The organism is Pseudomonas sp. GM25, assembly GCF_000282255.1.
GTDB lineage: Bacteria > Pseudomonadota > Gammaproteobacteria > Pseudomonadales > Pseudomonadaceae > Aquipseudomonas > Aquipseudomonas aphyarum.
This window is the reverse complement of record NZ_AKJQ01000060.1, coordinates 1-54,602: the sequence shown is the minus strand read 5'-3', so window position 1 is coordinate 54,602 and position 54,602 is coordinate 1. Positions and strand designations below refer to the sequence as shown.

General features: G+C 62.3%; 50 protein-coding genes and 1 pseudogene. 28 read left to right on the top strand and 23 right to left on the bottom strand.

Going from position 1 to position 54,602, the window contains the following annotated elements:
- Positions 1–190 precede the first annotated feature (190 nt).
- Positions 191–1,684 (bottom strand): CoA-acylating methylmalonate-semialdehyde dehydrogenase, encoded by a 1,494-nt coding sequence (locus PMI24_RS23790; protein ID WP_007958519.1) that lies wholly within the window; start codon positions 1,682–1,684, stop codon positions 191–193.
- Between the two features lie 77 nt (positions 1,685–1,761).
- Positions 1,762–3,111 (bottom strand): aspartate aminotransferase family protein, encoded by a 1,350-nt coding sequence (locus tag PMI24_RS23785; RefSeq protein WP_007958518.1) that lies wholly within the window; start codon positions 3,109–3,111, stop codon positions 1,762–1,764.
- Between the two features lie 139 nt (positions 3,112–3,250).
- On the opposite strand from PMI24_RS23785, the gene PMI24_RS23780 reads away from it, so the two are divergent.
- From PMI24_RS23780 to PMI24_RS23755, 6 genes are all read left to right on the top strand, one after another.
- On the top strand, positions 3,251–4,171 hold the full coding sequence (locus PMI24_RS23780) for a LysR family transcriptional regulator (RefSeq protein WP_007958517.1): 921 nt from the start codon (positions 3,251–3,253) through the stop codon (positions 4,169–4,171).
- Positions 4,172–4,266: 95 nt separating this feature from the next.
- A complete protein-coding gene (locus PMI24_RS23775) occupies positions 4,267–4,917 on the top strand; it encodes a TetR/AcrR family transcriptional regulator (RefSeq protein WP_007958515.1) in 651 nt (216 codons plus the stop codon).
- Between the two features lie 8 nt (positions 4,918–4,925).
- Positions 4,926–5,507, top strand: coding sequence for an IMPACT family protein (locus tag PMI24_RS23770; RefSeq protein WP_007958514.1), 582 nt, complete (start codon positions 4,926–4,928; stop codon positions 5,505–5,507).
- Between the two features lie 537 nt (positions 5,508–6,044).
- On the top strand, positions 6,045–7,595 hold the full coding sequence (locus PMI24_RS23765; RefSeq protein ID WP_007958513.1) for an ABC transporter ATP-binding protein: 1,551 nt from the start codon (positions 6,045–6,047) through the stop codon (positions 7,593–7,595).
- A gap of 12 nt (positions 7,596–7,607) precedes the next feature.
- Positions 7,608–8,714, top strand: a complete 1,107-nt coding sequence (locus PMI24_RS23760) for an ABC transporter permease (protein ID WP_007958512.1) — start codon at positions 7,608–7,610, stop codon at positions 8,712–8,714.
- The gene (locus PMI24_RS23755; protein ID WP_007958511.1) at positions 8,714–9,640 is read left to right on the top strand and encodes an ABC transporter permease; all 927 of its coding nucleotides are present in this window, start codon (positions 8,714–8,716) and stop codon (positions 9,638–9,640) included. The genes PMI24_RS23760 and PMI24_RS23755 overlap by 1 nt, the downstream gene beginning before the upstream one ends.
- On the opposite strand, the gene PMI24_RS23750 is transcribed toward PMI24_RS23755, so the two are convergent.
- Entirely contained in the window at positions 9,637–10,053 is a 417-nt protein-coding gene (locus PMI24_RS23750) for a hypothetical protein (protein WP_007958510.1), read from the bottom strand. The two genes, PMI24_RS23755 and PMI24_RS23750, sit on opposite strands and share 4 nt — an antisense overlap.
- A gap of 83 nt (positions 10,054–10,136) precedes the next feature.
- On the opposite strand from PMI24_RS23750, the gene PMI24_RS23745 reads away from it, so the two are divergent.
- From PMI24_RS23745 to PMI24_RS23735, 3 genes are all read left to right on the top strand, one after another.
- The gene (locus tag PMI24_RS23745) at positions 10,137–10,487 is read left to right on the top strand and encodes a MerR family DNA-binding transcriptional regulator (RefSeq protein WP_007958509.1); all 351 of its coding nucleotides are present in this window, start codon (positions 10,137–10,139) and stop codon (positions 10,485–10,487) included.
- Positions 10,488–10,514: 27 nt separating this feature from the next.
- A complete protein-coding gene (locus PMI24_RS23740; protein ID WP_007958507.1) occupies positions 10,515–11,210 on the top strand; it encodes an SDR family oxidoreductase in 696 nt (231 codons plus the stop codon).
- 183 nt (positions 11,211–11,393) lie between these two features.
- Positions 11,394–12,752 carry an 8-oxoguanine deaminase gene (locus tag PMI24_RS23735; RefSeq protein ID WP_007958506.1) on the top strand — a complete coding sequence of 453 codons (1,359 nt, stop codon included), beginning with the start codon at positions 11,394–11,396 and terminating at the stop codon, positions 12,750–12,752.
- Positions 12,753–12,819: 67 nt separating this feature from the next.
- Here the strand turns inward: PMI24_RS23735 and PMI24_RS23730 are convergent, their stop codons facing one another.
- Positions 12,820–13,911: a calcium:proton antiporter gene (locus PMI24_RS23730; protein ID WP_007958505.1), complete on the bottom strand. Its 1,092-nt coding sequence runs from the start codon at positions 13,909–13,911 to the stop codon at positions 12,820–12,822.
- A gap of 287 nt (positions 13,912–14,198) precedes the next feature.
- Between PMI24_RS23730 and PMI24_RS23725 the strand changes: the two genes are divergently transcribed.
- The 3 genes from PMI24_RS23725 to PMI24_RS23715 all read left to right on the top strand — a co-directional run bounded on the left by PMI24_RS23725 (position 14,199) and on the right by PMI24_RS23715 (position 17,328).
- Complete coding sequence (locus tag PMI24_RS23725) at positions 14,199–15,272, top strand: BMP family ABC transporter substrate-binding protein (RefSeq protein WP_007958504.1); 1,074 nt, start codon at positions 14,199–14,201, stop codon at positions 15,270–15,272.
- A gap of 56 nt (positions 15,273–15,328) precedes the next feature.
- Positions 15,329–16,294: a 2-oxoglutarate and iron-dependent oxygenase domain-containing protein gene (locus PMI24_RS23720; RefSeq protein WP_007958503.1), complete on the top strand. Its 966-nt coding sequence runs from the start codon at positions 15,329–15,331 to the stop codon at positions 16,292–16,294.
- An 80-nt stretch (positions 16,295–16,374) separates the two neighbouring features.
- A complete protein-coding gene (locus PMI24_RS23715) occupies positions 16,375–17,328 on the top strand; it encodes an adenosine deaminase (protein WP_007958502.1) in 954 nt (317 codons plus the stop codon).
- Positions 17,329–17,377: 49 nt separating this feature from the next.
- Here PMI24_RS23715 and PMI24_RS23710 read toward each other — a convergent pair whose 3' ends face one another.
- From PMI24_RS23710 to PMI24_RS23700, 3 genes are all read right to left on the bottom strand, one after another.
- Positions 17,378–18,757, bottom strand: a complete 1,380-nt coding sequence (locus tag PMI24_RS23710; RefSeq protein WP_007958498.1) for an MFS transporter — start codon at positions 18,755–18,757, stop codon at positions 17,378–17,380.
- Positions 18,758–18,883: 126 nt separating this feature from the next.
- Positions 18,884–19,618 (bottom strand): ArsR/SmtB family transcription factor, encoded by a 735-nt coding sequence (locus tag PMI24_RS23705; protein WP_007958496.1) that lies wholly within the window; start codon positions 19,616–19,618, stop codon positions 18,884–18,886.
- 305 nt (positions 19,619–19,923) lie between these two features.
- The gene (locus tag PMI24_RS23700) at positions 19,924–20,853 is read right to left on the bottom strand and encodes a LysR family transcriptional regulator (RefSeq protein ID WP_007958495.1); all 930 of its coding nucleotides are present in this window, start codon (positions 20,851–20,853) and stop codon (positions 19,924–19,926) included.
- 116 nt (positions 20,854–20,969) lie between these two features.
- Here PMI24_RS23700 and PMI24_RS23695 point away from each other — a divergent pair, with 116 nt between their 5' ends.
- The 3 genes from PMI24_RS23695 (at position 20,970) to PMI24_RS29380 (ending at position 22,648) form a co-directional block, all read left to right on the top strand.
- Positions 20,970–21,263 carry a putative quinol monooxygenase gene (locus tag PMI24_RS23695; protein ID WP_007958494.1) on the top strand — a complete coding sequence of 98 codons (294 nt, stop codon included), beginning with the start codon at positions 20,970–20,972 and terminating at the stop codon, positions 21,261–21,263.
- A gap of 31 nt (positions 21,264–21,294) precedes the next feature.
- Entirely contained in the window at positions 21,295–22,308 is a 1,014-nt protein-coding gene (locus PMI24_RS23690) for a zinc-binding alcohol dehydrogenase family protein (protein ID WP_007958493.1), read from the top strand.
- A gap of 166 nt (positions 22,309–22,474) precedes the next feature.
- Complete coding sequence (locus tag PMI24_RS29380) at positions 22,475–22,648, top strand: hypothetical protein (protein ID WP_007958492.1); 174 nt, start codon at positions 22,475–22,477, stop codon at positions 22,646–22,648.
- A gap of 10 nt (positions 22,649–22,658) precedes the next feature.
- Here the strand turns inward: PMI24_RS29380 and PMI24_RS23685 are convergent, their stop codons facing one another.
- Positions 22,659–23,861: a multidrug effflux MFS transporter gene (locus PMI24_RS23685; RefSeq protein ID WP_007958491.1), complete on the bottom strand. Its 1,203-nt coding sequence runs from the start codon at positions 23,859–23,861 to the stop codon at positions 22,659–22,661.
- A 116-nt stretch (positions 23,862–23,977) separates the two neighbouring features.
- Positions 23,978–24,175 (bottom strand): heavy-metal-associated domain-containing protein, encoded by a 198-nt coding sequence (locus PMI24_RS23680; protein WP_007958490.1) that lies wholly within the window; start codon positions 24,173–24,175, stop codon positions 23,978–23,980.
- A gap of 148 nt (positions 24,176–24,323) precedes the next feature.
- Between PMI24_RS23680 and PMI24_RS23675 the strand changes: the two genes are divergently transcribed.
- The 3 genes from PMI24_RS23675 (at position 24,324) to cueR (ending at position 27,588) form a co-directional block, all read left to right on the top strand.
- The gene (locus tag PMI24_RS23675; protein ID WP_007958489.1) at positions 24,324–24,707 is read left to right on the top strand and encodes a hypothetical protein; all 384 of its coding nucleotides are present in this window, start codon (positions 24,324–24,326) and stop codon (positions 24,705–24,707) included.
- 77 nt (positions 24,708–24,784) lie between these two features.
- The gene (locus PMI24_RS23670) at positions 24,785–27,178 is read left to right on the top strand and encodes a heavy metal translocating P-type ATPase (RefSeq protein WP_007958488.1); all 2,394 of its coding nucleotides are present in this window, start codon (positions 24,785–24,787) and stop codon (positions 27,176–27,178) included.
- Positions 27,175–27,588: a Cu(I)-responsive transcriptional regulator gene (cueR, locus tag PMI24_RS23665; RefSeq protein ID WP_007958485.1), complete on the top strand. Its 414-nt coding sequence runs from the start codon at positions 27,175–27,177 to the stop codon at positions 27,586–27,588. The genes PMI24_RS23670 and cueR overlap by 4 nt, the downstream gene beginning before the upstream one ends.
- Here the strand turns inward: cueR and PMI24_RS23660 are convergent.
- Positions 27,542–28,759, bottom strand: a complete 1,218-nt coding sequence (locus tag PMI24_RS23660; RefSeq protein WP_007958484.1) for an MFS transporter — start codon at positions 28,757–28,759, stop codon at positions 27,542–27,544. The two genes, cueR and PMI24_RS23660, sit on opposite strands and share 47 nt — an antisense overlap.
- Positions 28,760–28,815: 56 nt before the next feature.
- Complete coding sequence (locus PMI24_RS23655) at positions 28,816–29,712, bottom strand: PA4780 family RIO1-like protein kinase (protein WP_007958482.1); 897 nt, start codon at positions 29,710–29,712, stop codon at positions 28,816–28,818.
- A 442-nt stretch (positions 29,713–30,154) separates the two neighbouring features.
- On the opposite strand from PMI24_RS23655, the pseudogene PMI24_RS29845 reads away from it, so the two are divergent.
- A pseudogene (locus tag PMI24_RS29845) lies at positions 30,155–31,243 on the top strand (cache domain-containing protein); the annotation flags it as partial.
- A gap of 90 nt (positions 31,244–31,333) precedes the next feature.
- Entirely contained in the window at positions 31,334–32,101 is a 768-nt protein-coding gene (locus PMI24_RS29840; RefSeq protein ID WP_371850984.1) for a methyl-accepting chemotaxis protein, read from the top strand.
- Between the two features lie 49 nt (positions 32,102–32,150).
- Here PMI24_RS29840 and PMI24_RS23645 read toward each other — a convergent pair whose 3' ends face one another.
- Positions 32,151–33,428 (bottom strand): acetyl-CoA C-acetyltransferase, encoded by a 1,278-nt coding sequence (locus tag PMI24_RS23645; protein ID WP_007958477.1) that lies wholly within the window; start codon positions 33,426–33,428, stop codon positions 32,151–32,153.
- Positions 33,429–33,605: 177 nt separating this feature from the next.
- On the opposite strand from PMI24_RS23645, the gene PMI24_RS23640 reads away from it, so the two are divergent.
- The 4 genes from PMI24_RS23640 (at position 33,606) to PMI24_RS23625 (ending at position 39,472) form a co-directional block, all read left to right on the top strand.
- Complete coding sequence (locus tag PMI24_RS23640; protein WP_007958475.1) at positions 33,606–34,958, top strand: 3-oxoacyl-ACP reductase; 1,353 nt, start codon at positions 33,606–33,608, stop codon at positions 34,956–34,958.
- 2 nt (positions 34,959–34,960) lie between these two features.
- Positions 34,961–35,815 (top strand): MaoC family dehydratase, encoded by an 855-nt coding sequence (locus PMI24_RS23635; protein WP_007958473.1) that lies wholly within the window; start codon positions 34,961–34,963, stop codon positions 35,813–35,815.
- A gap of 318 nt (positions 35,816–36,133) precedes the next feature.
- Positions 36,134–37,666, top strand: coding sequence for a collagen-like triple helix repeat-containing protein (locus PMI24_RS23630; protein WP_045121870.1), 1,533 nt, complete (start codon positions 36,134–36,136; stop codon positions 37,664–37,666).
- A 135-nt stretch (positions 37,667–37,801) separates the two neighbouring features.
- Positions 37,802–39,472, top strand: a complete 1,671-nt coding sequence (locus PMI24_RS23625) for a ShlB/FhaC/HecB family hemolysin secretion/activation protein (RefSeq protein ID WP_007958461.1) — start codon at positions 37,802–37,804, stop codon at positions 39,470–39,472.
- A gap of 40 nt (positions 39,473–39,512) precedes the next feature.
- On the opposite strand, the gene PMI24_RS23620 is transcribed toward PMI24_RS23625, so the two are convergent.
- The 8 genes from PMI24_RS23620 to cpaB are packed head-to-tail and all read right to left on the bottom strand — an operon-like array spanning position 39,513 to position 46,982.
- Entirely contained in the window at positions 39,513–39,782 is a 270-nt protein-coding gene (locus PMI24_RS23620; protein ID WP_007958460.1) for a DUF3613 domain-containing protein, read from the bottom strand.
- A 16-nt stretch (positions 39,783–39,798) separates the two neighbouring features.
- A complete protein-coding gene (locus PMI24_RS23615) occupies positions 39,799–40,521 on the bottom strand; it encodes a tetratricopeptide repeat protein (protein ID WP_007958459.1) in 723 nt (240 codons plus the stop codon).
- A 34-nt stretch (positions 40,522–40,555) separates the two neighbouring features.
- Positions 40,556–41,440, bottom strand: coding sequence for a type II secretion system F family protein (locus PMI24_RS23610; RefSeq protein ID WP_007958458.1), 885 nt, complete (start codon positions 41,438–41,440; stop codon positions 40,556–40,558).
- A gap of 1 nt (position 41,441) precedes the next feature.
- The gene (locus tag PMI24_RS23605; RefSeq protein WP_007958457.1) at positions 41,442–42,326 is read right to left on the bottom strand and encodes a type II secretion system F family protein; all 885 of its coding nucleotides are present in this window, start codon (positions 42,324–42,326) and stop codon (positions 41,442–41,444) included.
- A gap of 18 nt (positions 42,327–42,344) precedes the next feature.
- Positions 42,345–43,613: a CpaF family protein gene (locus tag PMI24_RS23600; protein ID WP_007958456.1), complete on the bottom strand. Its 1,269-nt coding sequence runs from the start codon at positions 43,611–43,613 to the stop codon at positions 42,345–42,347.
- A complete protein-coding gene (locus PMI24_RS23595; RefSeq protein WP_007958455.1) occupies positions 43,610–44,800 on the bottom strand; it encodes a Flp pilus assembly protein, ATPase CpaE in 1,191 nt (396 codons plus the stop codon). The genes PMI24_RS23600 and PMI24_RS23595 overlap by 4 nt, the downstream gene beginning before the upstream one ends.
- Positions 44,797–46,020 (bottom strand): type II and III secretion system protein family protein, encoded by a 1,224-nt coding sequence (locus tag PMI24_RS23590; RefSeq protein ID WP_007958454.1) that lies wholly within the window; start codon positions 46,018–46,020, stop codon positions 44,797–44,799. The genes PMI24_RS23595 and PMI24_RS23590 overlap by 4 nt, the downstream gene beginning before the upstream one ends.
- A gap of 20 nt (positions 46,021–46,040) precedes the next feature.
- On the bottom strand, positions 46,041–46,982 hold the full coding sequence (gene cpaB / locus PMI24_RS23585) for a Flp pilus assembly protein CpaB (protein ID WP_007958453.1): 942 nt from the start codon (positions 46,980–46,982) through the stop codon (positions 46,041–46,043).
- A gap of 331 nt (positions 46,983–47,313) precedes the next feature.
- Between cpaB and PMI24_RS23580 the strand changes: the two genes are divergently transcribed.
- Both PMI24_RS23580 and PMI24_RS23575 read left to right on the top strand, forming a co-directional pair.
- The gene (locus PMI24_RS23580; RefSeq protein WP_007958452.1) at positions 47,314–47,529 is read left to right on the top strand and encodes a Flp family type IVb pilin; all 216 of its coding nucleotides are present in this window, start codon (positions 47,314–47,316) and stop codon (positions 47,527–47,529) included.
- A 71-nt stretch (positions 47,530–47,600) separates the two neighbouring features.
- Positions 47,601–48,008, top strand: a complete 408-nt coding sequence (locus PMI24_RS23575; protein WP_007958451.1) for a response regulator — start codon at positions 47,601–47,603, stop codon at positions 48,006–48,008.
- 22 nt (positions 48,009–48,030) lie between these two features.
- On the opposite strand, the gene PMI24_RS23570 is transcribed toward PMI24_RS23575, so the two are convergent.
- Entirely contained in the window at positions 48,031–48,807 is a 777-nt protein-coding gene (locus tag PMI24_RS23570; protein ID WP_045121868.1) for a response regulator transcription factor, read from the bottom strand.
- A gap of 125 nt (positions 48,808–48,932) precedes the next feature.
- Complete coding sequence (locus PMI24_RS23565; RefSeq protein ID WP_007958448.1) at positions 48,933–49,403, bottom strand: prepilin peptidase; 471 nt, start codon at positions 49,401–49,403, stop codon at positions 48,933–48,935.
- 75 nt (positions 49,404–49,478) lie between these two features.
- Between PMI24_RS23565 and PMI24_RS23560 the strand changes: the two genes are divergently transcribed.
- Together PMI24_RS23560 and PMI24_RS23555 are read left to right on the top strand one after the other, a co-directional pair.
- Positions 49,479–49,925, top strand: a complete 447-nt coding sequence (locus PMI24_RS23560) for a TadE/TadG family type IV pilus assembly protein (protein ID WP_007958446.1) — start codon at positions 49,479–49,481, stop codon at positions 49,923–49,925.
- Positions 49,922–52,669, top strand: a complete 2,748-nt coding sequence (locus PMI24_RS23555; protein ID WP_007958444.1) for a sensor histidine kinase — start codon at positions 49,922–49,924, stop codon at positions 52,667–52,669. Before PMI24_RS23560 ends, PMI24_RS23555 begins: the two co-directional genes overlap by 4 nt.
- Here the strand turns inward: PMI24_RS23555 and PMI24_RS23550 are convergent.
- Positions 52,666–54,602: pilus assembly protein TadG-related protein (locus PMI24_RS23550; protein WP_007958443.1), on the bottom strand; the 1,937-nt coding region annotated here is incomplete at its 5' end. The genes PMI24_RS23555 and PMI24_RS23550 overlap by 4 nt on opposite strands.

Below are 54,602 nucleotides of genomic sequence, written 5' to 3'. Positions count from 1 at the left end.
TCGAAACCTACTTAACTCATTGAATCTCAAGGAGTTTTCCGTTTCGACTGCGCCGGAAGTGGGGCGAATTATAGAGACTCAGAATCTGCCGTCAACCCTTAATTTCATAAATCTGTCATATCGGTCAAAAAAGCCCTGAAACGCGAAGGCCGACCTTAAAAGGTCGGCCTTCTTTGCACTGCCCTTCTACTTACAAGCTAGGGAAAGCGAATTGCGAAGCCTCATGGCTCGCCCGCTGCGGCCAGCGCTGGGTGATCGCCTTGCGACGGGTATAGAAGCGCACACCATCCGGACCGTAGGCATGCAGGTCGCCGAACAGCGAACGCTTCCAGCCACCGAAGCTGTGGTAAGCCACCGGCACCGGCAGTGGAACGTTGACGCCGACCATGCCGACTTCGATCTCGTCGCAGAACAGACGCGCCGCTTCACCGTCACGGGTGAAGATGCAGGTGCCGTTGCCGTATTCGTGATCGTTGATCAGCTGCATCGCCTCTTCCAGGCTGTTTACTCGAACGACGCACAGCACCGGCCCGAAGATCTCTTCTTTATAGATGCGCATCTCAGGCGTGACGTTGTCGAACAGGCAGCCACCCAGGAAGAAGCCTTCTTCATGACCGGCAACGCTCAGACCACGACCGTCGACCACCAGGGTCGCGCCCGCCGCCACGCCGTCTTCGACATAGCCGCTGACCTTGTCGCGCGCCTGACCGGTAACCAGCGGCCCCATGTCCAGACCGCAAGAAGTGCCGGCACCGATTTTCAGCGCCTTGATCTGTGGAACCAGTTTGGCCACCAGTGCGTCAGCCACCTGATCGCCCACACACACGGCTACCGAAATCGCCATGCAGCGCTCGCCGCAAGAACCGTAAGCCGCGCCCATCAGTGCGCTGACCGCGTTGTCCAGATCCGCATCCGGCATCAGCACCGCGTGGTTCTTCGCGCCGCCCAGTGCCTGCACGCGTTTGCCGCGCTTGGTGCCTTCGGAATAGATGTATTCGGCAATCGGCGTCGAACCCACGAAGCTCAGGGCTTTGACTTCCGGCGCTTCGATCAGCGCGTCCACCGCAGTCTTGTCACCGTGCACCACGCTCAGCACACCTTTCGGCAGACCGGCTTCCAGCAGCAGTTGCGCGATCAGCAGGGTCGAGCTCGGATCACGCTCGGACGGCTTGAGGATGAAGCAGTTGCCGCAGACGATCGCTAGCGGATACATCCACAGCGGCACCATGGCCGGGAAGTTGAACGGAGTGATACCGGCCACCACGCCCAGCGGCTGGAAGTCCGACCACGCATCAATATTCGGGCCGACATTGCGGCTGTACTCGCCCTTGAGGATTTCCGGCGCTGCGCAGGCGAACTCGACGTTCTCGATACCGCGCTTCAGTTCACCGGCAGCGTCTTCCAGAGTCTTGCCGTGCTCTTCGCTGATCAATTGCGCGATGCGCGCTTCGTTCTGCTCCAGCAGTTGCTTGAAACGGAACATCACCTGAGCACGTTTGGCTGGTGGCGTGTTACGCCAGGCCGGGAACGCAGCCTTGGCGGCATCGATGGCATGCTGGATGGTTTCGCGACTGGCCAGCGGCAGCTTGTGGATAGCCTGACCGGTGGACGGGTTGAACACATCGACCGCGCGACCGTTCTCGGTCACCAGTTCGCCATTGATCAAATGCGGGATAACGCTCATCGGGGAACTCCTGAATTCTTGTAAGCAGACGCCCGCAAGGGGCGCCTGCTATTGGCGTATCTATATAGAAGGAAAAATCAGTCGAGCTTGTTCAGCACTTCGCCGACCGCGTCGAACAGACGATCAAGATCTTGCGGCTTGCTGTTGAAGGTTGGGCCGAACTGCAGGGTGTCGCCGCCGAAGCGCACGTAGAACCCGGCTTTCCACAGCGCCATACCGGCTTCGAACGGACGCACGATGGCATCGCCATCACGGCCCGCGATCTGGATTGCACCGGCCAGGCCGTAGTTACGAATGTCGATGACGTTCTTCGCACCTTTCAGGCCATGCAGGGCATTTTCGAAATGTGGCGCGACTTCGGCCACGCTCTGCACGAGGTTTTCCTTTTGCAGCAGGTCGAGTGCCGCCAGGCCCGCGGCGCAAGCTACCGGGTGCGCCGAGTAGGTGTAGCCGTGCGGGAATTCCACGGCGTATTCCGGGGTCGGCTGGTTCATGAAGGTCTGGTAGATCTCGGAGCTGGCAATCACCGCGCCCATCGGGATCGCGCCGTTGGTGACTTGCTTGGCGATGCACATCAGGTCCGGGGTCACGCCGAAGGTGGTGGCGCCGAACATGGTGCCGGTCCGGCCGAAACCGGTGATCACTTCGTCGAACACCAGCAGGATGTTGTGCTGATCGCAGATTTCACGCAGACGCTTCAGATAACCCTGCGGCGGAACCAGCACGCCAGCGGAACCGGCCAGAGGCTCAACGAACACCGCAGCGATGTTCGAAGCATCGTGCAGCTCGATCAGCTTCAGCAGCTCATCGGCCAGTGCGATACCGCCCTGCTCCGGCATGCCACGGGAGAAAGCATTGCTCGCCAGCAGAGTGTGCGGCAGGTGATCGACGTCCATCATCGCCTGACCGAACAGCTTGCGGTTGCCGTTGACGCCACCGAGGCTGGTGCCGGCGATGTTCACGCCGTGGTAGCCACGGGCGCGGCCGATCATTTTGGTCTTGGTCGACTGGCCTTTCAGGCGCCAGTAGGCTCGGACCATTTTCACCGCGGTATCGGCACACTCGGAACCGGAGTCGGTGAAGAACACGTGGTTCAGGTTGCCGGGTGTCAGGTCGGTGATTTTCTCCGCCAACTGGAACGACAGCGGGTGGCCGTACTGGAAGCCCGGCGAGTAATCGAGAGTGCCCAACTGCTTGGCCACCGCTTCCTGGATTTCCTTGCGGGTATGCCCGGCGCCGCAGGTCCACAGACCGGACAGCGAGTCGTACACCTTGCGGCCCTTGTCGTCGATCAGCCAGCTGCCTTCGGCACCGACGATCAGGCGCGGGTCGCGCTGGAAGTTGCGGTTGGCGGTGTACGGCATCCAGTGCGCGTCCAGCTTCAGTTGGCTGGCCAGTGGCGACGACGCGTTTTCAGGCATGTTCATCGGGCAAAACCTCACAGGGCAATAAGCTTCAGAGCGATAGAAAGCGTTGTTGCAGCTAAATTGCCACGCGGATAAAGTCGGTGAAATTCAACTCTTCTAACCTTCAGTTAGAACTCTGCTAAACAATGAGAACCACAGCATGAGCAGCCGTCGCCCCGATCCACTGGCCCAGGTCAGTGACTTTGATATTCGCCTGCTGCGGATTTTTCGCAGCGTGGTGGAGTGCGGCGGCTTCTCGGCGGCGGAAACCGTGCTCGGCATCGGTCGCTCGGCGATCAGCCAACAGATGAGCGATCTGGAGCAACGCCTGGGCCTGCGTCTGTGCCAGCGCGGGCGCGCCGGTTTCTCCCTGACCGAAGAAGGTCGCGAGGTTTATCAATCGGCGTTGCAGCTACTAAGTGCGCTGGAAAGTTTCCGCACCGAGGTCAACGGCCTGCACCAGCACTTGCGCGGCGAGTTGATCATCGGCCTGACCGACAACCTCGTCACCCTGCCCCATATGCGCATCACCCACGCGCTCGCGCAGTTGAAGGAGCGCGGGCCGGACGTGCAGATCCAGATCCGCATGATCGCCCCCAACGAAGTCGAACAAGGCGTGCTCGACGGCCGCCTGCATGTCGGCGTGGTGCCGCAGGCCAGTGCGTTGTCGGGACTGGAATATCAGCCGCTGTACAGCGAACGTTCGTTGCTTTATTGCGCGGTGGGTCATCCGCTGTTTTACGTCGACGATAAACAGCTGGATGACGAGCGCCTCAACAGTCAGGACGCCATCGCCCCGACCTTCCGTTTGCCGGCGGAGATCCAGGCGCACTATCAAGCCCTCAATTGCACCGCCAGCGCTTCCGACCGCGAAGGCATGGCGTTCCTGATTCTGACCGGGCGTTACATCGGCTACCTGCCGGATCACTACGCCAGTCTCTGGGTTCAACAAGGTCGCTTGCGCGCACTCAAGGCCAGCACCCGCTTCTATGATTTGAGCCTGGCCTCGGTCACCCGCAAGGGTCGCCGCCCTCATCTGGTACTGGAAAGCTTTCTCGAAAGCCTCGCCGCCACCCGCTGACGACCGGGGTTTTATTCGCCCGGGGCTTGTCCCGCGCCGGTGGTTGCGCTATCAACGCAACTGGTTGCACCCCACAGACAAACCCGGAAGTGCCTATGACCTTTGAAGTCCCCGCTCACGGCGGCAAACCTGCCAGCCGCATTCGTCAGAAGAACGAAGAGACCATCATCAAAGCCGCCGAAGACGAGTTCGCCCGTCACGGGTACAAAGGCACGAGCATGAACACCATCGCCACCAAGGCCGGGCTGCCCAAGGCGAATCTGCATTACTACTTCACCAACAAGCTCGGGTTGTACGTGGCGGTGCTGAGCAACATCCTTCAATTGTGGGACAGCACCTTCAACACCCTGACGGCCGACGACGATCCGGCTGAAGCGCTGACCCGCTACATCCGCGCAAAAATTGAATTCTCCCGTCGCCAGCCGCAAGCTTCGCGAATCTTCGCGATGGAAGTGATCAGCGGCGGCGAATGCCTGACCGAATATTTCAACCAGGATTACCGCGCCTGGTTCCAGGGCCGCGCCGGCGTGTTCCAGGCCTGGATCGACGCGGGCAAAATGGACCCGGTCGACCCGGTGCACCTGATCTTCCTGCTGTGGGGCAGCACTCAGCATTACGCCGACTTCGCCACCCAGATCTGCCGCGTGACCGGTCGCAGCAAGTTGACCAAACAGGACATGGAAGACGCCGGCAACAACCTGATCCGCATCATCCTCAAAGGCTGCGGCCTCACTTCTTCTATATAAGTCGTTTTATGCCATTCACCCTCAGCGGCTTTTGCGAGTTCCGCGAAGAGATTCGCAAAAGCCGTTTCATCACCTTCGCCGCGCCGATCGGCAGCCCCGCGGAGGCGCAAGCCTTCATCGAGCAGTACAGCGACTTGAACGCCTCGCACAATTGCTGGGCGTGGAAACTCGGCGATCAATACCGCAGCAACGACGACGGCGAACCCGGTGGCACTGCCGGTCGGCCGATTCTTGCAGCCATCGAAGCGCAGGACTGCGATCAGGTCGCGGTGCTGGTGATCCGCTGGTACGGCGGCATTCAACTGGGCACCGGCGGTCTGGCCCGGGCCTATGGCGGCGGCGCCAACAAATGTCTGCAGGCCGCGCCGAAGGTCGAGTTGATCAGTCGCGTGCCCGTACGTTGCGCCTGCGCTTTCAGTGAACTGGCGCTGGTGAAACTGCGGGTCGCGGATCTGGGCGGATTGGTGGTCGAGGAAAACTTCACCGCCAATGGTGTCGAGCTGCAACTGGCCGTGGGCGAAGCGCACATCGAGCTGTTGCAGAATCAGTTGGCCGACCTGAGCCGTGGGCGAATCCTGCTTCAGCGTTGAACCCTCGCCATGTTTTGGGGCACCAGCCCGTTTGCTTATGCCCGAGACTTGCCCACATCCGCTGTGCACCCGGCTGTGGATAACCTGAGCACAGGATGCTGTAACCCTTCTGTCCCGTGGCTTTGCGGGATTTGTTCACTTTTCGTCCAATCGTCCATCACAACAAACAATTTCACGTAAAAACAATCGCTTAGCGTTGTTTATCGCCTTTAGAAGAAAGCCCGGCAGTGCTTATGCCCGGGATTTTGTCTTGCGCACAAATACTGTGGAGCAACCTGTGGATAAGCCGTTCATGGCTGGCGCAGTCGCAGGTTCTGCATGGCTTCGGCGAGGTTGTTCGTTTTTTGATCAGCCAGATGCGGGCAAAACTGGAGCCTGATCAAGGGCTTTGCCCTCAAGTGGTGCCGCGCAAGACGTCGAATTCATTCCACAGGCTCTACGCCACAGGCTGGCAAACAGCGGTCGCACAGGTTCCTGACTCAATGGCCAGGAAATTGCTTTATCCACGGGCACAACTCCAAGCGACCCGAGCCTGTCATGCCAAACCCCACGTCCACACCGCGCCTGCAACTGCGCCACATCAGCAAACGTTATCCCGGTTGCCTCGCCAATGACGCCATCGACCTGAGCATTGCCCCCGGTGAAATCCACGCGCTGCTCGGTGAAAACGGTGCAGGTAAAAGCACGTTGATGAAGATCATCTACGGCGTCACCCAGGCCGATTCGGGCGAGATACTGTGGCAGGGACAACCGGTGAACATGCGCAACCCGGCCCAGGCCCGGCAGTTGGGCATCGGCATGGTGTTCCAGCATTTCTCGCTGTTCGAGACCCTGAGCGTGGCGCAAAACATTGCGCTGGCGATGGGCGCAGGAGCCGGTTCGCCGAAACAGCTGGAGGCGAAAATCCGTGAAGTGTCGCGCCGATATGGCATGGCGCTGGAGCCCCAGCGACTTGTCCACAGTCTGTCGATCGGCGAGCGGCAACGGGTGGAGATCGTTCGTTGCCTGATGCAGAACATTCGCCTGCTGATTCTCGATGAGCCGACCTCGGTGCTCACGCCGCAGGAAGCCGACGAGTTGTTCATCACCCTGCGCCGGCTCGCGGCCGAGGGCTGCAGCATTCTGTTCATCAGCCACAAACTCGGCGAGGTGCGCGCCTTGTGTCACAGCGCCACGGTGCTGCGTGGCGGTCGGGTGGCCGGGCATTGCGTACCGGCCGACTGCACCGACCGGCAACTGGCGCAATTGATGGTGGGCGACGCCGCGACATTGATCGGCGAGTTCACGAAGGTCACCGGTGGCGCGGCGTTCTTGCAGGTCAGCGGATTGAACTGGCACAACCCGGATCCGTTCGGCTGCTCCCTGAGCGACATCGACCTGCAGGTGCGCAGCGGTGAAATCGTCGGCATCGCCGGCGTGGCGGGCAACGGTCAGGACGAATTACTGGCATTGCTCAGCGGCGAACAGACACTGCCCCGAGATGCAGCGGCAACCATCCGTTTCCAAGAACACGCCGTCGCCGATCAGCGCCCGGATGCACGACGCAAACTCGGCCTGGCGTTCGTCCCCGCCGAACGACTCGGGCATGGCGCGGTGCCGGACATGAGTCTGGCGGACAACGCCCTGCTCACCGCTTTTCAACAAGGCCTGGTCAGCCACGGCTTGATCGAGCGCGGCAAGGTCGAAACCCTCGCCCGAACGATCATCCAGCGCTTCGGCGTGAAAACCCCGGACACCCAGACCGCCGCCCGCAGCCTGTCCGGCGGCAACCTGCAGAAATTCATCCTTGGCCGGGAAATCCTCCAGCAACCGAAACTGCTGATCGCCGCGCACCCGACCTGGGGCGTGGATGTTGGCGCGGCGGCCACCATTCACCGGGCGCTGATTGCCCTGCGCGATGCCGGGGCGGCGATTCTGGTGATCTCCGAAGACCTCGACGAACTGTTCCAGATCAGCGACCGCCTCGGCGCGCTGTGCAGCGGGCGCCTGTCGGCGTTGCAGGACACGGCGCAAACCCGCCTCAGCGACGTCGGCGGCTGGATGGCCGGCCAGTTCGACACCCCTCAATCACAACCGGCCACGGTTTAACGGAGTTTTCCCATGTTGCTTTCCCTCGAACCCCGTGGCCGGCAATCGCGCCTGATGCTGTGGTGCTCGCCGGTGCTGGCGGCGGCGCTGACGCTGGTGTGCGGATCTTTGCTGTTCGTCGCCCTTGGCCACGATCCGCTGAAGACTTTGCACACGTTGTTGATCGCCCCGGTCAGTGACCTGTACGGCGTCTCCGAACTGCTGGTCAAAACCCTGCCGATCCTGTTGTGTGCGTTGGGCCTTGCAGTGGCCTATCAGGCGCGGATCTGGAACATCGGCGCCGAAGGCCAGTTGCTGCTCGGCGCCCTGGCTGGCAGTGCGCTGGCGGTAAATATTATCGATATGCAAAGCCGCTGGGCGCTGGTGCTGATCCTGCTCACCGGCACCCTCGCCGGCGCCGCGTGGGCCGGGCTCACCGCCTGGTTGCGCACACGCTTCAATGCCAACGAAATCCTCACCAGCATCATGCTCAATTACATAGCGCTGAACCTGCTGCTGTTCTGCGTGCACGGGCCGCTGAAGGATCCGGCCGGGTTCAACTTTCCCGAGTCGGCGATGTTCAGCGATGCCAGCCGTCTGCCGCTGTTGATGGAGGACGGTCGGGCACACATCGGGGTGTATTTCGCCTTGCTCGCGTTGGTCGCGGTGTGGGTGTTGCTGCAGAAAAGCTTCGTCGGTTTCCAGATCAAGGTGTTGGGGCTGGACAAACGTGCGGCAGGATTCGTCGGGTTTCGCGAAAAGCGTCTGATCTGGCTCGCACTGCTGATCAGTGGTGGATTGGCCGGGCTCGCCGGTGTCTGCGAAGTCACCGGGCCGATCGGCCAACTGGTGCCGCAAGTCTCGCCGGGCTACGGCTATGCGGCAATCACCGTGGCGTTTCTCGGGCGGCTCAACCCCATCGGCATTCTGTTTTCCAGCCTGTTGATGGCGCTGCTGTACATCGGTGGCGAGAGCGCGCAGATGACGCTGAATCTGCCGCAGGCGATCACCCAGTTGTTCCAGGGAATGATGCTGTTTTTCCTGCTGGCCTGTGACGTGCTGATCCTCTATCGGCCACGCCTGAACCTGCGCTGGGTGCGGCGCACTTCTACCACCGCCGTAACCGCCGGAGCGCTGTGATGGATATCGATCTGCTGAGCAATATTTTCTACGCCATGGTGCGCTGCGGTACGCCATTGCTGTTGGTAGCACTGGGTGAACTGATCTGCGAGAAGAGCGGCGTACTCAACCTCGGTCAGGAAGGCATGATGCTGTTTGGCGCGGTGATCGGTTTCATCGTCGCGTTCAACAGCGGCAACCTGTGGCTTGGCGTGGTGTTGGCGATGCTCGCCGGGATGCTGTTGTCGTCGCTGTTTGCCCTGGTGGCGCTGGTGTTCAACGCCAATCAGGTGGCAACCGGGCTGGCGCTGACGATTTTTGGTGTGGGCCTGTCGACCTTTGTCGGCGCGGCGTGGGTTGGCAAACCGCTGGCGGGATTCGAGCCGCTGGCGATTCCATACTTGAGCGAAATCCCGCTGATCGGCCGCATGCTGTTTGCCCAGGATCTGCTGGTGTACCTGTCGTTCGCGCTGTTTGCGCTGGTGGCGTGGGTGATCGTGAAAAGCCGTGTCGGGCTGATCATTCAAGCGGTCGGCGAGAACCCGGATGCGGCCAGTGCCATGGGCTTGCCGGTGCTGACCGTGCGCACACTGGCGGTGCTGTTCGGCGGCGCGATGGCCGGACTGGCCGGCGCTTATCTGTCGCTGGCGTACACGCCGATGTGGGCCGAGAACATGACCGCCGGGCGCGGCTGGATCGCGCTGGCGCTGGTGGTGTTCGCCAGTTGGCGGGTGTGGCGGTTGCTGCTCGGCGCGTATCTGTTCGGACTCGCCAGCATCCTGCACCTGGTGGCGCAAGGGTTGGGGCTGGCGATTCCTTCGAGTCTGCTGGCGATGCTGCCGTATGCCGCGACCATTCTGGTGCTGGTGTTGTTGTCGCGGGATGCGGTGCGTACGCGGTTGTACGCGCCGGTATCACTGGGACAGCCGTGGCAGGCCGGACACTAAGCCGTGACGGCTCGCGACAGCGGCCGAACCGGCAACACCTGAGCCATGCCCCACGCCAGTTCGAACACCAGGAACCCCACCAGCAACGAACTGGCGCCGTGGGCCAGGGCATACGCCTGCCACACGGCGAACAGAAACCTCGCCACCGCGTCATAGCGCCCATAAACCGGCTGCGGATCACGAATCCGCAGCACGGCCCAAACACAAACCACCGAACCCAACAGATTCGCCATCAACATATGCACAGGTTCGAACGCCGGCAGCTCGCCGGGCAGATCCAGCGCCTGGCTCAACGCCGTCAACACCCCATGCAACGCGGCAAAACTCCACGGCGTGACAAACGCCGCCGTCACGATCAAGTCATACCAGGCGCTGCCGCGCACCAACCGCCGATACTGCGTTGAAGTCCACATCGTCCTTGCTCCGAAAATTCAGGGAGCAACCACGGTAAAGCCTGGAGTATGCTCCAGGGTCAAACACTTTCGAGATCTCCTTGATGCGCATCGGTGAGTTGGCCCAGGCCTGCGATGTCAGCCGTGACACGCTGCGGTTCTACGAGGAGCGCGGATTGATCGCGGCGCAACGCAGCGCCAACGGTTATCGCGACTATCCACCGGAGATGGCGCAACTGGTGCTCTACATCAAGACTGCCCAACGTCTGGGCTTTACCCTCGGCGAGATCGGCAGCAGCGTGGGCGCGTTGTGGCAATCGCCCAACCCCGACACGGCCGTCACGCAACTGCTGCAAGACAAACTCAAACTGATCGAAACCCGCATGGCCGAACTCGGCGAGCTGCGCCACGAGTTGCAGCAACGACTCGGTCAACGCTGTCCATTGAACCCGTGATCTTTCAACTTTCAAGGAAAGCCAATCATGTCCGCACTTAATCCTGCCAAGCACGCATTGATCATCGGCGCCTCCCGGGGCCTGGGCCTGGGACTGGTGAAAACCCTGCTGGCCGACGGCTGGCGAGTCACCGCCACGGTTCGCAACCCTGCGAATGCCGAGGCGCTGAAAGCACTGGGCAACGTGCAAGTCGAAAAGCTCGACATGGACGACCAGCAAGCGGTGATCGCCCTGAGTCAGCAGCTCAAGGGCGAGACCTTCGACCTGCTGTTCGTCAACGCCGGGGTCAAAGGCCCTGACGTGCAAACCCCGGGCGGCGCGACGCTGGCGGAAGTCGGCCAGCTGTTCTTCACCAACGCCGTGGCGCCGATCAATCTGGCCCAGCGTTTCGTCGGCCAGATCCGCGACGGCAGCGGCGTGTTGGCGTTCATGAGTTCGGTGCTCGGCAGTGTGACCATGCCCGACGCGCCGGAACTGGCGCTGTACAAGGCCAGCAAAGCGGCGCTGAACTCGATGACCAACAGCTTCGTCACTCAGTTGGGCGATCAGAAACTCACGGTGCTGTCGCTGCATCCGGGCTGGGTGAAAACCGACATGGGCGGCGAAGGTGCCGACATCGACGTGGAGACCAGCACCCGTGGCCTGGTGGATCAGGTCGATGCGTTTGCCGGCAAGGGCGGCCATCACTTCGTGAACTACAAGGGTGAAACCATTCCCTGGTAATCGCTGGACCCTGTGGGGGCTTGCTCCCACAGGGTTATCCCGGTGTCTGGTCGGGTTGGGCTTGCCCGTCGCAACATTTTGTTCGAAACTCCGCACCTCGTCCTTCGCGGCGACCCTGGATCAGCAGACAGGGCAACACTGAGCTGGCAACCCTGAACCCAACTTTCAGAGGAGCCGGCCACAATGCCTGCGACCCGTATCTGGTTAAAAAATCCCCTCGCCATTTTCACGGCCAACGGTCTCGATGCCCGTGGCGGTCTGGTGCTGCAAGACGGTGTGATCACCGAAGTGCTTGGCGCCGGCCAGCAACCATCCACACCGTGCAATGAAGTGTTCGACGCCCGTGAACACGTGATCCTGCCGGGCCTGATCAACACCCACCACCACTTCTATCAGACCCTGACCCGCGCCTGGGCGCCGGTGGTCAATCAGCCGTTGTTCCCGTGGCTGAAAACCCTGTACCCGGTCTGGGCGCGCCTGACGCCTGAAAAACTCGCCCTCGCCACCAAAGTCGCGCTGGCCGAGTTGCTGTTGTCGGGTTGCACCACCGCTGCCGACCACCATTACCTGTTCCCGGATGGCCTGGAAAACGCCATCGACGTGCAAGTCGAAACCGTGCGCGAACTGGGCATGCGCGCCATGCTCACCCGCGGTTCGATGAGCCTCGGCGAGAAGGACGGCGGCCTGCCTCCGCAACAGACCGTGCAGGAAGGCCAGGTGATTCTCGACGACAGTCAGCGGCTGATTCACGAGTACCACGAACGTGGCGACGGCGCGCAAATCCAGATTGCTCTGGCGCCGTGCTCGCCATTTTCGGTGACCCCGGAAATCATGTCCGCCAGCGCCGAACTGGCGAACAAACTCGATGTGCGTCTGCACACCCACCTCGCCGAAACCCTCGACGAAGAAGATTTCTGCCTGCAACGCTTCGGCCTGCGCACTGTGGATTATCTGGACAGCGTCGGCTGGCTCGGCCCGCGTACGTGGCTGGCTCACGGCATCCACTTCAACCCCGACGAAATCGCCCGTCTCGGCGCGGCCGGCACCGGTATCTGCCACTGCCCGAGCTCGAACATGCGTCTGGCGTCGGGCATCTGCCCGAGCATCGACCTGACCGATGCCGGCGCATTGTTCGGTATCGGCGTGGATGGTTCGGCGTCCAACGATGCATCGAACATGATCCTCGAAGCCCGTCAGGCCCTGTACATCCAGCGCCTGCGTTACGGCGCCGAAAAGATCACCCCGGAACGCGTGCTGGGCTGGGCGACCAAGGGTTCGGCGAGCCTGTTGGGCCGCACCGATATCGGTGAACTGGCGGTCGGCAAGCAGGCGGATCTGGCGTTGTTCAAGCTGGATGAACTGCGCTTCTCCGGCAGCCATGACCCGATCTCGGCGTTGCTGTTGTGCGGCGCGGATCGTGCGGATCGCGTGATGGTCGGCGGCAAGTGGCGTGTGATTGACGGGCAGGTTGAAGGGCTGGATCTCAAAGGCCTGATTGCCGATCACAGCCAGGCGGCTCGGCAGTTGATTGCCGGTACCTGATTCCTCCTCCTGACCTGATGATCGTTCCCACGTCGAGGCGTCGAACCGTCCGCGTGGGAACGATCAATCACAACCCCAGCAGCGACAACATGATAAATGTCGCAAACAGCACAAAATGGGTCATGCCCTCAATCGCATTGGTCTCCCCGTCATTGAGGTTGATCGCGCTGACAATCAGCGTGATGAAGATCATTACCGTCTGCACCGGCGTCATCGCCATCTGAAACGGCTGCCCCGTATAGAGCGCCATCGCTTCCATCACCGGCACCGTCAAAATCACCGTCGATAACGACGCGCCCATCGCAATGTTGACCACCGACTGCATCCGGTTGGCCAACGCCGCGCGCAACGCGGTCAGAATCTCCGGCGCTGCCGAAATCGCTGCCACCAGAATCGCCGTGATCACCGGCGGTGCGCCCGTCCCTTCCAGCCCCAGATCGAGGGTCTTGGACATCACCTCGGCCAGTGCGCCGATCACCACCACGCCGAACACTAGAATGCCGATCGACAGCGCCAGGCTGACCGGTTTCGGCTCCTGTTCCACGGGCTCTTTCTTGCGGCGTTTGTCCGGGTAGCTGTAGCTGAAAAAGTAACTGTGCGGCCCGACCTGCATCCGCAGAAACAACGCATAAAGCACCACCATCGCGCCGATGGTGAACGCCGAATAGATTTTCCAGTTGGCCTCGGGAATGAACTCCGGCACCACCATCGACACGCCCATGGCAGTGAGGATCATCACGCTGTAACTGCGGGCCGAATCGTCGTTGTAGGACTGCTCGCCATGCTTGATCCCGCCCATCAGCGCGGCGAGGCCGAGGATGCCGTTGATATCGAGCATCACCGCCGAATAGATCGTGTCGCGCACCAGCGTCGGCGAGGCTTCGTTGCTCATCATGATCGCCAGGATCACCACTTCCACGAGTACGGCGGCGAGAGTCAGGATCATCGTGCCGTACGGGTCGCCGACTTTTTCCGCGAGCAGTTCGGCCTGATGGGCGACGCGCATCGAGGCGGCGACGATGAACGCGATCAACACCAGCCCGGCCGTCAGCGCTACGAGCTGGCCGCTGTGCAGCAACCAGTGCTCCAGCGGATACGCGACAAGGGCCGCGATCAGGGCCAGCAGCAGAAAGCTTTCTTGCTTGAGGATCGTGAGCATGGCGGGCCTTTTGGCGCAGGGGTTCGAATGAGCTACTGACTGCGGGGCGGCGCTAATGGTTCGTTACACCTTAGCGCACCAGTGGATGGCGTCCGTGTACGGGCATGCACTTTTTTCGGCCCGGCCGGCCTCATCGCGAGCAAGCTCGCTCCCACAGGGATCGCGGTGCTTTTGTGGGAGCGAGCCTGCTCGCGAAGGCCTCGCCCCGATTTCCAATTGATTTGTTGTCCGCTTGGTCAGCCTTTTGCATTGCCCTCCCCACACACAACAAAAGGGAGTTCGCGTTCATGCAAAAACGTCCACTGCAAACACTGCTGTGCATCGCCATGGGCCTTGGCCTCAGCCTGAGCGCCAGTGCCGCCGATCCACTGAAAGTCGGCTTCGTCTACATCGGCCCCATCGGCGACCACGGCTGGACGTATCAGCATGAACAGGGGCGCAAGGCGCTGGCGGAAAAACTCGGTTCGCAGATCACCACCAACTACGTGGAGAACGTCGCCGAAGGCGCCGATGCCGAGCGGGTAATCCGCAACATGGCCAAGGACAACTACGACCTGATCTTCACCACCTCTTTCGGCTACATGAACCCGACGGTGAAAGTCGCCAAGCAGTTTCCCAAGGTGACCTTCGAACACGCCACCGGCTACAAGCAGGACAAGAACCTCGGCACCTATCTCGCGCGCACCTACGAGGGCCGTTACGTCGGTGGTTTCCTCGCGGCGAAGATGACCAAGACCAAAAAGATCGGCTACGTCGCCTCGTTCCCGATCCCCGAAGTGATCCGCGACATCAACGCCATCCAGCTGGCCCTGAACAAGTACAACCCCGGCACCGAGATCAAAGTGGTGTGGGTCAACTCGTGGTTCGACCCGGGCAAGGAAGCCGACGCCGCCAACGCACTGATCGATCAGGGTGTGGACGTCGTGTTCCAACACACCGACAGCCCGGCGCCGATTCAGGCTGCCGAGCGGCGTGGTGTCTATGCCGTGGGCTACGCTTCGGACATGGCGCACTTCGGGCCGAAAGCGGTGCTGACTTCAATCGTCAACGACTGGGCGCCGCACTACATTCAGGCGACCCAAAGCGTGATCGACCATAACTGGAAATCCCAGGACTACTGGGGCGGGTTGAAGGAAGGCACGGTCGAACTGCCGATCAGCGATCTGGTGCCGGCACCGGTGAAGGCCGAAGCCGAGCAGATCATCGCCGACATCAAGAGCGGCGCCCTGCAACCGTTCACCGGGCCGATCAAGGATCAGGCCGGGGCCGAGAAAATCCCGGCGGGGGTCAGCGCCACCAACGCCGAACTGGCGTCGATGAATTACTACGTCGAAGGCATGAAGGCCGAGATGCCGAAGTAACCACCTGACCCTGACCGCTCCCCTTGGATGGGAGCGGTCGCTGAAGAGCATTCGAAATGAACCAACTCCCGATCATCGACATCTCGCCGCTCTACTCCGACGACCAGAACGCCTGGTCCGCCGTCGCCGAACAGATCGACCACGCCTGCCGCGAATGGGGCTTTTTCTACATCAAGGGCCACCCGATTTCTGCGCAGCGCATCGAATCCCTGCTCGATCACGCCCAGCACTTCTTCGCATTGCCAACAGCGGAAAAACTCAAGATCGACATCACCCAGACTGTCCATCACCGCGGCTACGGCGCCATCGCCACCGAACAGCTCGACCCGGACAAACCCAGCGACCTCAAGGAAACCTTCGACATGGGCCTGCACCTGCCGGCCGATCATCCCGAGGTGCTGGCGGAAAAACCCTTGCGTGGCCCCAACCGTCATCCGGCCATTCCCGGTTGGGAAACGCTGATGGAGCAGCATTACCTCGACATGCAGGCCCTCGCGCAAACCCTGTTGCGGGCCATGACTTTAGCGCTGGGCATCGAGCGCGACTTCTTCGATACACGCTTCAACGAGCCGGTCAGCGTGCTGCGGATGATCCACTACCCGCCGCGCCACACCGCCAGTTCTGCCGAGCAGCAAGGTGCCGGCGCGCACACCGATTACGGCTGCATCACGCTGTTGTATCAGGACACCGCCGGCGGCTTGCAGGTGAAAAACGTCAAAGGCCAGTGGATCGACGCCCCGCCCATCGACGGCACCTTCGTGGTCAACCTCGGCGACATGATGGCGCGCTGGAGCAACGACCGTTATCGCTCGACTCCGCACCGGGTGATCAGCCCGCTCGGCGTGGATCGCTACTCGATGCCGTTCTTCGCCGAGCCGCACCCGGACACCCGCATCGAGTGCCTGCCCGGTTGCCAGGACGCACAGCACGCAGCGAAATATCCGACCACCACCTGCGCCGAATTCCTGCTGTCGCGTTTCGCCGATACCTACGCCTATCGACGGGAGCAGGAAGCGGTGTGATGGATCGGTTGGTCAGGTTTTGCCATTTGTTTCGGTGGGCATCTGTAGAATGCCGTCATTGCACCTGATGAGAAAAGAATATGTACGACTGGCTCAACGCCTTGCCCAAGGCCGAACTGCACCTGCACCTCGAAGGCTCGCTGGAGCCCGAGCTGCTGTTCGCCCTGGCCGAACGCAACAAGATCGCCCTGCCGTGGAGCGACGTCGAAACCCTGCGCAAGGCTTACGCCTTCAACAATCTTCAGGAATTCCTCGACCTGTATTACCAGGGCGCCGACGTGCTGCGCACCTCCCAGGATTTCTACGACCTGACCTGGGCCTACCTGCTGCGCTGCAAAGAACAGAACGTGATCCACACCGAACCGTTCTTCGATCCGCAGACCCACACCGACCGTGGCATCCCGTTCGAAGTGGTGCTCAACGGCATCGCCGCCGCGCTGAAGGATGGCGAGCAGCAACTGGGCATCACCAGCGGCTTGATCCTGAGTTTCCTGCGCCACCTGAGCGAAGATGAAGCACAGAAAACCCTCGACCAGGCGCTGCCGTTCCGTGATGCGTTCGTCGCGGTAGGTCTGGACAGCTCCGAGATGGGTCACCCGCCGAGCAAGTTCCAGCGCGTGTTCGATCGTGCCCGTCACGAAGGTTTCCTGACCGTCGCCCATGCCGGTGAAGAAGGCCCGCCAGAGTACATCTGGGAAGCCATCGACCTGCTGAAAATCCAGCGTATCGACCATGGCGTGCGCGCCATCGAAGACGAGCGCCTGATGCAGCGGATCATCGACGAGCAGATCCCGCTGACCGTATGCCCGCTGTCGAACACCAAACTCTGCGTGTTCGATCACATGTCGCAGCACAACATCCTCGACATGCTCGAGCGCGGCGTGAAGGTCACGGTGAACTCCGATGACCCGGCGTACTTCGGCGGTTATGTCACCGAGAACTTCCACGCGCTGCACACTCACCTGGGCATGACCCAGGATCAGGCCAAGCGCCTGGCGCAGAACAGCCTGGATGCGCGGTTGGTAAAACCGTAACAGTACAAAGCCGTTCGAACACGCCCGTGTTCGAACGGCTTTTCAGTTCTCAGCGCACAACCGCTTCCGTCAGCTCTTCGAGCGTCTTGCCCCGGGTCTCCATCCCGAACAGCCACACCACCCCCGCCGCAATCGCAAAGCACAGCGCCCCCAGCGCAAACACCCCGCCCTGCCCGGTAATCGGGAACACCAGCCCGGTGACCAACGGACCGAGCAACGACCCCACGCGTCCGATGGCCGAGGCGAATCCCGAGCCCGTCGCCCGCGCCGAGGTCGGATACAGTTCCGGCGTGTAGGTGTAGAGCACCGCCCACATGCCGAACAGGAAAAACTGCATCAACAGGCCCGTGCCGATCAGCAGCGCCACGTTGCCGCCAAACACCGCGCTTTGTCCGTACAGAAACGCCATCACCCCGCCGCCGAGCAACGTGACGATGCACACCGGCTTGCGTCCCCAACGCTCCACCAGCCAGGCCGCCATCAGGAAGCCGGGAATCCCGCCGAGGGAAATCAGCACCGTGTAATACACCGACTGAGTCACGGCGAAACCCGACTGTTGCAACAGTGCACTGAGCCACGACGTCAGGCCGTAGAAACCCAGTAGTGCGAAGAACCACAGGCTCCAGATCATCGTCGTGCGCTGGCGATACAGCGGTGACCAGATCTGTTTGAGCGCCGAAAGGAAATGACCCGGTGGAGTCACGCTGCGTGGCAGACGAACAGGCTCCGGCAATGCAGCACCGCCGAGTGAGGCTTGTACCCGCGCCTCGATCCCGCGCAAAACCTTGTCCGCCGCGTCATGCTTGCCGGCCTGCTCCAGCCAGCGCGGCGACTCGGGAATGAAAAAGCGGATCGCCAGCACGAACACCGCCGGCACCGCCAGCACCAGAAAGATGTCGCGCCAGCCAATCAACGGCAGCAGGAAATACGACAGCACCCCGGCAGCCAAGAAACCCAGCGGCCAGAAACCGTCCATCAAGGCGATGTAGCGTCCCCGGCGCTGGGCAGGAATCAACTCCGACAGCATCGACTGGGCAATCGGAAACTCCATGCCCATGCCGATTCCCAGCAGAATGCGAAACAGCGTCAGGCTCTCGACCGTCTGCGCCGTGGAGCACAGGTAACTGGCCAGCCCCCACAGGACGATGCTCCACTGGAACACCGGTTTGCGACCGAACCGATCCGCCAGCAATCCGGACAGCGACGCCCCCAGCACCATGCCAAAAAAACTCGAACTGGCCAGCAGGCCAGCCTGCGCACTGCTCAGGCCGAACTCGGCTTTGATCGAGCCGAGCAGGAAGGTCATCATCGCCAGATCCATGGAGTCGAAAAAAAACGCCAGGGCGATGATGATGAAGATGATCCGGTGATAACCGCTGACTGGCAGGCGCTCCAGTCGATCTGCCGCGCTGAAGTTTCCCGTGTCCATGCCACCTCCTCAATCCGAAAAGTCCCCGGATCGAGTGTGCGCGATAGCGGTTGCGCGCCTGTGCCAGATGCGACGTGTTCGCAGCCGTTGGCGACGTTCAGTTGCTGTCCCGTGGAAGAAAGCGCTCTACAACGCCATTTCCAGCTCGGTTTCACAGGCAAATCGATGAATTTCCCGCTGGCCCGCCGCCGTCAGTTGCAGGGCGCGGGAATCGTTGGGCAGTACCAGCCAGCCCGACTGCATGAACAGCTGCAGCAACGCCGCCCCCAACGAGCCTCCCATGTGCGGGCGACGCTCGCTCCAGTCCGGACAGGCGCACGCCACCTGGGCGTTGCGGTGGGCCAGCGCCTGGATGTACACCCCGCGCCCGGCCAGTTGAGTCGAGCCTTTGTGCGTGACCACCACTCGATGCTCAAGCTGCTCGATCCAGCCGGCGTCGAGCAGACGCTGGTACAGATCGGCGGCCAGCGTTCCACCCAGATGGTCGTCGCAAAACCGCGCGCGCAGCAGTGACGAAGGCGCCGCCTGGGGTCTGACGACCGGCGAGGCACGCTTGAACACGTCGGGGATTTCTCTCGGAGCGCTGGCCAACGTGGCGCTGGCCAGCGCTTCGATGGCCGCGCCGATTTCGGGAGCCGCCAGGCGGAAGAAGCGTTTGCGACCGCGCGCCTCGACCTTCAACAGACCGCCAGCGGACAAGCGCCCCAGATGCGCACTGGCCGATGACGGCGATAGCCCCGCCAGCAACGCCAGCTCCTCGGTCTGCCGCGCCGAGCCATCCATGAGCGCCCACATCATTGCGCTGCGTTTGGGATCGGCCAGCAACGTGGCGATCTGGCTGATGCAAGGTGCATGTTCCATCTATTCACTCCCTGTTGAATCGTATCGTCTACAGCTCATAGACATCTTGACCAGTAATCAGTCGTCGGCCAAGGCGCGCAAAATACCTTGAGCCCAAGCGAGGCAGCGCGCCGCAGCAAGGAAACCGCAGCACTGTCGCGACCCTCGTCCCTACCCGGCCGGTTGCGGTCTGATCGTTCTCGCATCGGCCTTTTGGTGCGGGCATCAGGCGGTCGCTAGTATAAGCGGGTTGCTCGCGGCGTCCTGCGCCGGAGCGGCCGTGGTTGGTGATTGTTCCTGAGAGAAATTTCGCTATTTACCTGCGACTAATGGTCAGACTTCTGGAAAACGGGAAAACGGCTACTCAATTCGGCGCAACGGCTGGCGAGCATCTCCCTAAGAAGGTTCACCGGCTTACTCAATTGTGCGCGATGGGCGCACAGCAGATTCAGCGGAGCGCGTTCGCAGAGCAGCTCCGGCAACAGCACTTTCAGCCGCCCCGCCAGCACATCACCGGCCACATCGAGCCACGACTTGTAAGCGATGCCGGCTCCCGCCACAGCCCAAAGACGCACCACATCGGCGTCGTCACTGAAGCGGTCGCCACTGACGGTCAGGCCGACCTCGCGCTTGCCGTCGTGGAAACTCCAATGGTCGTGCACCCGGCCACCGAGCATATAAAGCAGGCAGTTGTGCTGAGCGAGCTGTTCCAGATGCAGCGGTTCGCCGTGCCGGGCCAGGTAGGCAGGAGATGCGCACAACACCCGTCGGTTGTGCGGAGCAATCGGCAACGCCACCAGACTCGAATCCTCCGGCTCGCCGTAGCGCAAGGCGATGTCCACCGGCTGGCGAAACAGATCGGCGATGCGGTCACCCAGCAGCAGGCGCACCGTCAGTTTCGGGTGTTCGCGCTGAAAGTCATCGAGCCACGGCAACAGAAGATTGCGCCCGAAGTCCGAAGGCGCCGACAGCTGCAGAATCCCGCTGACCTGATCCTGCCCGCTGGCCAGCAGACGCCGACCCTCATCAAGGTTGCTCAGCGCCGCCCGGGCGTACTCGAGAAACCCTTCACCTTCGGCCGTCAGCCGCAGGCTGCGGGTGGAGCGCGCCAACAAACGCGCGCCCAATTGCTGCTCGATCCGCTTGAGCGCGGCGCTGGCCACGGCGGCGGACATGTCCATCACCCGCGCCGCCGCCGACAGGCTGCCCAGATCCGCCGCCCGGACAAACAACTGCAAGTCATCGAAACGCAGCATCTCAGCCCCGATTATCAAAAAAATATTGAAAGAGACTGCTCTTTTAGCCGGTTTTATCTCCGGCAGAAATAGCCAATCATGCCATCCATCGAATTCATCCCGTCCCGGAGTCGAACATGTCCCAGCCTTTCACCGCCATCGCCACCCTGATTGCCCGACCTGGCCAGCAGGACGCCCTCGAACAGCACCTGCGCGCCCTGATAGAACCGACCCACGCCGAAGCCGGTTGCGGTCAGTACGACCTGCACCAGGATCTGGCCAATCCGCTGGCCTTCTACATGATCGAACAGTGGGCCAGCGACGAAGCCCTGCAAGAGCACGATGCCAGCGCTCATATCCAGCATTTCCGCAGCCAGGCCGAGGCGTTCCTCGAACACTTCGAACTCAAGCGCCTGCGCGTCATCGCCTGAAGCCTTCCTTTATTCACTTTCGGAGTTCTCCATGAAAGCCATCGCCTATTACGCCTCGCTCCCGATCAGCGACGAAAAATCCCTGCAAGACATCGAACTGCCGGAACCGGTTGCCGGCCCGCGCGACCTGCTGGTGGAAGTCAAAGCGATTTCGGTCAACCCGGTCGACACCAAGGTTCGCCAGAACGTCGCGCCGGAAGGCGGCGCTGCCAAGGTGCTGGGCTGGGACGTGGCCGGTGTGGTCAAGTCGGTCGGCAGTGAAGTGACATTGTTCAAGGCCGGCGACAAGGTGTTCTACGCCGGCTCCATCGCCCGCGCCGGTGGCAACTGTGAATTGCACGTAGTCGATGAGCGAATCGTCGGCCATATGCCGAAAACCCTCGGTTTCGCCGAAGCCGCTGCCCTGCCGCTGACCGCCATTACCGCTTGGGAGCTGTTGTTCGAACGCCTGCAGATTCGCGAAGGCAACACCGATGAAGACCAGAGCCTGCTGATCGTCGGTGCGGCCGGCGGCGTCGGTTCGATCCTCACCCAACTGGCCAGCCAGTTGACCGGGCTCAAGGTGATCGGCACCGCCTCTCGCCCGGAAACCCGCGACTGGGTGACCGAGCTGGGTGCTGACCTGGTGATTGATCACAGCCAGCCGTTGAGCGAAGAACTGAAACGCGCCGGTGTCACCCACGTGACCCACGTTGCCAGCCTGACCCAGACCGACCAGCACCTGGACCAACTGGTCGAAGCCCTGGCGCCGCAAGGCAAACTGGCGCTGATCGACGATCCGAAGGCGCTGGACGTGACCAAGCTCAAGCGCAAGAGCCTGTCGCTGCACTGGGAGTTCATGTACACCCGCTCGCTGTTCGAAACGCCGGACATGATCGAGCAGCACAAACTGCTCAACCGGGTGGCCGGGCTGATCGACAGCGGGACGTTGAAAACCACGGTCGGCGAGCACTTCGGCACGATCAACGCGAGCAACCTGCGCCGCGCCCATGAATTGCTGGAAAGCGGCAAGGCCAAGGGGAAAATTGTTTTAGAAGGTTTCTAAAATCCGCAAGACCGCAGCCTTCTCCAGCCTCCGATGTGGCTGGCTCGGGGGCTGCGGTGTTTTTTTGCCGTCAGTCAGATGCTTGACCCTTGTCACAATTGCGATCGTATTCAGGACTACAATCGAGTCCTCTGCGATGCAATCTTTTACGTACGGGAGGTCAGCAATGAAGATCCTGATAAAAGAAGTGGCAAAGTCCCAGTGGCAAGTTCGTCTCGACCAGCACGCCGTGACCTTCCGCAGTGAGGCCGAAGCTCGCGCCTTCACTCGCATCCTCGAAGCGCGTATCTACGCGCCCCATCAGATTCCCGACCTCGGCCAGCAACGCGCTGTCGGCTGAGTTCTTCCGTTCAGGCTTCGGCCTGCGCCTTTGCCAGCGCCCGGGCATTCTGCATGCGCCGGGTGAGCATTGCTGCGCACACCACCAGCAAACCACACAAGCTGATGACGATCGCCATCGGCACGGCGGTGCCATCGTGCAGGATCCCCACCAGCGCCGAAGCCCCGGCGGCGACGCTGAATTGCATGCTGCCGAGCAATGCTGAAGCACTGCCGGCACGACCGCCCTGCCCGTTCATCGCACACGCTGCAGCATTGGGGCTGATGCAGCCAAGGCTGGCCACGCAGATGAACAACGGAATCAGCAATGGCCACAGGGCCTCGGTGTGCAAGGCGCTGACCGCGAGCAGCGTCATCCCGGCACACAGGTAGACCCAGACCGCCCGCGACAGCAGAAACGCCGGACCACGTTTGGCCAACAGTCGCGCATTGACCTGCGCCACCAGAATGAACCCGGCCGCGTTGGTGCCGAACAGCCAGCCGAAGTGCTCGGCCGGTACGCCATACAATTTGATGAAAATGAACGGGGAGCCAGCGATGTAGGCAAACATCCCGGCGATGGCGATGCCGCCGGTCAGGGCATGGCCCATGTAGACCGGATCCGCCAGCAGCCGGCCGTACTGACGCAAAGCGCCGGACAACGGCTGACGCGGAACATGCGCCGGCAGACTTTCCGGCAGGCCGAGGGCCACCGCCAGTCCGGCAAGGGCACTGAAACCGGTCAGCACCAGGAAGATCGACTGCCACCCCGTCGTGTTGACCAGCAGACCGCCGAGCATCGGCGCCAGAATCGGGGCCAGCCCCATCACCAGCATCAACTGCGAGAAGACTTTCGCCGAACCCACCGCGTCGCACTTGTCGCTGACCACCGCCCGGGCAATCACCATCCCCGCACAACCGCCCAGCGCCTGCACCAACCGCGCGCCAATCAGCCATTCCAGATTCGGCGCATAGGCGCAGGCCACCGACGCCAGCGTGAACAGCGTCAGGCCAATGAGCAGCGGAATCCGCCGACCAAAGCGATCCGCCACCGGCCCGTAAGCCAGTTGGCCGATGGCCAGGCCAAAGAAGTAAGCCGACAGCGTCAGCTGGACGTGTTTCTCGTCGGTGCCGAACGCCAGCGCCATGGTGGGAAATGCGGGTAGATAGAAGTCGATCGCCAACGGACCGAAAGCGGTCAGGGCGCCGAGAATCAGAAGGGTACGGAAGTTCATCAGGCGTCCACGTTCGGCAGGCATTGGGAGGGCACTTTAGTAGAGAGTGCAGCCCGACAGTCTAGCCGCGCGAAGACGCCTTGAACATTCCGGTAGCTCGCTAACTATTAAAAAGATCAGGCGAGCTTGATCGCATAACCTTCTTCGCTGATCGCCTCGATGACCTGCTCGGCACTCAACGCACTTTCGACGCCGACTTCCTTCGCCGCCAGATCGACCCGCACGCTGGCGGCCGGATCCTTGCTCTGCACCGCCTGGGTGACGGCTTTGACACAGTGACCGCAGGACATGCCTTCAACAGTGAACACTTGCATGGAAAGACTCCTTTGAGTGAGGTTGCCGGCAGTTTCGGGCTTGCCACGATGGCAAGGTCAAGTTCTGCAAAAAACTGCCGGGCTGGCAATCGTCGCCGCGCTCGGCCAAGCTGCATGCATCAATGACATGAATTCAGGAGATTCAGCCATGCGCTGGTCAGCTTTCAGCCTGTTTGGCTTTCTCAGCCTCTTTACCGCGATCCCTTCGGTGCATGCCGCCGGGGAAGATTACGGGGTGCTGATCATTTCCCGCGAGCGTCTGGAAGTGGCGACCTCGTGCGAAATCGGCGTGTACATCCAGGATCAACTGTCGGCGCGCCTGTTCCAGGAACAAAGCACGTCGTTCAACCTGCCGCCGGGCAATGTCTCGCTGCGCCTGAAACTGCTGCCGGGACAAATGCCGGGCTGCAACCCGGGCATGCTCGCGCCGGGTTCGCAGGAGATCAGACTGCATGCCGGCGACATCCTGAAATTCCGCATCGCGATGAACCAGGAAGGCATGTACCTCAAGCCGACCGGCCTCGGGTACTGACGCTTTCGGATTGGCGCTTGACCTTGCCAGCATGGCAAGGTTGATCCTGTAGGCATCTTCTACAGGGAGTACGACCGATGTCCGATTCCATCACGTTCGATCTGCCCATCAGCGGCATGACCTGCGCCAGTTGCGCCGGCCGTGTCGAGCGGGCGTTGAGCAAAGTCAGCGGCGCCAGTGCCGTCAGCGTCAACCTCGCCACCGAACAGGCCCGGGTGCAGGCCCCCGGCGACAGCCTGCCGGCGCTGATGGAGGCGGTCGAACGCGCCGGTTACAGCGTGCCGCAGCACACCGTGGAATTGAACATCGACGGCATGACCTGCGCGTCCTGCGTCGGTCGCGTCGAACGCGCCCTGAACAAGGTTGCGGGGGTGAAAAGCGTCAGCGTCAACCTCGCCAATGAACGCGCCCACCTCGAATTGCTCGGCGCGGTCGACCCGCAAACCCTGATCGCCGCCGTGAGCAAGGCCGGTTATTCGGCCAGCCTCTTCGAACTCGAACATCCACAATCCGACAATCGCCAGCAACGCCTGAACCATGAACGCTGGGCGCTGATCTGCACCATCGCCCTCGCCTTGCCGCTGGTGCTGCCGATGTTGCTGCAACCGTTCGGCATTCACTGGATGCTCCCGGCCTGGGCGCAGTTCGCCCTCGCCACTCCGGTGCAATTCATCTTCGGCGCGCGATTTTATGTGGCCGCGTGGAAAGCCGTGCGCGCCGGCGCCGGCAACATGGACTTGCTGGTGGCGTTGGGCACCAGCGCCGGTTATGGCTTGAGTCTCTATGAATGGGCGACCGCTGCCGGGCGCATGCCGCACCTGTATTTCGAGGCCTCGGCAGTGGTCATCGCCCTGGTGCTGCTCGGCAAATACCTGGAAAGCCGCGCCAAACGCCAGACCGCCAGCGCCATCCGTGCACTGGAAGCGTTGCGGCCAGAACGGGCAATTCAAGTCATTGATGGCCGCGAACAGGACGTCGCCATCAGCGCCCTGCGCCTTGGCGATCGGGTATTGGTCAAACCCGGTGAACGTTTCCCGGTGGACGGCGAAGTGCTGGAGGGCCAGAGCCATGCCGACGAAGCGCTGATCAGCGGCGAAAGCCTGCCGGTGCCCAAACAACCGGGTGACAAGGTCACCGGCGGTGCGATCAACGGCGAAGGCCGCTTGCTGGTAAGCACTACGGCACTCGGCGCGGAAAGCGTGCTGGCGCGGATCATCCGTCTGGTGGAGGACGCCCAGGCCGCGAAGGCTCCGATCCAGAAACTGGTGGATAAAGTCAGTCAGGTGTTCGTGCCGACCGTGTTGCTGCTGGCCCTTGCCACGCTGATCGGCTGGTGGCTGTACGGCGCACCGCTGGAAACCGCGTTGATCAACGCCGTCGCAGTACTGGTGATCGCCTGCCCGTGCGCCCTCGGTCTGGCGACACCGACCGCGATCATGGCCGGCACCGGCGTGGCCGCCCGTCACGGGATTTTGATCAAGGACGCCGAAGCACTGGAACGTGCCCATGAAGTCAGCGCCGTGGTGTTTGACAAGACTGGCACCCTGACCTCCGGCACCCCGCGCATCGCGCATTTCAGTGCGATCGACGGTGACGAAAACGCCCTGCTGACAGCCGCCGGCGCGCTGCAACGCGGCAGTGAACACCCCTTGGCCAAAGCCGTGCTGGATGCCTGCGCCGAACGCAATCTGACTGTGCCCGATGTCAGCGAAAGCCAGTCCCTGACCGGGCGCGGCATCGCCGGCAGCCTCGACGGTCGGCGCCTGGCGCTGGGCAACCGGCGCTTGCTGGAAGAAAGCGGTCTGAACGCCGGAAACCTGAGCGAATCCGCCAAGGCCTGGGAAACCGAAGGCCGCACGCTGTCGTGGCTGATCGAGCAAAGTCCGCAGCCTCGCGTACTCGGTCTGTTCGCCTTCGGCGACACCCTCAAGTCCGGCGCGCTGCACGCGGTGCAACAACTGGCGGCCCAGCACATCCACAGCCACCTGCTGACCGGCGACAACCGCGGCAGCGCCCGGGTGGTTGCCGAAGCGCTGGGCATCGAAAACGTCCACGCCGAAGTGCTGCCGGCGGAAAAAGCCGCCACCGTCGCCGAGCTGAAGAAAACCGGAGTCGTGGCCATGGTCGGCGACGGCATCAACGACGCACCGGCGCTGGCGGCCGCCGACATCGGCATCGCCATGGGCGGCGGCACCGACGTGGCCATGCACGCCGCCGGCATCACCCTGATGCGTGGTGATCCACGGCTGGTACCCGCAGCGCTGGAGATCAGCCGCAAGACCTACGCGAAGATCCGCCAGAACCTGTTCTGGGCCTTCGTCTACAACCTGATCGGTATTCCGCTGGCGGCGTTCGGCTTCCTCAATCCGGTGCTGGCCGGTGCGGCGATGGCCCTGTCGAGCGTCAGCGTGGTGAGCAATGCGCTACTGTTGAAAACCTGGAAACCCGAGGATCTGGAGGACAACCGATGAACATCGGCCAAGCGGCCCGCCACAGTGGCCTGAGCGCGAAGATGATCCGTTATTACGAGTCGATCGGTCTGCTCAAGGCCGCCCATCGCACCGACAGCGGCTATCGCGTCTACGGCGACGATGACCTGCACACGCTGGCATTCATCAAGCGTTCGCGGGACCTGGGCTTTTCGCTGGAGGAAGTCGGCAAACTGCTGACGCTCTGGCAGGATCGCCAGCGCGCCAGCGCCGATGTGAAGGCCCTGGCCCGCCAGCACATCGACGAGCTGAATCAGAAGATCCGCGAACTCGGCGAACTGCGCGACACCCTGCAGGATCTGGTCGAGCACTGCCACGGCGACCATCGCCCGGACTGCCCGATCCTCAAGGAACTGGCGTCGGGCTGCTGCGCGCAACCCGCTCGCGCCTGAGCAGCAGGATTTTCATCGACAGCACTGTGGCGAGGGGAATGCCGTGGAACAGCAGCACCACGGCACCCGGCGCCCACCACTCATAGAACGGTGCGGCGATCAGCATGCCGACGCCAAACCCGGTCATCTGCAACAGCGTCAGGAAACTGAAAATCGGCAGGCGCAGGGGCTCCGGTTCCCGTTGCAGTCGTGACATCAGGCCGACTTCCGAGAAACCGTCGCCCAGTCCGGCCGGCAGCGAAAACAGCAACAGACCGACGACGCTGTGCTGCTGGAACATCAGGATGAAACCGCAGGACATCAGCAGCACGCCGCCGAAGTAGCGGCGCTCCAGATGAATGTTTTCCGAGCCATTGAGGCGACTGGCGATCCGCGCGCCGAGCAGCTTGCCGGCGGCCCACACCGCGAGCATCAGGCCCAGCGTGGTGCTCGCCGAGTCCGGTGTCAGCAGTCTGGAAATGATCGGAAAACCGACGTTATGCGCAGCGCTGCCAAGGGTGTCAGCCATGGTCACCGCCAACATCGCGGCCACCACCGGCGCACTGCGCAGCCCCTGCACCAAGGCTGACCATTCGCTGCGTTCAGTGCTGGATTTGGCGACGGGCTCCGGTGCGCTGAACCGCAGCGGCGCAATCAACACTGCCGCCAACAGATAGGTCACCGAATTCAGCGCGAACACCGTTTCAAAACCAAACCCCGCGACCAGCAATCCGGACACCAGACTGCCGCCGACCATCGCCATGGACGAGGCGGACGTGATCCAGGCATTGGTCTTGAGCAACTGCGCCGGCTCGATCAAGCGCGGCAACTGGCTGTTGAGGCCGATGGCGAACATCGAATTGCCTAAGCCCAGGCCGAACGCGATCAGCGGCAGCAACAACGCCTGCTGACTGACCGGCACGATGAGCAACAGCCCGAGCACAGCGGCGCGCAGCAGATCGAAGGCAATCAACGGCAAGCGACCGCTGCATCGACGATAAAACGCGGTGCCGATCAGGCTGGCGAAAATCCCGCCACCCACGCGACTGGCGAGAAAAATCCCCACGCTCATCGCGCTGTTGCTCAGCAGGTAGACATAAGTGGCCAGCGCAACCATGTTCAGGAAAGCGCCGAAATCGGAAATCAGCCGGGCCGTAATGATCAGCCGGGCATTGCGGGAAGTGGTGCTCACAATCAATCCTTGAATGTGTAAAACCCGGCCGAAGCCGGGTTTTCTTTTTCAGATGCTCACTGCATCCACGGTGGCGGAGGCGGTTCGTCGGACTTGCCCTTGGGCTCGTCGTCCGCCGCGCGGATGGCTTGCTTGCGCTCCTCATCCAGACGCGCCGCTTCGATCTCACGCAGCACCCCGCCGACATCGGCCAGGTCCTCGGGATCGTCGAACTCGCCGGTCAGCACGCTGGCCGGGTGCAACGTCCCCGCTTCGTACAACGCCCACATTTCCTTGGCGTATTTGGTTTTCTTCAACTCCGGGGCGAAGCGACCGAAGTACGACGCCATGTTGCCGACGTCACGCTCGAGCATGCTGAACGCGTGGTTGTTGCCAGCGGCGTCCACCGCTTGCGGCAGGTCGATGATGACCGGGCCGGTCGGCGTCAGCAGCACGTTGAACTCCGAGAGGTCACCGTGCACCAGACCGGTACACAACATCAGCACGATCTGCGAAATCAGGAACGCGTGATATTCGCGGGCCTGATCCGGCTCCAGCACCACGTCGTTCAGACGCGGGGCGGCATCGCCGAATTCGTCGGCCACAAGTTCCATCAACAGCACGCCGTCGAGGAAGTCGTAGGGCTTGGGCACTCGCACACCCGCGCCGGCCAGACGGAACAGCGCCGCGACCTCGGCATTCTGCCAGGCGTCTTCGGTCTCTTTGCGACCGAATTTCGACCCCTTGGCCATCGCCCGGGCCTGCCGGCTGTTGCGAACCTTGCGGCCTTCCTGATACTCGGCCGCCTGGCGGAAACTGCGTTTGTTCGCCTCCTTGTAGACCTTTGCGCAACGTAACTGATTGCCGCAGCGCACCACATAAACAGCTGCTTCTTTGCCACTCATGAGTGGACGCAGCACTTCGTCGACCAGACCGTCCTCGATCAGGGGTTCAATGCGTTTTGGAGTCTTCATCAGCTTTTATTGTGGGTCCTTTATTACCAAACACGCGAATGTCATTCGTTATACGGCAATCCTCGCATCACGGGGAGGGGTTGCCGACCTGTGAACCTGTGGATGCACACACTGTGCCGGATAAACCGGGCCGATCCGCCGCTTTATCGACCGTTGCGAATCATAGCCGAGCCTGTCGAAGTTGTTGGCGACAGCACTTGAGGGCATTTGCGACAGAATCTGACATCCCGTTGCACGCAGCTCGTAAGAATTTTCTCTTGCGGCCTCAATTTCCCCCTCCGGCAGCCGAATTCCTCAGAGACAGAGGAATTTGTCCGACAATCGTTCCAAAAAAAACTTCGATGTCGCACTCAAGGAAACGGGTGGAAAACAACGTTTTTCGGCTGCCAATAACCGCGAGTCATCTGCACTGCGTGGGCCTACAAGAAAATCTGGAGCGCGGATGAACATCAAACAGAAGTTGACCTGGGCGTTTGCAATCATCGCCTGCTTGCCCGTGGTGCTGGTCGCCACGCTGGTGGTACTGAACCTGCGCAGCGATGCCCGGGACGATTTTGTCGACAGCAGCGGGCGCGAGATCCGTCAGGTCAGCAACGCCATGCAGCTTTTCTTTGACGGCATCAGCCAGAACGTCGATTACCTGGCGACACAACCGCTGATCAAGAACACCGACGACAGCCTCAAGACCTACATGAGCGCCAACGCCGAAAGCATTCCGCAGGGCGAGATGGACAAGAAGGTCTTCGCCTTTCTGCAGGACCTGGGCAACAGTCACCCGGCCTACGCCTACGCTATCGTCGGCACCGCTGCCGGCGGCTACGTGTCCTGGCCCGACGATCCCAAATTGAGCAACTACGACCCGCGTCAGCGTCCGTGGTACAAGGCCGCGCAAGCCAAGCCCGGCAAACCGTTCCGCACCGCCGCCTATTACTGGGCGCAGGACGATGCGACCTACGTCAGCACCGTGCGCACCATCGACAACAAGCTCGGCAGCAACGGCGGCGTGGTCAGTATCGACGTGACGCTCAAGCAGCTCACCGAGATCGTCAAACAGATCAAACTCGGCGAAAGCGGTTACCTGATGCTGCTGGAAAACAGCGGTACGGTGCTGGTTGATCCGAAGCAGCCCGAGCACAACTTCAAGCCGCTCGACAGCCTCGGCGAGGGCTACGCGCAACTGGCCAAGGCCGGCAAAGGGCTGGTGGAAGTCGAGCTCAACGGCGAGCGCTACATGGCCAATGTCTGGCCGTCGGAACAACTGGGCTGGACCTTCATCGGCCTGATCAAACAGAACGACGTGATGAGCTCGGCCACTCAACTGACCTGGCTGATCGCGATCATCGCGGCCGTGCTGGCGGTATTCTTCGCAGTGGTCGGCGCCAGTTTCGCCAGCCTGATCGTGCGGCCGATCCGCAGCGTGGCCAGCGGTCTGGAAGGCATCGCCCAGGGCGAAGGCGACCTGACCAAGAACCTCGACATCCGTGGCAGCGACGAAACCGCGCAACTGGCCAACTGGTTCAACCAGTTCCTCACCGCGATCCGCAGCCTGATCCAGCACATCGGCGGCGCGGCCGGGAAAATCCTCGCCACTTCGCAGAGCTCGACCCGGGTTTCCGGCGACATGGCCGAAGCCGCCGGGCGCCAGCGCGAAGCGGTGGACATGGTCTCGACCGCGTTCCACGAAATGGTCGCCACCGCCAACGAAGTCGCCCGCTCGTGCAGCCAGGCGGCGGAGTCGGCCGACAGCGGCCAGCGCCAGGCCCGCGAAGGTCAGCAGCAGATCGATGCGGCGGTGCACAGCGTCGATCAACTGAGCCAGGAACTGGAGCAGTCGGCGCAGTCGATGCAACAACTGGAGCGCGACAGTAACGACATCCAGTCGATCCTCGGCACCATCCGTTCCATCGCCGAACAGACCAACCTGCTGGCGCTCAACGCGGCCATCGAAGCAGCGCGGGCCGGTGAGCAGGGGCGTGGATTCGCGGTGGTGGCCGATGAGGTTCGCGCACTGGCCAAACGCACGGCGGATTCGACGGCGGAAATCGACGGGTTGCTGGGCAACCTGGCCAAACGCACCAGCGCGGTGACTCAGCAGATGCGCGCCAGCCTTGATGTGTCGCAGCAATCGGTAGCGCGGATTGGCGAGGCGCGGGAAAGCTTTGGGCAGATTCGTGAGTCGGTGGATGTGATTCGCGACATGAACACTCAGATCGCGACTGCGGCAGAGGAGCAGCATCAGGTGGCTGAGGACATCAATCGGCATATCAGCCAGATTCATGGTGATGCGCAGTTGGTGGCGGAGCTGGCGAATTCGGCGCGGCTGGATTCGCAGAGTCTGGCGGGGTTGTCGAATGAGCTGGATGGGTTGGTGCGGCGGTTCCGTACCTGAGTAAACTTTGGAATCCCCTCTCCCTTTGGGAGAGGGGATTCTTGTTCTTTCAGCGCTCGATGATCGCAGTGACACCCTGGCCACCAGCCGCACAAATCGAAATCAACCCCCGCCCCTTCCCCGCCGCATCCAGCAACTTCGCCAGGTTCGCCACAATCCGCCCGCCCGTCGCAGCAAACGGATGCCCCGCCGCAAGTGAGCTGCCCTTGACGTTCAAACGGCTGCGATCAATCGAGCCTAACGGCGCGTCCAGTCCCAACCGGGTCTTGCAGTACTCCGGATCCTCCCAGGCCTTCAACGTGCACAACACTTGCGCAGCAAATGCTTCGTGGATTTCGTAGTAGTCGAAGTCCTGCAAGGTCAGCCCGTTGCGCGCCAGCAAGCGTGGCACCGCGTACACCGGAGCCATCAGCAGCCCTTCGGCGCCGTTGACGAAATCCACCGCCGCCGCTTCGCCGTCGCGCAGGTACGCAAGGATTGGCAGGCCACTTTCCTTCGCCCACTCTTCGCTGCCCAGCAACACCACCGAAGCGCCATCAGTCAACGGCGTGGAGTTGCCGGCGGTCAGGGTGCCCTTGGCGCTTTTCTCGAAGGCCGGTTTCAGGGTCGCGAGTTTTTCCAGAGTCAGGTCCGGGCGCAGGTTGTTGTCGCGGGTCAGGCCGAGGAACGGGGTCATCAGGTCGTTGTGCCAGCCTTCGCTGTAGGACGCCGCCAGTTTGTGGTGGCTTTCGAAGGCCAGTTGATCCTGTTCCTCGCGGGGGATGTTCCAGGTCTGCGCCATCAATTCGCAGTGCTCGCCCATCGACAGACCGGTGCGCGGTTCGCCGTTGCGCGGGAATTCGGGGATCAGGTGTTTCGGGCGCAATTGCAGAAAGGTCTTGAGCTTGTCGCCGGTGGTCTTGGCGCGGTTGGCTTGCAGAAGGATCTTGCGCAGGCCTTCGCTGACGCTGATCGGCGCGTCCGACGTGGTGTCGACGCCGCCGGCAATGCCGCAATCGATCTGGCCGAGGGCGATCTTGTTTGCCACCAGCAACGCCGCTTCCAGGCCGGTGCCGCAGGCCTGTTGAATGTCATAGGCCGGAGTGGCCGGTGACAGGCGCGAGCCGAGCACGCATTCGCGGGTCAGGTTCATATCCCGTGACAATTTCAGCACCGCCCCCGCGACCACTTCGCCGATGCGCTGGCCGTGCAGGTTGTAGCGTTCGATCAGGCCTTCGAGGGCGGCGGTGAGCATCACCTGATTGCTCGCGGTGGCATACGGCCCGTTGGAACGGGCGAACGGAATGCGGTTGCCACCAATGATCGCGACGCGGCGCAGCTGACTCATGAAATGCTCCTTGTGAAATATCCGGTCTGAAAATCGAGCGCTGAAAACCCGGTCGGGCCACAAAAGCGCCGAGGGCAAACTACTCTGCTGTTCTAGCGTAGGCCTTATTGCGTGGATCGAACGATTGATTGCCCTTCGCAGTCCACACTTTGAACCCCATCTTCTGGAGAGCGTTCCATGTCTGACCGCTATATCGACTTCGCCAACTCGTCCATCGGCCACCGTCTGGTCGGGGCCCTGGGCCTGCCGTCGCCGGTGCGGCTGGAACGCTGGCAGGCCGGGCGCCTGCGGCCGGTAGACGGTGCGCTGCTGATCGGCGGCGGGCCGCTGGCCGAACGGGTCAGCACCTTCGCCAATCGCCTGACCGACGCGATCTACCGCTACGGCGACCAGCCGGCGACCGCCACCCAATGGATTCCCGGCCATGGCCCGAAACTCAAGGCCGTGGTGTTCGATGCCAGCGATTTGCAGCACACCGACCAGCTCAAGCAGCTGCGCGAATTCTTCCAGCCGCTGATGAAGAACCTCGATAGCAGCGCGCACCTGGTGATTCTCGGCCGCGCCCCGGAAACCCTGCGCGAACCGTTTGCCGCCAGCGCGCAACGAGCGCTTGAAGGTTTCTCCCGCTCGCTGGCCAAGGAGCTGCGCAGCGGCGGCACGCTGCAACTGATCTACGTGGGCGAAGGCGCCGAGGATCAGCTCGAAGGACCGCTAAGGTTTTTCCTCTCGCCGAAAAGCGCTTTCGTCTCCGGGCAAGTGATTCGTCTGACGGCCTGCGCCACTCAAGTTACCGACTGGACGCGCCCATTGGCCGGGCGCAAGGCGCTGGTCACCGGCGCGGCGCGAGGCATCGGCGCCTCCATCGCCGAAACCCTGGCCCGTGACGGTGCCGAGGTAATCCTGCTCGACGTGCCGCCCGCGAAAACCGATCTCGAAGCCCTGGCCGCTCGCCTCGGCGGGCGCGCCATCACCCTCGACATCTGCGCCGAAGACGCCGCTACGCAACTGATCGAACAGTTGCCGGACGGCCTCGACATTCTGGTGCACAACGCCGGCATCACCCGCGACAAGACCCTGGCCAACATGACGCCCGAGTTCTGGGACGCGGTGCTCGCGGTCAACCTCAACGCGCCGCAAGTGCTGACCAAGGCCCTGCTCGACAGCGGCACCCTGCGCGATAACGCGCGGGTGATTCTGCTGGCGTCGATCAGCGGCATCGCCGGCAATCGCGGGCAGACCAATTACGCGGCGAGCAAGGCCGGCCTGATCGGACTGGCCCAGGCCTGGGCGCCGACGCTGCTGGAACGCGGCATCAGCATCAACGCCGTGGCGCCGGGGTTCATCGAAACGCAGATGACCGCGCACATTCCGTTCGGCCTGCGTGAAGCCGGGCGCCGCATGAGTTCGCTGGGCCAGGGCGGCCTGCCGCAAGACGTCGCCGAAGCCGTGGCGTGGCTGGCCCAACCGGGCACCGGCGCGTTCACCGGGCAAGCGCTGCGGGTGTGCGGCCAAAGCGTTCTGGGGGCCTGAACATGACCATCGAATGGCAAACGCTGCACCACGAGCCGAGCCTGCCGGGGCTGTATGCCCGGGCAGCGACCCGACGCAAGATCACCGGCACCACCCTGCCCGACAGCGGCTTGCGCTGCGCCGTCGAGGTGGATGGCAAACGGCTGGCGGCCTATCGCAAGGTCTGCGGTTTCGCCGATGACGGCCTGCTGCCGCCGACCTATCCGCATATCCTGGCGTTCGCCCTGCAGATGCAATTGCTGACGGCCAAGGAGTTTCCGTTCCCTTTGCTGGGGCTGATTCATCTGAGCAACCGCATCCGCGTATTGCGGCCGATGGGCGGGATCAGTCGCGCGCAAGTCAGCGTCCGGGTGCATAACCTGCAACCGCATCCGAAGGGCGCGACCTTCGATCTGCTGACCACCCTCGACGATCAACTCGGCCCGTTGTGGGAAGCCGAAAGCCGGATGCTCTGTCGCGGCGTGAAGCTCGAAGGCGACCCGGTCGAGCAGACCTGGGAGCCGACGCTGCCCCTCGCGCAAGTGGCGCAATGGAAGGCGCCGACGGACATCGGCCGGCAGTACGCCAAAGTCTCCGGCGACTACAACCCGATTCACTTGAGTGCGGCCAGCGCCAAACTGTTCGGTTTCCCAACCGCCATCGCTCATGGTTTGTGGAACAAGGCCCGGACGCTGGCGGCACTGGCGGATCATCTGCCCAAGGCCAACCTTGAGGTCACCGTGCACTTTCGCAAACCGGTGCGCCTGCCGAGCGAGGTGAGCCTGTTCGCCAGCGCGGCCGATTCCAGCGGTGAGTTGCGCCTGATCGGCGCCGGGGATCTGGAGCACATGGTGGGCAACTGGCAGCCGGTGGCCTGACATCGAGGCCGGGAAAACCTGATCAATTGTGTATATATCACTTAAGTTTTCCCGCGCCGCACACGCTCCTGTCGCCAACACCCAGCCTTGACTTTCAAGGCTTTTTTTTGCGCGTCTATATCCTCGGTATTAGTCGTTAGGCGGCACTCGCAGCCACCTGCATAAAGGCGTTAATACCAACTTGAGAATGGCGTGGATCCAGCCTTGCGACTGATATGAGCACAACGGACGAAGGCATTGCCGGCAACAGAACCGGCGAGCCGTCGAAGTCAACGAACGTTGTGACAGGTGCAAGGAATAACCCTCATGAAAACCCACATGAAAGCCCAGGCGTGGTGCAAATCGGCAACAGCACTGGCCCTTATTCTCTCTCTCGGTCTGGCCGGTTGCAGCAGTGGCGGCGGCGGTCATCACAGCAGCTCCGGCAGCTCTTCCCCCGACAGTTCGACTGCGGGTACTGGCGGCACGGGCGGTACCGGAGGCACCGGTGACACGGCGGGCACGGGTGGCACCGGCGGAACTGGCGGCACGACGACCCCGACGGATCCAACCAATCCGACCAATCCCACCGACCCGACGGACCCGACCAACCCCACCAATCCGGGCACTCCGACGCCTCTGGTTACCACCACACTGGTGCAGGACGTCGGCAATACCGTCAGCGGAGTGGGTAATGGTGTCGGCCAGGTCGGTGACTCCCTGAGCGGTGTGCCGGTCGTTGGCGGCGTGGTGCAAAGCGCAGCGAAAACCGCCGGCAACGTGGTGACTACGCTGGGCGACGGCGTAGCCAACGGCATCGGCAAACTGGCGACCACCGACAACGGTCTGGGCGTCACCGCTTCGGCTGTCGGCGGCGTGGTGCAGGATGTGGGCAACGGCGTGTCCGACCTCAGCGGCAAACTGGCGACTGCCACCGGCAGCGTTCCAGTGGTCGGCGGTGTGGTGACCAAAGTCGCTCCACTGCTCAACGGAGTCGGTGAAAAAGTCACCATGCTCGGCGACACGCTCAGCACCGCTACCACCACCGGCCCGCTCGGCTCGGTTACCAAAGAAGTGGGCAGCAAACTGGTGCCGGTGATTGCCATGGTCGAAAGCACCACGGACAAACTCGGCAGCGCTACGGGGCTGGGTGCTCCCGTGAACGGCCTGCTGCAGAAAGTCGGCAGCACCGTCGATGGAGTAGGCGACAAAGTCACCGACGCCGGCAACGGCAACGCCCTGACCAACACTGTCGGCGGTGCCTTGAGCAATGTCGGCACCGCTGTCGGCAAGGCCGGTGGACTGGTCGCCAACGGCACCGGTTCGGGAACGGGCGTCGGTGGTGGTCTGGGCAACAATGGCTTGCTGCAAACCGTCGGCGGCGCAGTCGTGAACGTCGGCGCCGGGTTGAGCAGCGGCAATGGCAGCCTCGCCGCACCGGGTGGTGTTCTGGCAGCGGCGGGCAATACCGTGGCCTCGCTCAACACCGTGCTCGGCGGCTCGGGATCGCCGATCACCAGCCCGACCACTCCACTGGCCACCCTGGGCAACAACGTGGGTGCCGGACTTGCACCGGTTACCACTGCGGTCACCAGCCTGACCCAGAATGTCGGTGCCGCCACCGGGCTCGGCTCTCCGGTCGCCGGTCTCACCGGCCAGGTTGGCGGCGCCGTCGGCAATCTCGGCAACACGATTGCCAGCACCAATGCCAATCCTGTCGTCACCGCGGTCGGCAACACCGTCACCACGGTGGGCAACACGGTCACAGCAGTCGGCGGACTGGTCAACGGTGGCACTGCCACCGGGACCGGCGGCGGACTGGGTGGCGTCCTCGGCGGCCTCACCGGCGCCCTGGGCGGTCGCAATCGCTGATTTGCACCTGGCCGATTCGACGGCCTTACCTACAGCGCCTACGCTTGGTTGAGGGCGGAAGATTCCCACGAGTCTTCCGCTTTTTTCTTAGGAGAAACCCTGCCCCGTGCTGCGGGTTTGAACATGGAGTGTCCTATGCGCGTCATGGCATCCCTGCTGTTGCTCAGTCTCAGTTCCACCGCCCTCGCCGACACCCTGCCCAGCTTTCTCAACAGCAACGAAACCATCCGCAACCTGCCGGTGCCGAACCTGCCCGCCGACGCCTACCGGCCGAACGCCGCGCCGCTGCAAGTGCCCGAGCCCGGCGCCACGGCCGCGCAGCCATTGCTGATGGGCACGAAGATCAACCTCAGGACCGTGCAGATCGAAGGCGGCACGCTCTACCCGCTGAACGAGCTGGCCGAAATCTACAAACCGCTGATCGGCCGCGAGAGCAGCCTCGCCGACCTGATCGAAGCCACCCGCTCGATCACCCGTCGCTACCAGCAGGACGGTTATCTGCTGTCCTACGCCTTCCTGCCACAACAAACCTTCGATGACGGCGTGGCGCGCGTGGTGCTGGTGGAAGGTTACGTGCGCGACGTGCAGATCGCCGGCGACGTCGGACGGGTCAAAGCCCTGCTCGACCGACTGGCCGCCAAGCTCCAGGCCGAACGCCCGCTGACACGCAAGACGTTCGAGCGCTACACCACGCTGATGACCCGCATTCCCGGCGTGACGATCCAGGCCCAGGTGCCGCCGCCCGGCACCACCGATGGCGCGACGACGCTGGTGGCCCAGGCCAGCCGCAAACCGTTCACCAGCACCCTGAGCACCACCGAAGACAACCGCAACGGCACTCAGGCCCTGCTCGGTGTGAGCAGCAATTCACAAACGTCGATGGGCGAACAGTTGAGCCTCAGCGGCCTGTTTCCACCGGGAGATGATCACGAGCACTACTACCGGCTGGACTACAACCAGTTCATCAACGATGAAGGCGCGCAACTGAGTCTGTCGGCCTCACGCTATCGCGCCGACCCCGGCACCAACGTGCTGTTGAACAACGGACTGGAACTCAAGCCGCACCGTGAAAACGATCGTTATTCGCTCGGTTTCACCCTGCCGCTAATTGCCGCCTCGGATGAATTGCTGACCGCCGGATCGCGCCTGTACGCCGTCAACGACAAGACCCGCTACAACGTGATCGGCTACCCGCTGAGCGTCGAAGAACGCACCGACATCCGCGCCCTCGCCTTCGAAAGCGACTGGCGCAAGGCCGATGCCCGACAACTGCGTATCCTCAGTGGCGGCGTCTATCAGGGCTTCGACAGCCTGGGTGCACACACCAACAACAGCGCCATCGACCTCGACTTCTTCCGAGTGCGCCTGTCGGGGGTACAGAGCGACAAGTTCCTCGACAACTGGCAAGGGGTGCTGTCGGCTGCGTTGTACTGGAGTCGCGACACCCTGCCCGATAGCGAGCGCGCGGTGTTCGGCGGGCAGAATTTCGGCCGCGGATATCCCGACGATCAGGCATCCGGCGACAAGGGCTGGGGCGTGGCTTACGAGATCAACTACAGCTTCAACCGCGACGGCAACTGGGTGCGCATCCTGCAACCGTACTTCGTGCTCGACCGCTCGCGCAGCTGGTTCAATGAATTGCCGGTGCAGGCCAACAACCTGTCATCGGCGGCGTTCGGTCTGAGATTTGGCGATGCGAAGTACTACAACATCGCCCTGGAAGCGGCCAAGGCGATGTCGGATGAAGCGCTGGACACCTTCAATCGCCGGCCGCGCTACAGCATCAGTTTCAGCTATCAGTTATAGGCCGCTGCCGCAGGCAACTGCGGTGGCCTGCGAAGCGCGACTACTGCTTCTCGATCTTGCCACCCGCATCCGGGTCGTAGAAATCGGGAATCTCATATTTGTACTTCTTCAGCCAGCGCTGCATCGCCAGCTCACGCTCGGTGGCCGTGGCCGCCTGCGGATCGGGGGACGCAGCCTTGTTGCGGCTTTGCAGCAACAGCCAGCCTTCGGTTTCCTGCTGCTGGGCCGAGGCCGGGCCGGCATCGATGGCCAGTGCGCCGAGCGGCAGACTCAGCAGGCTCAGGCAGCAAAGAGTCTTGAACGTGTTCATGGCAGCTCCTTGAGGCTCACTTGATCGTCGCCGGTTGCGCATCCACCGCCACCGCGACCTGATTGCCAGCGACAGGTCTGGCCTTGACCGGCGACTTGAGTTTCTCCGCGCGTTCCTGGGCATCGGTGAACTGTTCCGGGGTCAGGTGCGCACGGCTGACCACTTCTGCAGCTTGCTGCCAGTTGTTCTGATAGAGCAGCAGGGTCACCAGATTCAGCGTCGCCAACTGATTGTTCTGCTTCAACTCGATGGCCGTCAGAAACTCGAAGCGAGCGTCTTCGAGCCGCAGCTGATTGAGGTACACCACGCCCAGATCGTTGCGGATGTCTTCATTGGTCGGCGCCAGCCGCGCCGCCCGTTGCAGGTGTGCCTGTGCCTGACCGTTGTCGCCACGGGCCGCATACAACTGGCCCAGGCCATGTTCGGCGTCGGCGTTCAGGCACGTGCCGAGCAGGCTGCGATACAACGGCTCGGCTTCGCTGCGCCCCAGCAGGCGATAGACCTTGGCCTTGCGCAGGCGTACCTCGACGAGGTTGTCGGGCAGCCCCTGCAGGTTGGCCAGGCTGGCGTGCAGCTTGCCATCGTTGACCAGATCATCGGCCAGGTTCAGCGACAGCTCCTGTTCGGAACTCAACTTGCTGCAACTGGCCGGCGCCAGCATCGTCGTCCACGGCGCCTGACCGTCCGTTGCGCAACCGCCGAGCAGCAACAGACTTGCCACAACCATCAGTGCTTTCATCCATCGCTCTCCATCGCCATAGTCATTTTCATTGTCAGGACGCAAACGCCCGGGTGATTGCGGTAAAACCCGGTCCCGCCAAAACGATCAGCAAGGCCGGGAACAGCAACAGCATCATGACCACTGACATCTTCGCCGACATCTTCGAGATGTATTCCTGCAAGCGTGTCAGGCGTCGGTCATCCAGCAGTTGCTTGAGCGTCAGCAGCGATTTCATCGCCCCGCCACCCTGCTGAATCAGTTGTTGCAGGATCACGCAGGTGTCAGTGAACTCATCCACCGCCAGCATCGCGGCCGCCTTGTTCAGCTCCTGCCCGAGCTCCAGGCCCGAGTCGACACGGGCCAGAATCAGGCGCAGTTCGCTGGTCAGCTCCGGCAGCAGTTTCTGCCCTTCGATGCTGAGCACACGCAGGGCCTGCTCGACGGCCATGCCGGACTCGAACAGGATCCGCAGCAGCGGAATGAACGTCGACACTTCCACCGCAATGATTTTCTGCCGGCGGCCAGCGGCGTACGCCAGCAGGCGTTTGGGCACAAGATAACCAACGCCGGTGGCGATCATCGGCACCAGCCAGCCGTTGGGTGCGAGGGGGAAAAACACTTCCTTCAGAAACAGGCCAAGCCCCAGCGTCAGCAGCGGCGTGCCGATCTGGCAGGCGGCAAACAGCGAGCGCTCGCTGGCCCGGCGCCAACCAAGACGGCTGAGCAGGGTCTGGGTTTCACTGTCGATGCTCACCGAGCGCTGGCCGAACCGGCTGCTGCCCAATGCCCGCAGCCAGTTGCCGAAACGGTTCTCGCGCACCAGGTGCCCCTGCAGACGCTGGTTGACCTGACGCACCCGACGCCGCTCGGTCAGCAGGTGATTGCCGACCAGCAACAGCGCCCCGAGCAACAGCATGAGACTGGCGAGCATCAGCATGTCAGACACTCCTCAACATGCGCCACAGCGCCAGGCAACCGGAGACCTGCAATACCACCGCGATAATCAGCATGGTCCGACCGCCCGAGTCGTTCCACATACCGAGCATGTAGCCGGGATTGGTCAGCATGAAGTAACTGACCAGGATCACCGGCAGCGATCCGAGCACCCACGCGGTCATCCGGGTTTCGCCGGTCAGCGCGCGCAGTTGCCGGGCACCCTGGTCGCGTTCGCGAATCAGCTTGATCAGGTTCTCCAGCAACTCGCTGGCATTACCGCCGTAGCGGTGGTTGACCTTCAGGCCCAGGGCGAACATGCGCAGTTCGTCCTGCTCGTAGAGCTCGGCGAAATCGCTGACCGCGTCCGGCAGGTTCACCCCCAGCTGCACGTTGCGCTGCACCCTGCCCATGGCGGCTTTCAACGGGTCCTCACTGGTTTCGATGCCGCCCATCACTGCATCGCTCAGGGTCCGGCCGGACTTGAGGCTGCGCACGGTGTGGTCGAGCAACTGCGGCAACTGTTCGATCATCCGATTGAGCCGGCGCCGATATCGCCACGCGATGTACAGCCGCAAAATCAGCGGCGGCGCCAGTATCAGCACCAGCAGACCGATCCAGTCAGCCAGCAGGTAACCCAGCATCATGGCCACGACCCACAGCGACAGCCAAAGCCCGAAATGCTCGCTCGGCCGGCCGAGACCTGCGCGCAGAAACATCCGCTCCAGCCCGGTCCACGAGGTTTTTTCGGCAACGCCCTGGGGCTGCCCGGCGGCGAGGCGCGAGAGCACCCGTTCGTTGGCGGTCTTGCGCACGCCCTGCAGGAACAGGCGAATCGACAGCCCCAGCAACAGCAGGCAAAGGACGATCAGGAGCACCGGTCCGATCATGACGAAGGCTCCATGCGCTCAGCCCAGACTCGACTCGTGTCGCAACTTGTCGCCGGCCGGGTTGACCGCTTCGCGCAGGAAGCCGAAACCGGTGCGCCGATCCAGACGGAACAGGGTGTTGGTGACGTACACGTCTTCACGCACGCCGACCACTTCCACCACTTCACTGACACAGCGGCGGCCGTCGGGCATGCGGGTCAATTGAATGATCACGTCGAGCGCTGCACAGATCATCTGCCGCAACGTGCGTTCGGCCACGGTGCGCCCGGTAAGGCCGACCAACGTTTCCAGACGCAGCAACGCATCCTGGGCGTTGTTGGCGTGGACCGTGCTCATCGAACCGTCGTGACCGGTGTTCATCGCCGTCAACACGTCGAGCACTTCGACGCCGCGGATCTCGCCGAGAATGATCCGGTCCGGACGCATCCGCAGGGCGTTGCGGATCAGGTCGCTGGCCTTGACCTCGCCATGGCCCTCGGCATTCGGCGGCCGGGTTTCCAGGCGCACCACGTGAGGGTGGCCGAGTTGCAATTCGGCGACGTCTTCGATGGTCACCAGTCGTTCGTGGGGGTTGATCAACTGGCTGAGAATGTTCAGCAGCGTGGTCTTGCCGGTGCCCGTGCCGCCGCTGATCAGGATGTTGCAGCGCTTGCCCACGGCCTCCTGGAAGCACTCGAAAATCGGCAGGTCGATGGTCTGCATCGCAATCAGGTCGCTGCTCTTGAGCATGTCCTTGCGGAATTTTCGAATCGACAGGCACGGACCGTCGAGGGCGATCGGCGGGATGATCGCGTTGACCCGGCTGCCGTCCGGCAGGCGTGCATCGACCATCGGCGAAGACTCGTCCAGCCGGCGACCGAGGGGCGCGAGAATGCGCTGCATGACCCGTTCGACGTGATGTGCATCGATAAAGCGCAGGTCACTCTGATGCAGCACGCCGTCGCGCTCGACGAACACCCGGTGCGGGCCGTTGACCAGAATTTCGGTCACGGCGGTGTCGCGCAGCAACACTTCCAGCGGGCCGAATCCGGTCAGCTCATCGACGATTTCTTCCGCCAGCCGCTCCATCTCGTAACGTGAAATCGCCAGGTGCAGACGGGCGATGTATTCGGCGACCTTGTCGGTGACGAATTGCGCCAGCAACTGCCGCGAACCTTCCAGCAGGTTTTTCCCGGACTCCTCGATGGCATCGATGATGTACCGATGCAGGACCAGTTTCAGGCCTTCGTGGTCGGTGTTGCCCGACTGGCCACGCGCCGGCGCACCGAAGAGTTTTTCCGGGCTCATGAGGTGCCTCGCAACCGGTCGAACCAGGTGACCTTGGGTTTGGCCAGGCCTTCGGAGCGTTTGGCCAGCCGTTCGCCGAGCACTCGCAGGCTCTGGGTGAGTTTCTCCCGGGGGGCCAGTTCAAACAGGCTGACGCCCTGGTTCTTGGCGTTCATGCGCAGCTCCGGACTCAAGGCCAGCACGGCGATCACTTCCAGGTTGAAGGTCTTGCCGAGGGTGTCCGCATCCGGCGCGACGTTGCTCAGATAGCGGTCGACCAGCAGCCGTCCGTGATCGAGTTTCATGCCTTTTTCCCGCCACAGATTGAACACCGCCAGATTGCGCCGGCAATCGAGAACGCTCTGGTCGGTGTACCACAGCAGCTTGTCGCAATGGCTGACGAAGGTGCGCAGGGCTTCGCTGTCGGGCTGGCCGGTGAGGTTCACGACGATGTGCTGGAAGTGCTGGCGCAAGGCGCTGAGCAACATGTACAGCTCGGCGGCGCTGGTGCTCTCCAGCGGTTCGTCGTTGTCGGCGTACGCCAGAATCCGCAGCCCCGCTTCGGCGCTGGTGAAGGCACTGTCGATCAACGTGGCGTCGAGCCTGCGCAGGTGGCGCAAGGCATCGCCGAAGTGGAACGAACTCTCCAGCCCCAGCAACGCCAGGCTGTCGCCACGGGGCAGCCCGAGATCCAGCAGCAGCGTCTGCTGTCCGCTCTTTTGCACCACCAGTGCCATATGGTTGGCCAGTAGCGCGCCGTCGGAACTGCTCTGTACGCCGTACAACACCGTCAGACCGCCCAGTTGTGCGTTATGGGTCACCGGCGGCAGGCGCTTGCTCAAGCGCCGCACCAGCCCGGCCACTTCGCTGGAGCGCGAACCATAGGCGACGAAATCCCGTGCACCGGCGCGCATCGCATTTAGTACAAGCTGATTGTCCATGCCATCGCCGAGGGCAACGATCGCCAGCATCGGCTTGGCCTCCAGCGCGCCTTCAATCAGCGCGCTCTGGGCCACCACGTGTTCACGGTCGAGGCCGACGAACACCAGGCTGGCGAAGGTGACATCCACCAGCGCGAGCAATTCGTCGAGGCTGCCGCCACCGGCACTGACCACCTGGCCCAACGGCGCAAGCGCGCTTTGCAGCCACTCCAGATCGGTGTTGTTGCGGGTGATGGCGAGGAAGGTCTGACTCAGGCTCTGGCTCATTGGGACAACCCGCTGCGCTTGTCGAAGTTACCGTTTTCCAGGAAGAACATGCGGTAGAAATTCGGGTCGTAGTTGCGCAGTTTTTCACCCGGCAACGACGGCAGTTGTGCCTCCGCCGAGAGCGGGCGCACCAGATGCGGGGTGACGATCATCAGCAGCTCACGTTCTTCGCGCTTGATCTGCGAGCTTTTGAAAAAGGCCCCGAGCACCGGGATATCGCCCAGCCCCGGAAACTTGTCGACCTGGGATGTGTTGGTGGTGCTGATCAGACCGCTGATGACAAAACTCTCGCCATCGGCCAGGGAAATGCTGGTGTCGGTGCGACGGATGGCCAGGGCCGGCACCGTGGTGCCGGCGATGTTCACCGCTTTGCTGAAATCCAGTTCGCTGACTTCCGGTGCCACTTTCAGGGCGATGCGATCGTGGCTGATGATGGTGGGCGTCAGGGTCAGGCGGATACCGAATTCCTTGTATTCGATCGACACGTTGTCGCTGCCGGAGCTGGGCACCGGAATCGGAATCTGCCCGCCCGCGAGGAAGCTTGCGCTTTGCCCGTTGAGGGCCACCAGACTTGGCCGCGCCAGGGTGTAGGCGAAGCCGCTGCCCTCCAGAGCATTGATGATCGCCATGGTCTTGCCGCCGATCCATGAGAAGTTGAACAGCGCGTTGTCCACCGGCAATCGCGGCTGCGGAACGCCGTCGATGGGCGGCAGGGTTCCGGGTGAACCGAACAGGAAATTGCCGCGGGTGCCGATCAGCGAAGCCGACGCCTGCTTGAGCTTGGTGCGGCTGACTTCGACGAAGCGAATGTCGGTCTGCACCTGCGAGGGCAACAGCGCATCATCCGACGGCAGCGCACTGGTGTTGGTGAGGGCCGAAGTGGCGGCGCCCTTGACGAAGACCATGCTCTGGCGCGGCTCGCTGGAGCAGCCGGTCCAGACCATGAGACTGGTAGCGCCCGGCGCCACGGCGGTGAGCAGGAACGAGGAATTGCCATTGGCATGCACGTCGGCGATTTTCGGATCACCGATGGCCAGGCGTGTGATCGCCACCGGTGATTGCATGTCCTGCTGCCAGCCTTCGTTGATTTCGATCACCGGCGGCAAGCGCCCGAGGGCCGCGCAGTTGCCGGTAGCCGCGTGCGCGGCATTGATTGACAGTCCCATCAGCAGCAAGGCCCGGAGCACGGGATTGAAGGTCGGCCAGGAACGACTCTGCATGCACTTGGATCCTTGCTCAGTCATGGGTTTTGTTGGTTGGTCTGATTGCCGCGAATCACTTCCACTGCGGGCCGTGCCGCCACAGCTTGGTCGCCGCTCGACAACGCTTTCGGCGCTGTCCCCAGCGCCAGCTGCGTGAACTGGAAGAGCTGGCTGTTGGCGGCAACCAGTTTGTCCGGTGCCTGACTTTCGCCGGCCCAGTACTTGGCCAGTCGCTGTTCTTCACTGCTGCGCACGGCCAGGCGCAACGTCCCGACCTGGGTGGCGAGCATCAGTCGACTCAACAATTGTTCAGGCACCGCCAGCACTACGGTGCGCGCGGTGAGCCGGCGCTGGTCCTGTTTGATCTTGTCGTCGGCACTCATGGCGGGAGCGGACGGCTGACCGTCGTTGGTCAGGCCGTACTGTTCGCCGACTCCCAGCACGCGCATGGCCGGTACCACAATCTGTGCCGACTGCTGCGGATTGCTGGCGTCCTGGCGCAGGAACAACAGCACGTCGACGTAATCCCCGGGGATCAACTGCCCGGCCGCGCCGATCACTTCATCGACCGACACGGCCAGCGCGCGCTCATCTTTGTGGATCATGCGCGCCAGTGTGCCGCCAGCCTCGAAGCTTTCTTCGTTGAGCCAGGTGCCGGCGCTCAGGTGGCGCCACGGTGTGCGGCCCACGGCCTGCTCGATTGTGCCGAGGCTGCCGGCGGGGGCGCTGAGCAGTTTTTCAACGGCCAGATCGGCGGCAACAAGGGGGGTGAATGGCGGGACGTCACGCACCAGCACCACGACAGGTTGACGGGTCTGGTCTTCGGCGGCAGCGACGGTTTTTTCGACGGTGACCACCGTCGGCGCGGGCGCCTCGGCCACCGGAGCGGGTTGGCGGCTGAGCACCAGGCCCCAATATCCGACAACGATGGCGCCCAGTAAAAGCACCGCTGCAAGGCCCATGGTCACACGACTGTTCATGACGGCTCTCCCTTTCCTGCTGCACTACCAGCCCGCACTTCCTACCAAGGGAACATCGCAATCAGGCAGCTATGAACATCCAACTATTTCGCTATTTCCACGCTAGCTGAAACAAGCCAAAACGCCATTACTGACAGGCAAATAACCCACGAAAGTATGGGTGTTGGCCAATTAGCAGTCGAAATACCGGGAGAGACGAAGCGACTAATCCTTTATGACTAATCCGTTCTTACAGTTGTTGGGAGGGGGTTTGTTGACAATGCTCAAATGGCACGGCGAACGCTTTGCCGCTGCCGTTACATCGGCGCCAGGAGCGCAAAGGAGTGGGCACATGTTTCGAATGATCGTTGATTATTTAATGGCCAAAGCCCTGCTGTTGTACAAACGTGAAGACGGTGCTTCGGCGATCGAATACGCCATCGTCGTGGCCATGGTCGCCGTGGTGGTTGTCGTTTTCGTCACTCCGCTGGGTGATCGTATGCTGGCGATCTTCAACAACGTCCTGGTGTCGCTGGGCGGCACTGCGCAAACCCGGCCAACTCCGTAATCGAAGTTGCGCCAGCACCTTGCTGATGTCGGGCTACACTCGATCTTCCATTCAGCTTTCAGGTACTGCCCATGAACGTGTCTTCTTCCCCACGCCAACAGTTGCTTCTGGTTGACGACGAAGAGGACGCGTTGCTGGAGCTGGCGGAGTTGCTGGAGGGCGAAGGCTTCGTCTGTCATACCGCCACATCGGTCAAACTCGCCCTGCATCACCTGACCCGCCATCCCGATATCGCCCTGGTGATCACCGATCTGCGCATGCCGGAAGAGAGCGGCATGTCGCTGATCAAGCGCTTGCGCGAGCACACCTCGCGCCAGCATCTGCCGGTGATCGTGACGTCGGGACATGCGGACATGGAAGACGTGAGCGACATGCTGCGGTTGCAGGTGCTGGACCTGTTCCGCAAACCGATCTATCACGTGCGGCTACTGGAAACCCTCGACAACCTGTTTCCCAAGCCAAAGGTGAATGCCGGGTAAAGAGAATGCCCGGCAGTCTGTTTCAGTGGGCAGTTACCCGCTGACGCAAACCGGAATTGCCCGGCGATAACGCCAGCGCCAACTGCGTGCGGTTATGCATGTGGGTCAGGCGCAGCACCTGCGAAACGTAAAGCTTCACGGTGTTTTCGGTGATGCCCAGCTCACAGGCAATCTGATAATTGGTCTGCCCCTTGCCCACCAGGCGCGCCACGTCCAGTTGCCGTGGCGACAGCTGATTGAAGATCGCCGGGATCTCCAGTTCACCGGTCTCGCGGGTGGCCTCGTCACTGACGGGCGCCGGCCCGCGACGCACCTTGTCCAGATCCTGATAAAGATCGTCGATGGACGACGACAGGTCCTGAAGCTTCTGATTCAGATGGCCCAGTTGCAGGGTTTTCTGCCGCTCCTGCAGCACCGTTTCCTGGCGTTGCAGGCCTTCGAGCAATTCATCGAGATTGACCGGTTTCTGGTAGTAGTCGGCAATCCCGGCGCGCAAGGCCTTGATCACGTCCTGCTTGTCGGCGCGGCCGGTGAGCATGATCGCTTCGAACGCCCGTTGTTTGCCGGCCAGCCGTTGCAGTTCCTGCACCAGTTGAATCCCGTCCATGTCCGGCATGTGCAGATCGCACAGCACCAGTCCGATCGCGAGGTCGTCCGAAAAACGCTCGATCGCCTCTTTGCTGGACTCGCACGGCACACAGCGGTAGCCGCTGCTCTCGAGAAATTCGCAGAGTTCTTCGACAATCAGAGGCTGATCATCGACAACGAGGACTTTTATCGCAGATGTAAGCTTGTTCACGTGCCACTCCATGCCCAGGCCAAAGCTGACCATTCCTGTACTGTCAGCCGTCGGCTGTATAACCAGTACCTTTGAAAGTAGACCCACTTTCCGACTATGTACATAAGACTAGTGGCGTTCGGCGACTAATGGATCCAAGGTAGCGCAAGCACAAAACCGATCAGCACGAACGGCGCAAATGGCAGCTTTTTTGACATGGATGGCGCCATATATCGAAGACGATGCCTAAGCCCTTGACTCATATGCAGCCAGAGTCTTGGCGCCAGAAGAATCCAGAGCAGACTCGCCACACCGGCGCCGATGAATATCCCGAGCAACGAAAGGCCGTCCGTCGAAAGACCGAGAGCTGTCATTAATTTCACATCGCCGGCTCCCATTCGCCCCATGAAATACCCCGGCAGCGTGAACGCCAGCGCCACGACACAGGCCCAGCCGCCCTGCCCGGCTTCGGCGCCCATCCAGGTGGTGCCGAAAGACAGCAGATAGACCAGCGCGAGAGCGGCGGCACCCAGCGTCAGAACGTTGGCAATCCTTCGTTGCCGGGCATCCTGAGCCGCGCACGCCGTCAACCAGATCAGAAGGACAAGGCTTTGCATGCGGTAAAAACCGTCCGTTTTTGCTGAATGATTCTATGCTGATACTACGCATTGACTGTCAGGGTAGACGCACGGATGAAAACCGGCTCTCGGAAGGCGCAAAAAGGTGCGGTGGCGATCGAGTTCGCCCTGGTGTTCGTGATCTTTTTCGCGGTGTTTTATGGCCTGGTCAGCTACAGCCTGCCGTTCGTGCTGATGCAGACGTTCAACCAGGTCACCGCCGAAGCCATCCGCCGCGCCGTGGCGGTCGATCCCGCGATTCCCAACTATTCCAGCGTGCTGGTCAGCACCGCGAATACCGCGTTGACCCAGCAATTGTCGGTGCTGCCGTCGTCGCTGAACGTGGTGGTCGGCACGGATACGACAACGGTCTATGACCCGACCCAGGGCACGCTCACCGTCAGCGTCAATTACCCGGTGAGCAAACTCAATCGGGTCATCCCGTTTCTGGTGTTGCCGGGCATCGGCGCTGTCCCCAGCCTGCCCGCCAACCTGACCGCCATTTCGAGCCTGAAATTTTGACGCCGGGTGACAACCTGCTCGGCCGCCTGCTCAAGCGAAGCATGGTCGCCAGCGATTTGCCGGACGTGCTCGCCTCCCCGCTTACGGGCCTGCACATCCACCTCGACAGCGATGGCAACGTATTGCAAATGGCTGGCCCGTTGCGCCTGCTGCTGGCGCAACAGACGCCCCGTGACAAACCGTTGCCGCTGCGCAGTTACCTGCTGGCGCACAGCACCTTGTCCATCGAGGGCCGGCCGCAGGACTGGCAAGGCCAACTGCTGGACCTGGACTTCCCCGCCCTGGGTGACCAGACCCTGCACCTGCGCGGCTGGGCCCAGCCGCTGGGCAATGGCTGGCTGCTGCAACTGATCGACATCGCCGACCTGTTGTCCGAACGCCAGCAAGCGCATCAGCGCGAGGCGTGCCACATGATCGCCGAGCAGATCAGCAAGCAGTTGCGCAGCTGCAGCCTGGGCCGGTTGCCGGTGCTTGTCAGCGAACAATTGCAGGTGATCGCCCAGCGCTGGCAGATCCCGTGCCTGGCACTCGCCCTGCTCGATGAACAGGAACAGGGCTGGCAGATCCATCAGCAATACCACGCCCATGACGCCCCGGCGCTGTGGCATGACGGCCAGCGTCTGGGCACGCCGCTCGACAGCCTCAATGGCACCGGCCCGCAGCGTCTGGGTGAGCATTACGGCCAGTATGAACAATCGCGGGTTCAGGGCCTGTTCGGCAATGCCGAAGGCTTCGCCGTGCCTTATAGCGATGATCGAGGCGTGATGGCGTGGCTGCTCTGCGGTTTTTACGCGGTGGACAAGACTGCGCCGTATCTGACCGACCGCGACTGGCTGATGCTGGCGGGCGCACTGGCCGGGCCCCTGCTCGGGCGCTTGCGCGAACAGCAGCATCAACTGCAACTGGAACGGCTGGAGTCGTTGCAGACGCTGCTCGGCACAGGCTGGTGGGAAATCAGCACCAGCGAGCAGATTCAACTGGCCCCGACGCTGGCCGCCACGCTGCAACAGGACAGCTCGACACTGACGCTCGATGCCTGGTTGACGCTGATCCATCCCGCCGATCGCGAAGAAGTCCGCAGCCGCCTGCAAGCCCTGCAACTGCACGGGGAAATTCTCGACCTGTGCGTGCGCCTGCATCCTCGCGATGCCAGCCAGACGCCGGCGTGGTATCGCCTTAAGGGGCAGGTCACAGGCACCGGCGAGCATCGGCGGCTGGTGGGTTTCATGCTCGACATCAGCGACATCAAGAACCAGCAGCAACTGGCCGCCGCCGCCCATGCGCGGCTGGACAATCTGATCGCCAGTTCGCCGGCGGTGATTTACGTCCAGCACTACGTCGAAGGCGCCTTGCTGCCGGCGTTTTTCAGCGCCAGCCTGCAACCGCTGCTGGGCTGGAGCCTGGAGGACTGCGACGCCAGTGCGCTGGCAGAGCGGATTCATCCGGATGACCGCGCCCTGTATTTCGAGCGCACCCGGCAACTGCTGCGCGAAGGCTCGGTGCGCGCCCGCTATCGCATGCGTGACAGTCGCGGCGATTATCACTGGCTGCTCGACGAAGCCCGGCTGCTACGCAACGACCTTGGCCTGCCGGTGGAGGCTGTCGGTTTGTGGCTGGACGTCACCGAAGCGACGCTGGCCGCCGAGCAGGTCAGACAGAGCGAGGAACGCTACCGGATTCTGGTGGAGGACTCGCCGGCGATGATCTGCCGCTACCGCCCGGACCTGATCCTGACGTTCGGCAACCGGCCGCTGGCGACCTATCTGGAATGCGCTCCCGAAGACCTGGCCGGAGTCGATCTGGGCAGCTGGATGTCCGACGTTCAGCGCGCGGCCTTCGTTGAGCGCCTGGCGCAGTTGACCCCGCAATCTCCTGTCAGCACCGCCGAAATCAACCTGCAATTACCGGGTCGCGAACATGCGTGGTGGGTGTGGTCGGATCGCGGCGTGTTCGATGAGCACGGCAAACTGATCGAAGTCCAAGCCGTTGGCCGCGACAACACCGAAGTGCGCCGCTCTCAACAGCAACTCACGCAAAGCGCCAAAATGGCCACCCTTGGCGAAATGGCCACCGGTCTGGCCCACGAAATCAATCAGCCGCTGAACGTCATGCGCATGGCCATCGTCAACGTGCAGAAGCGCCTGAGCAACGGCGATGTGCAGATCGACTACCTGACCGACAAACTCAATCGCATCGACGCCCAGGTGCAGCGCGCCGCCAAAGTGGTGGACCACATGCGGGTGTTCGGTCGTCGTTCCGAGATCGAGCAGCAGCTGTTCAACCCGGCCAGCGCCATCGAAGGCACGCTGTCGCTGCTGGCCGAAGGCATGCGCGGCAAAGGCGTGGATTTGCGCATCAGTGAAACCGCGTTCGAGGTTCAGGTGCGCGGGTACGTCGATCAGCTTGAACAGGTGTTAATCAACCTGATGGTCAACGCCCGGGATGCGCTGCTGGGCAAACGCGAGTGCGACCCAACGTTCAAGCCGTGGATTTCGATCTACGCCGAGCGCGACGAGCAGAAGGTGCGGCTGTGGGTCGAGGACAACGGCGGCGGTATCGACCCGCGTCTGCTGGAGCGGATTTTCGAACCGTTCTTCACCACCAAACCGATAGGCGTCGGCACCGGTCTGGGGTTGTCGGTGAGTTACGGGATCATCGAGAACATGGGCGGCCACTTGAGCGTGCGCAACTCGGCGGACGGCGCACGGTTCTGCATCGAATTGCCGATCGCCCCCGACGACTAGATCACCAGATACGCCTTGCCGGTCTGACCACAGGTCATGTTGGCGCCGACGTCGACATCCATCAGATTGATCCCCAGCCCCTTGAGCAAATTGTTCAGCAGCGGATCCAGCAGCGGGCTCACCAGGTTGGTGATGACCGGTTGCAGGATCGTCGTGACATCGCTGATCAGGCTGGCGACGCCGGTGACAATCGCCCCCAGCGGGTTGCTGCCCTGAGGTTTGTAGACGATCAGATTGATCCCGGCGAGGGTGCTTGCCAGGCTGCTGACGATATTGGTTGAGGGCGCGGCGGCAATCACGCTCGGCGGCAGTTTCAGGTTGGGCGGTGTGGCGAATGGTGTGGTGCTGGAAAACACCAGGTTCTGGGTGTTCTGCGCCACGCTGGTGTTGACCATGATCGCGATGCCGCCGGCGCCGTATGGCACGTGGGTGCTTGGGTCACAGCTGCCGATCCCCAGAATCTTGTGGCAGGTCACCGTGCCCAGATCCACCAGCGGCAACGGCGTGACGGTGGGTTGAGCGGCCGATGAAAAGGCGTTGGTCGGGTCGATCTTGCCCAGCTTGAGATCGGCAATCGAGGTGATGGTGCGGGCCGTGAGACTTTTGGTGCCGGTGTTGTCAGTCGGGCAACTGTAATCGGTGACATAACTGATTGCGCCGCCGGCATCCAGGCTGATGTCGATCTGCGGCGAGGGCAGCAGCTTCGGGTCCAGTTGTTCACAACCGGCGCCGAGCAGGCAACCGACCGAGTTCAATGTGGCGACCAGATTGAGGCTCAACAGCGCATTGAGCGTCGGTGTCAGCGTGCCTACCAGCCCCAGTACCGCATTGGCCAACCCGGTCACCCCGGACAGCACCGGCAGATTGACCGAAAGCAGCGTGCGAATCTGCGCAGTGCGCACATAAATCCGGTTCGGCCCGGTGGGGTTGGCCTTGGCCAGCGCCGGATCGCCGATCGCAGAGAACTGTGGCGGCTCGATGACCTTCACCCGCACCGTGACATTCGCCAGCCCCAGCACGCTGATCGGCAAGGTCGCGGCCACCGCGCTCTTGCTGTTGGCCAGCTGAATCACGCCCTGGACCAGTTGCAGCAACTGCAGATTGGCATCCAGCCCGGCGGCCGTGGTGCCGGTCTGCAATTGCAGGATGTCACCGAGCTTGACCGGCGCGGCATTGATCGCCGCCACTTGCAGTTGGCCCAGCGCGGTAATCACTTCAGCGGTGGCGCCGTTGAGCTGCACCGCCGTAATCGCGGCCTGGATCAATTGGGTCACCGTGGCCTGGGTATTGAGCAGCTGGGTGTAATTGCCGGCGGCGACGTTGAGGTTGATCGCCAGTTGATTCAGGTAACTGAGCAGATTGATGTCGGTGTTGAGCAGACCGTTCCAGCCCAGTGCGGTCAGGTTGACGTTACCGCCGAGCAACCCGGAAAACAGCGGATTGAGGATGTTCGATTGGGCGGTGTTGATGCTGGCCAGATTGCTGCGGATGTTCAATTGAGCGACAGTTGGCTTGGGTTTGGCCGCCACCGCCGAAGCATAAAGTACCGTGTTGAGATTGACCGGTGTGCCACTGAACAACGCCTGCACGCCACCGGCAAAACTGGTGGTGACGGTACGATTGGCCGCGACCTTGACCGCCTCTGATTGCGTCGCGTCCACCGTAAACGTGCGCAGGCCGGTAGCGGCCGTCGCCAACTTTCCGCAATCGATCACAAGGACGTTGGTGGCGTTGGCAACAAAGCCGTTGCGCGTCGCACTTTGCCCCGCGTAACTGGCGGCGGTGAGGCCCGGCAGGCAATTGCCGCCACGGCTGACGGCTTCGAGGGCGGCGGTGTCCACCAGGCGCTGCAGTTTGCGTTGTTCCATGTACAGGCGGCCGCTGTCCACGACCAGCAGCATCAACACCAGCGCCAGGCTGAGAGTGGCGGCCG

Excerpts from the sequence above, each read along its gene's own strand:
- PMI24_RS23780 (WP_007958517.1), top strand. The coding sequence starts at position 3,251 with ATGAGCAGCCGTCGCCCCGATCCACTGGCCCAGGTCAGTGACTTTGAT.
- PMI24_RS23630 (WP_045121870.1), top strand. The coding sequence starts at position 36,134 with ATGAAAGCCCAGGCGTGGTGCAAATCGGCAACAGCACTGGCCCTTATT.
- PMI24_RS23670 (WP_007958488.1), top strand. The coding sequence starts at position 24,785 with ATGTCCGATTCCATCACGTTCGATCTGCCCATCAGCGGCATGACCTGC.
- PMI24_RS23595 (WP_007958455.1), bottom strand. The coding sequence starts at position 44,800 with ATGAGCCAGAGCCTGAGTCAGACCTTCCTCGCCATCACCCGCAACAAC.
- PMI24_RS23750 (WP_007958510.1), bottom strand. The coding sequence starts at position 10,053 with ATGTGGACTTCAACGCAGTATCGGCGGTTGGTGCGCGGCAGCGCCTGG.
- PMI24_RS23710 (WP_007958498.1), bottom strand. The coding sequence starts at position 18,757 with ATGGACACGGGAAACTTCAGCGCGGCAGATCGACTGGAGCGCCTGCCA.
- PMI24_RS23640 (WP_007958475.1), top strand. The coding sequence starts at position 33,606 with ATGTCTGACCGCTATATCGACTTCGCCAACTCGTCCATCGGCCACCGT.
- PMI24_RS23705 (WP_007958496.1), bottom strand. The coding sequence starts at position 19,618 with ATGGAACATGCACCTTGCATCAGCCAGATCGCCACGTTGCTGGCCGAT.
- PMI24_RS23580 (WP_007958452.1), top strand. The coding sequence starts at position 47,314 with ATGTTTCGAATGATCGTTGATTATTTAATGGCCAAAGCCCTGCTGTTG.
- PMI24_RS23745 (WP_007958509.1), top strand. The coding sequence starts at position 10,137 with ATGCGCATCGGTGAGTTGGCCCAGGCCTGCGATGTCAGCCGTGACACG.
- PMI24_RS23735 (WP_007958506.1), top strand. The coding sequence starts at position 11,394 with ATGCCTGCGACCCGTATCTGGTTAAAAAATCCCCTCGCCATTTTCACG.
- PMI24_RS23785 (WP_007958518.1), bottom strand. The coding sequence starts at position 3,111 with ATGAACATGCCTGAAAACGCGTCGTCGCCACTGGCCAGCCAACTGAAG.
- PMI24_RS23655 (WP_007958482.1), bottom strand. The coding sequence starts at position 29,712 with ATGAAGACTCCAAAACGCATTGAACCCCTGATCGAGGACGGTCTGGTC.
- PMI24_RS23700 (WP_007958495.1), bottom strand. The coding sequence starts at position 20,853 with ATGCTGCGTTTCGATGACTTGCAGTTGTTTGTCCGGGCGGCGGATCTG.
- PMI24_RS23790 (WP_007958519.1), bottom strand. The coding sequence starts at position 1,684 with ATGAGCGTTATCCCGCATTTGATCAATGGCGAACTGGTGACCGAGAAC.
- PMI24_RS23760 (WP_007958512.1), top strand. The coding sequence starts at position 7,608 with ATGTTGCTTTCCCTCGAACCCCGTGGCCGGCAATCGCGCCTGATGCTG.
- PMI24_RS23635 (WP_007958473.1), top strand. The coding sequence starts at position 34,961 with ATGACCATCGAATGGCAAACGCTGCACCACGAGCCGAGCCTGCCGGGG.
- PMI24_RS23605 (WP_007958457.1), bottom strand. The coding sequence starts at position 42,326 with ATGATCGGACCGGTGCTCCTGATCGTCCTTTGCCTGCTGTTGCTGGGG.
- PMI24_RS23695 (WP_007958494.1), top strand. The coding sequence starts at position 20,970 with ATGTCCCAGCCTTTCACCGCCATCGCCACCCTGATTGCCCGACCTGGC.
- PMI24_RS23680 (WP_007958490.1), bottom strand. The coding sequence starts at position 24,175 with ATGCAAGTGTTCACTGTTGAAGGCATGTCCTGCGGTCACTGTGTCAAA.
- PMI24_RS23565 (WP_007958448.1), bottom strand. The coding sequence starts at position 49,403 with ATGCAAAGCCTTGTCCTTCTGATCTGGTTGACGGCGTGCGCGGCTCAG.
- PMI24_RS23575 (WP_007958451.1), top strand. The coding sequence starts at position 47,601 with ATGAACGTGTCTTCTTCCCCACGCCAACAGTTGCTTCTGGTTGACGAC.
- PMI24_RS23775 (WP_007958515.1), top strand. The coding sequence starts at position 4,267 with ATGACCTTTGAAGTCCCCGCTCACGGCGGCAAACCTGCCAGCCGCATT.
- cpaB (WP_007958453.1), bottom strand. The coding sequence starts at position 46,982 with ATGAACAGTCGTGTGACCATGGGCCTTGCAGCGGTGCTTTTACTGGGC.
- PMI24_RS23560 (WP_007958446.1), top strand. The coding sequence starts at position 49,479 with ATGAAAACCGGCTCTCGGAAGGCGCAAAAAGGTGCGGTGGCGATCGAG.
- PMI24_RS23620 (WP_007958460.1), bottom strand. The coding sequence starts at position 39,782 with ATGAACACGTTCAAGACTCTTTGCTGCCTGAGCCTGCTGAGTCTGCCG.
- PMI24_RS23625 (WP_007958461.1), top strand. The coding sequence starts at position 37,802 with ATGCGCGTCATGGCATCCCTGCTGTTGCTCAGTCTCAGTTCCACCGCC.
- PMI24_RS23685 (WP_007958491.1), bottom strand. The coding sequence starts at position 23,861 with ATGAACTTCCGTACCCTTCTGATTCTCGGCGCCCTGACCGCTTTCGGT.
- PMI24_RS23770 (WP_007958514.1), top strand. The coding sequence starts at position 4,926 with ATGCCATTCACCCTCAGCGGCTTTTGCGAGTTCCGCGAAGAGATTCGC.
- PMI24_RS23715 (WP_007958502.1), top strand. The coding sequence starts at position 16,375 with ATGTACGACTGGCTCAACGCCTTGCCCAAGGCCGAACTGCACCTGCAC.
- PMI24_RS23615 (WP_007958459.1), bottom strand. The coding sequence starts at position 40,521 with ATGAAAGCACTGATGGTTGTGGCAAGTCTGTTGCTGCTCGGCGGTTGC.
- PMI24_RS23600 (WP_007958456.1), bottom strand. The coding sequence starts at position 43,613 with ATGAGCCCGGAAAAACTCTTCGGTGCGCCGGCGCGTGGCCAGTCGGGC.
- PMI24_RS23755 (WP_007958511.1), top strand. The coding sequence starts at position 8,714 with ATGGATATCGATCTGCTGAGCAATATTTTCTACGCCATGGTGCGCTGC.
- PMI24_RS23645 (WP_007958477.1), bottom strand. The coding sequence starts at position 33,428 with ATGAGTCAGCTGCGCCGCGTCGCGATCATTGGTGGCAACCGCATTCCG.
- PMI24_RS23725 (WP_007958504.1), top strand. The coding sequence starts at position 14,199 with ATGCAAAAACGTCCACTGCAAACACTGCTGTGCATCGCCATGGGCCTT.
- PMI24_RS23590 (WP_007958454.1), bottom strand. The coding sequence starts at position 46,020 with ATGCAGAGTCGTTCCTGGCCGACCTTCAATCCCGTGCTCCGGGCCTTG.
- PMI24_RS29380 (WP_007958492.1), top strand. The coding sequence starts at position 22,475 with ATGAAGATCCTGATAAAAGAAGTGGCAAAGTCCCAGTGGCAAGTTCGT.
- PMI24_RS23730 (WP_007958505.1), bottom strand. The coding sequence starts at position 13,911 with ATGCTCACGATCCTCAAGCAAGAAAGCTTTCTGCTGCTGGCCCTGATC.
- PMI24_RS23765 (WP_007958513.1), top strand. The coding sequence starts at position 6,045 with ATGCCAAACCCCACGTCCACACCGCGCCTGCAACTGCGCCACATCAGC.
- PMI24_RS29840 (WP_371850984.1), top strand. The coding sequence starts at position 31,334 with ATGGCCGAAGCCGCCGGGCGCCAGCGCGAAGCGGTGGACATGGTCTCG.
- PMI24_RS23740 (WP_007958507.1), top strand. The coding sequence starts at position 10,515 with ATGTCCGCACTTAATCCTGCCAAGCACGCATTGATCATCGGCGCCTCC.
- cueR (WP_007958485.1), top strand. The coding sequence starts at position 27,175 with ATGAACATCGGCCAAGCGGCCCGCCACAGTGGCCTGAGCGCGAAGATG.
- PMI24_RS23610 (WP_007958458.1), bottom strand. The coding sequence starts at position 41,440 with ATGCTGATGCTCGCCAGTCTCATGCTGTTGCTCGGGGCGCTGTTGCTG.
- PMI24_RS23720 (WP_007958503.1), top strand. The coding sequence starts at position 15,329 with ATGAACCAACTCCCGATCATCGACATCTCGCCGCTCTACTCCGACGAC.
- PMI24_RS23690 (WP_007958493.1), top strand. The coding sequence starts at position 21,295 with ATGAAAGCCATCGCCTATTACGCCTCGCTCCCGATCAGCGACGAAAAA.
- PMI24_RS23675 (WP_007958489.1), top strand. The coding sequence starts at position 24,324 with ATGCGCTGGTCAGCTTTCAGCCTGTTTGGCTTTCTCAGCCTCTTTACC.